Origin of the sequence: Parabacteroides acidifaciens (assembly GCF_003363715.1) — a bacterium.
In the GTDB taxonomy this organism is placed as follows: domain Bacteria; phylum Bacteroidota; class Bacteroidia; order Bacteroidales; family Tannerellaceae; genus Parabacteroides; species Parabacteroides acidifaciens.
On sequence record NZ_QREV01000032.1, the window covers coordinates 1 to 54,473 of the forward strand.

Genomic DNA, 54,473 nt, shown 5'->3' on the forward strand with positions numbered 1-54,473 from the left:
GTCACGGATTGGGAAATCAGTGATGGATACTGCCGGGATAAAACCTTTGGATTCGAAGTGAACATCTTTACGTAAGGTCTCATACAACTTCTCATCGAGATGGATGTGAATCTCGGTCTTATTACTTTCTACCTTGACTATATCGAATGACTCGAGTACTTCGCAGGGAAGAACTATTTGCGCTAATGATAATAATGTCGGATCTGTCATGAGACAAATGTAAGCATTGTAAGGAAAATGTAAAAGAACTACCCCCAAGAAATATCGGGTGAGCCCTTTTTTTATATCCATCCATCAGGAGCGTGCTTCCGTTCGGTATGATCCCGGTAATCCTTGTTCCAAAAAAAACCTCATCCACATTCACATGTAGATGAGGTTATACTATATCAGTTTATCAAAACGAACAAACTGAAATGACTAATACCTTAAACCTTAGGAATAGTTTGTTTAATTAATATGTGCCTTACATTGTAAGGCTACTTTCGCAAAGTTAAAAAACTTTTTAGTATTATGCAATACCTGAATTGCATAGTTTTTGAAAATAATTTGTTTTTATCCTCTGTTTATGGCTTGAATCAGCGGAGCGTCAATTGTGGATAGGCAACCGTCTCCATATAAAGCCGGGAATCAGCTTCCAGAAGAATACCAGAATGGCATATTTCCAATCGATAACGGCACGGCGCTTCTTCCGTCCGATCGCTTTCACAATTTTCCGGGCAACATATTCCGGTGACATCAGCATCGGATATTTGTCATTCTTCAATAAATCGGTCTTGACGAAACCGGGGCGGATATCGGTGAATACGATCGGAAGTTTCTCCATCTGTGCCAGCTGGTCGAGGGCTTCGATGTAAGTGTTCTGATAGCGTTTCGTCGCGGAATAGGAGGGAGCCGCACCCAACCCTTTTGTTCCGGCAATGGAACTGATTACGGCCAATTGTCCTCCGCCATGTTCCTTGAAATAGCCGTATGCCGCCGTAACCATTCGGGTAAAACCGACCGTATTTGTTTGCACAGTCGCTAATTCTATTTCCGGGTCCAACGCCCGGTTCTGGCTTCCGACGCCGGAGCTGAGCAGAAAAACATCCATTCCGCCCACTTTGCGGATCAGCTCCGCCAGACGTTCCGGAGCGTCCGGGCAGGTGACATCCAGTTGTATGGCTTCAATCTGGCCGGGTGTCTCCGCGCGGAGTTCTTCCAGCCGTTCCAGGCGCCGTCCGGCCACACCGATACGCCATCCTTGTTTGATATATAACCGGGCGACTTCATTTCCGATTCCGGAGGTCGCTCCTATGATAATAATTCTTTTTGTCGAGGTCATAATTTAATTGGGATTTGTTGCTTGCAAATATACGGGGATATATTCATTTGGAGATAATTAGCATCAGTAATAATTGCTTTGTACAGATGAATGTTTTATCTTCGCGACGTTGTTGACAAACCAATGTAATGTAAAAAGATGAAGAAGTGTTTTTATCTCCTGTTGACCTTATTGTGTGTTAACTATTCAGTCATGGCGGCTCCGGGCTTCCGTATAAAAGGAAAAATAGTTGATGCCAATAACAATCAGCCGATTGATTTTGCAGATGTGTTCCTTTTCCGTGAGGGAGAGGTGAATCCGGCGTACCAGACTTTGCCTGAAGCCGATGGAAGTTTCCGCATTGCGGATGTGAAAGACGGAAAGTACCACTTGTTGGTGCGACTGGTCGGTTACGACTTGTATAATCGTCCGAATATCGAATTGAAATCCTCTTCTGATATGATGGATTTGGGAGTTATCTCCATGAAACCTCTGGAAGTGGGATTGGCGGAAGTCGAAGTTGTCGCACAGAAAAAGCAGGTTATTTACAAGTTGGACAAGAAAGTCATCGAGGCTTCGTCCAATCTGCTTGCCGGAGGCGGTTCGGCTGTCGATATTTTGGAAAATACGCCCTCGATACGTGTAGATGCGGAGGGCGAAGTAAGCTTCCGCGGTAGTTCCGGTTTTACGGTTTATATAGACGGCAAGCCGAGTGTGTTCAGCGGCACCCAGGCTTTGGAGCAGATTCCGGCAGGACACATCGAGAATATAGAAATTATCACGACCCCTTCCGCCCGGCATGATACAGGCGGAGATGTGGGAATCATTAATATTGTCACGAAGAAGCATGTCCAGGATGGATTCAGCGGAATGGTGAACCTGACGGGTAGCACCGTCTTGTCTCGCGGAGTCGATTTCCTGCTGTCACAACAGAATAAGGCATCCCGTTGGTATTTCGGCGGGGTTTGGAGCGAACGCTTGCGTAAGAGTGATTTCGACCAGGAAAAGACGACCATTATTTCGGATACGGCTACGACTTCCCATTCCAACGGACCGCGTAAAAGTAATAACTTCAATTATTCGCTGAAGGCCGGCTGGATGTATTCCCTTCCTCAAACAACGTTCAATGTCGACCTGGAAGGCGGTTATGGCGGCCGTACCCGCAACGGTGACCTCGATTACAGGGAAAAGCGTTCGGCGGACGGGACGACATTCGGCGAGGGTGATTATTACAGCCGTGACGATTACGATATACATGAAACCTATTTTCTGGGAACCGTCGGGTTCGACCATAAATTCAATGACAAGGGACATCAGTTGACCGGTAGTTTCTACCTCAAATACGGAGGTAATGCCCTGGAGTATTTCCAGAGCGACCTCTTCAACAAAAACAACGAGCGGGAAAAAGGACATCGCGCCTGGGAAGACGAACACCGCTGGACCGTGCGTGGTAATCTGGATTATATTTATCCTTATAGCAAAACGGGCCGTATAGAAGGCGGTTACCAGTATTTCTCTTACCTGGAAGACGGAGATTACACGATGCATTTCTGGGACCCGGTGAAGCAAGAGTTTTACAACCGGGATGATATTTATAATACCTTTTATTTCCAGCATGGCATCAACTCGATATATGGCATTGTGGCAGACAGTTATAAATCGTTTGACTTCCAGGCCGGTGTACGCGGCGAGCATACGCACCGTGTCTTGCGCAGTTCGATTCCCGGAAAAGACCGTACATATAATAAGTTCGAGTTCTTCCCTTCCGTCCACTTAGGCTATACTTTCCCGAAAGAACATAAGCTGCTGGCGTCTTATTCGCGCCGTATAACCCGTCCGGAACTGTTCTTTATGGAACCGTATATCACCTATCGCGATTTTTATTCGGCGGAAATCGGTAACCCGGATATCCGTTCGGAATATATCAATTCTTTCGAGCTGAATTATAAAAAGAACATAGGCGAACACACGGTTTCCGCCACTGTGTTCCACCGGAGCCGTAAGGACAAGATAGAACGTCTGCGTGTCCCTTATGAGGCGGGTGTTACGTTGGATTCAATGGCAAACGTCGGGCATGATTATTCGACCGGTATCGAATTGAGCGGACAGGTTCAGCTTACCCGCTGGTGGAACGTGAACCTGAACGGAAGCCTGTATCACTATAAAGTGAAGAACCAGTATAAGACCGGTGGTGAGAACGAGACGAGTACGAACTACGATATCATGTGGAACAACTCTTTCGATGTTTTGAAATATACCCGTGTCCAGGTAGATGGAAACTTTGTCGGTCCTTCTGTGACGACACAGGGACGTACGGATGCCTTCTGGTATGTGAATCTGGCCGTCCGCCAGCAGTTGATGAAACGTAAACTGTCGGCGACACTTGCCTTTCGAGATGTTTTCAACTCCGCTCGCTATGTGAGCAAGATCATTACATCCGACTTGCAATCCATCACGCGTATCCGTCCCAGCTATCCCTTGATTACGCTTACGGTCAGCTATACATTTAATAACTTTAAGGTTAAGAGTTCTCAAAAGAAAGAGGATCACGACCTCTTTGAAGGAACAAACCACTAAAAAAAGCAAAAGTTGTCAGTTACTTGTTAACTGTCAACTTTTTTAATACATTTGTTCCGTAGATAAAAGGAATGATGGAGGAAAAGGAACTGATATTATTATTGAAACAGAGCAGTAAAGATGCATTTACTGCTCTGTATAAACAATATTGGAAACAGGTCTATAATTTTAGCCGCCTTTATCTGACCAGTGTCGATGCCGCCGAAGAGGTGGTGCAGGAAGTTTTTATCAAAGTATGGGAAACGCGCGAGTTTCTCCGTGCGGATGACCATTTCAAAGGCCTCCTGTTTATCATCACCCGGAATCTGATTTTTAACCAGCACCGTAAAAGCTTGAATGAAGATTTTTATAAAGTGACGGTTCTTGCCGCCTTGGAAGAGCCCTATGATGTGGAAGAAGAGATTGAAGCCAATAATCTGCAAGAATATATAGATCGCCTGATCGATGAATTGCCTCCACGCCGCCGTGAGATTTTTAACTTGAGCCGCAAAGAACAAAAGAGCTACAAAGAGATAGCGCTCTTGTTGGATATTTCAGAAAAAACAGTTGAAAATCAAATTAGCGAAGCCCTCAAATATTTGAAAAAAAATATCACATTACTTCTTCTTTTTATATGAGCTTTTTACAATAACCCCTTGCTTTTTCTATTTCAAGAGAAAAAGCATGCGATTTTGTTTTGTCTTTTATCCGGATAAACTGCGTTTTTCTTGACACATTGGCTGACAGGCTGCCGGGTTCATATAAATTGCATCGCATTTATCCATTCATTTTCCAATCTCCCTTACAATTCGTCAAACCTTAACTCCCGGAGAATCGAATATTTGAAAAGATACAGGAGACGATACGTGAATATGGCAAGGAAATAGGGGTTGTTTCGGGAGAATCCGGTACCTTATTTCTATTATGACCGTCCAAATCGCCATTACGACCGTCCTAATCTTCGCGAGGTGCCGAGTGCACTACCCATTAGGACGGTCACGATGGCAATTAGGACGGTCGTAATGGAAATTCTTTGCATACTTCACGATAAAAATCCAATTTATTAACTCTTTTTTTGAATTTGGCAAACTTTATCGGAAGACTGTTTTCTCTTTTTTTTAAGTGTTTCAATGCGTTTTTTACAATAAGTCCCCGGAGGTTGGGCTTGATTTAATGCCGTTTTGTAGAGATTGAGAATAGTTGTAGAAAAAATATTATATTTGAATAGGGGGAAGGAGCATTTTGTGTGTATTTATATATGTAAGGCAATTAAAAATGGAATACGAAGATAAAAAATATATACTTAGGAAACTGATGCAGGATGCGTTGACCGAAGAGGAGCGGATTGCATTACAATCGTCCCGGCGGGTGACACGACAGATGGAGTGGCAGTGGGACAGTGCCCCCGATGTTATCGAAAGGGATTGTCCGGACGAACCGTCTATCTGGCGGAATATTTGCAGAGTTTCCTGGCAGCATGCAGAAGACAGAAAGGTTGTGTTTTATAAAATATATAGTTTGGTTGCGTCCGTATTGCTGGTGTTGGGAGTGGCGGGAACGGCTTATTTCGCTTATCAAGACAGAACCACTGTTCCGATGTATGTCGTAAGTTCCGGCATCCAGAATATGGAATCCGTCTCCTTGCCGGATGGAACGAAAGTACAGATGGGACCTGGCAGCCGTTTGACCTATCCGGCCAGTTTCTCCGGTAAAACGCGTGAGGTAACGTTGAATGGGCAAGCTTTTTTCGATGTGGCCAAGAATCGTGAGAAACCTTTTATTGTTCGTACGGAAGACATGAGCGTACAGGCATTGGGTACGGCGTTCGAGTTGTTTAGTTATGAAATGGATAATAAAATAGAAACAATTCTATTAAACGGGAAAATCAAAGTCGGTATTTCTGATAAGGGAACCAAAAAGGTGAAAGAATATCTGGTTTCTCCCGATGAAAAGCTCGTATTGGATAGACAAACAGGTGAAGTCATGAAACAGGCTGTCAATGCTGATAAATATACAGCTTGGCGTAAGCAGAAAATGTTGAGTTTCGAAAATGAAAAGCTTTCCATGATTATCCCACGCCTTGAACAATGGTATGGACGAAAAGTGATGTGCCAGAAGGATTTGGCAGAAAAGTACCGGTTTACTTTTAAGGTGAGGGACGAGTCGCTGGATCGGATACTTTATATGATAAAAGCTTCTTCTCCTTTGATATATACGCAAATGGAGAGTGGTGATTATATATTGACTTTAAAATAACATATTATAAACAACTTAATTCTGATGCTTATGGGATAAAAAAGGGTTAGCCTACAAAAAAATTGGAAGATGCCGGCAAGCACCTTCCAATCAGTGAGTTTTCAAAAATGCATGTCATAAAGGAGTCCAAGCCAAAGACTTGCATTTATTATTCATCAAAAACTATACAAAGTTATGAAAAAAAACAGTGACAGGGATTATTATGTCCCGTTATTTAGAAAAACAAAGCGTATTATGAAGATCACAGCCTTATTTTTGTTGGGAGTCGCATGCTGTATTTCTGCTTCAACCTATGCGCAGGGCTACAAGGTGTCGATCAATAAACAAAACAGCAGTATCATTGAAATCCTTCGGGAAATTGAAAAAAGCAGTGAGTTTACATTTTTCTTTAATGACAATCGTGTGAATGTCAACCGGACTGCAAGCGTGAATGTTAGAAATGCATCTTTGGAAGATGTGTTGGACCAGGTGCTTAGAAACACGGGCTACAGGTATCAGATCATTGATCGCCAAGTGTTGATCAAAGCTTCGGAAACATCATCCCTTGCGAGTGCTCAACAGAACCAGAAGAGGATAACGGGAGTTGTCTTTGATGAATCCGGCTTGCCTGTTATTGGTGCCAATGTGGTTGAGAAAGGAACAACGAATGGAACGATTACGGATGCGGAAGGGAGGTTCTCCCTTAACGTTGCATCAGATGCAACGTTGATAGTTTCTTATATTGGGTATATTCAAAGTGAAGTATCTGTAAAAAATAAAACATCCGTATCTATAACAATGACGGAAGATGCGGAATTGTTGGATGAAGTAGTCGTAATCGGTTATGGTTCGGCGCGTAAAGGAGATTTGACCGGTCCGATATCCAGTGTCAAAGGGGCTTCTTTAACAGAACGTTCTACTCAAATGTTATCTACGGCTATGCAGGGGCAGATTTCGGGCGTGGAGGTAACGCGTTCTTCCGGAGGTCCTGGTAGTTCGGCAACGATACGTGTTCGTGGTGTGACGACACTTTCCAATAACGATCCTCTTGTTATAATTGACGGTGTGCCAGGTTCGTTGAATGATGTCGTAGCTTCGGATGTAGAAACCATGAGTGTTTTGAAAGATGCTGCTTCGGCTTCTATTTACGGGTCTCGTGCTGCGGCTGGTGTCATCTTGATTACGACTAAGAGGGCCAAGGAGAATAAATTCAATTTAGACTACAATTATGAATATTCCATAGACAAACCGACTGCACGGCCGACCAATGGAAATGTGATCGATTGGATGAATGTTCAGAATGAGATTAAGTGGAACGATGGTGCGTCTAATCCTTATTCGCAATATTCGCAGGAAACCATTAATTCTTGGATGGCTAACAATGCAACTGATCCTTATCATTATCCGAATACGGATTGGGTCGATTTACTGTTGAAGAATACGACTTCTCATCAACAGCATAACTTTAACGTTTCAGGCGGTACGGATAAGTTGCAGTCCAAGTTTTCGTTCAATTATCAGACGGCAGACGGGTATTATGCGAATAAGTCGTATGAACGGTATGCCGGCCGTGTTAATAATGATTATAAAATCAATTCTTGGATTCGGGCCAATATTGATATTGACTTTTCAGCTTCGGAAAGCATAAATCCGTTCTCTACTAATTTCTCCAAGAGTGAAACTTTCAACCCGATTTATTGGGCATATTTAACGACTCCTTATTATAATCCGTATTGGCAAGATGGTAGTTATGCTGATGTGAAATCGGGTGCTAATCCGTTGGCCATGTTGAACGAAGGAGGAACGACCAATACCAATTATTATAAATTCGGTGGTAAAGCACAGTTGAGTTTGACTCCGGTGAAAGGGTTGACTTTGACAGCGGTTTTCGCTCCCCGTTACACTTTCGAGAGCAAAAAGGGATTTAATAAAAAAGTGGATGTTTATTATGAAGATGGGACGGCCATCGCTGCACAAAATAGTAAGACAACCCAGTTGAACGAAGCGCGTAATAACACCCAAAGTCGGACTTATCAGTTTTATGCCAACTACGAGAACAAATGGAATGAGCATTCCTTGAATGCAATGGTCGGATATGAAGGTTATAAATATAAATGGGAAAATCTGGGTGCATCGAGAAATAATTATGAATTGGATACTTATCCCTATTTGAATCTTGGACCGGAAGATTACCAGTATAATTCAGGTAATGCAGGTCACAATGCTTATCAATCCGTTTTCGGGCGAGCTATGTATTCATACAAGAGCCGTTATATGCTACAGGCGAATGTCCGTGCAGATGCCTCTTCTCGTTTTGCATCTGCTTATCGTTGGGGTGTTTTCCCTTCAGTATCGGCGGGTTGGGTAGCTTCAAATGAATCTTGGTTTCCTAAAAATAAATGGATAGATTATTTGAAAGTACGCGCTTCTATTGGTTCATTGGGTAATGAGCGTATTAGCGATGCGGAATTTCCGTATCAGGCAGCTATCAATTTCGGAAACAGTTATATGTATGACAAGGGTTCCCAATCGGTGACCGCTGTACAGAATGCTGCACAATATAACTATGCATTTAGCGATATTACGTGGGAAACAACGACGACTTATGATATTGGTGTCGATATTACTTTGTTAAATAATCGTCTGAGTTTGACAGGTGACTATTATTATAAGAAAACATCCGATATGCTTTTGACTTTGGGATTCCCTTCTTATGCAGGATTCTCTGCTCCGAAGCAAAATGCAGGTGATATGTATACTCACGGTTGGGAGCTTGAAGCAAGTTGGCGTGACCAGATTGGTGAGATTTCTTATGGCGTATCCTTTAATCTGTCCGATTATCGTTCAAAAATGGGATATTTAGGAGACAGAAGGACTATAGATGGTAATAAGATTTATGAAGAAGATTCTTATTATTATGAGTGGTTTATGTATAAGACCGATGGTCTGTTTATCACTGATGCTGATTTGTATGATTCGGAAGGAAACAAGTATCCGACACTCACTGCTAACGATAAGGCTGGTCATATTAAATATGTCGATGTGAATGGAGATGGTGTTATCAATTCGGATGATAAAGTTCGTTTAGGAAATTCCTTGCCGGAGTTTCAGTTTGGTGGTAATCTTTTCTTAGGTTGGAAGGATTGGGACTTCTCACTTTCTTTCCAAGGCGTGGGACATCAGAATGTTCTCTTTAATTCTGCTTGGATTCAACCGTTGAAAGAACAATGGGGTGCGGTACCTTCTCTTGTATTGGGCAATTATTGGAGTCAGCATAATTCGGATGATCAAAACCGAAATGCCAAATATCCTCGTCTTACATATACCAATACTACTAATACTTATACCGGATCTGATTATTGGTTGTTCAACGGAGCTTATTTCCGTGTTAAGAATATTACATTGGGATATTCGTTGCCGCAGAAACTTGTGGATAAGTGTTTCATCAGAGGGCTTCGGATATATGCAACAATAAATGATCTTCCTGCTATCAGTCATTATCCTAAGGGATGGGATCCGGAAATAGGCGCAAGTTCCGACTTTATATCCACGTCTTTTACATTTGGCGCAAATGTTAAATTTTAAATTTATAGTGATATGAAACAGATAAAATTTTCTATATGTACTGCTTCTCTGTTCATGCTTATGTCGTGTGTCGATCTTAATTTGAATCCTCTTTCTGAAGGGTCGAGTGAGAACTGGTATTCTTCTCAAGCAGAAATAGAGATGTCCCTGAATGATTTCTATCGTACGGATTTTTTCCCGATTGACGATATGAAATGGGGAGATGATGTAACTGCCCGAAATGAAACATCGGAGGTGAATAATGGTACATTGACTTCAGAAAACGGAACGATTGCCAAACGCTGGGAAAACTATTATAAAGGCATTGCCCGTGCTTTACGCATAATCAATAATATGGACCGGGCACGTGCTATGGGCGTTTCGGAAAAGGATATAGCCCAATATGAAGGTGAAGCTTATTTCTATTTGGGACATGCTTACGGTATGTTGGCTTTTCATTGGGGGGATGCGATCTTGGATAAGGTGGGTATGAGTTTGGATGAGGCTTATACCGCTTCCCGCTCTCCGAAAGCCGATGTGTTAGCTTACAGCTACGAATGCTTGGACAAGGCTGCGGAACGTTTACCGAACAGTTATCCCGGTATCCAGCGTGCTACGAAAGGGGCTGCTTATGCATTTAAAGCGAGGATTGCTATTTATAATGAAGATTATGCTACCGCTGCTACTGCTGCCAAGAATTGTATGGATTTGAATGTGTATAAATTGCATGACAACTATCAGGATTTATTTACAGCCTCTTGGTCTGACGAATGGATTTTCTTCTTCCGTGGAGATGTGACGTTGAAGAAGTATTATTGGGCTGCATCTGATGTCTTGAATTGTATTTCTCGTCTTTCAGGCGGGTGGGGCGGTCAAAAGGCTCCGTCTTATGAATTGGTTTGTGCTTATCCTTGCATTGACGGTAAACCGATCGATGAATCTCCACTTTACAACCCGAAAGATTTTTTTGAGAATAGGGATCCGCGTATGGCGATGACGATTGTTCCGTTTGCAACAGCGTACAACAAGAGTGTGTTGGATGGAACGTATGATCCGAACGATTATAAGTGGTTGGGGTATGAATATTCTCCATCTCCTGTTAAAACAACCGTTCAGAGAATTTCCGATGGTGCACAAGTGGGAAATAACGATTCAAAAGCAAGAGCAGAACATGCTTCGTACACAGGCTTGCTATTTAAAAAATATGTTGATGAATCATTCCTGGAAAATGGTAAAGCAGGTGCACCGACTACTTATCCGATGCTGCGTTACGGTGATGTCTTGCTGATGTATGCTGAAGCGATGAATGAGATGAATCAGTGTAGCCAAGAGGTGCTGGATGCAACGATTAATAAATTGCGGGAAAGAGCTTATAATGGAACAGGTCTTGAGTATCCGCGAGTAACGGAAGGTTCACAGCAGCAGTTACGTACGGTTATCCGTACCGAACGTTTCATTGAAATGGCTTGGGAAGGCCACCGTTATAGCGATTTGATTCGTTGGAAGATTGCAGGTAAAGTATTGAATCGTCCAATTTATTTCTTGAATCGTGCGTGGTCCGGTAATACTTCTTGGGATGGAAATGAAAGTTCGGTGTCTGCTGAATACAAGCAGTTGATTCAGAACTGGAAAGAAGGTAACTATCCGATAGGTGGTATTCCTCAGATTGATGAAGACGGTATTGCTGATTTAAGCGAAATGGCGAAAAAAGGTTATATTACTGTGGCAACAGAACGTAAATTCGATGAAAGTCGTGACTATTTATGGCCGATACCTGCTGCAGACAGACTTATCAATGATAATCTGTCACAAAATCCGAAATGGTAATTGAGATTGGGGCTCCTCTGTTTATATCGTCATATAGAGTATGAGGAGCCCTTATTATAACTATATTTGGCAAAATATTGAAAAGAAATGAAACTGAACAATATAATTGGATTAATGGCAGTCTGTTCTCTAATGGGATGTACAGCACAGAGAGACGTAAAGAATGTGCCGGACTCTATTTCCGGTATCTACCCCCGTTTAGCCTATTACAATAACGAAGGCGAATGCGGTACCGGTGCTGTTGTGCCCTGGGCTGACCGATTGTGGGTGATTACTTATGGTCCTCACCTGCCCAATGGCTCGTCTGATAAATTATATGAAGTAACGCCCGACTACCAGCAAATAGTCCGTGATGAAAGTATCGGAGGAACTCCTGCCAACCGCATGATCCATAAGGAAAGCAATCAACTGTTTATCGGCCCGTATGCCATTGATCAGACAGGTAAAGTACGGGTTATTCCCTATACTGTTATGCCAGGCCGCCATACCGGCAATGCCCGTCATCTGACGGATCCGGCGAATAAGATCTATTATGGAACGATGGAGGAAGGCTTTTATGAGGTAGACGTAAACACGCTGGAAGTAAAAGAATTGTATCAGGACGGAAATAATAAGCAGCAGAAAAAGAATGATACGGATGCAGGGCCTATAAACGACTTGCTGCCGGGTGTTCATGGCAAAGGCTTATATTCCGGACAAGGCTTTATGTTTTACACGAATAATGGAGAAGGAACGCAGGAAGCTTTACGAAAATTTGATGTGGAAGCGGGTGTCCTGGCAGAATGGGATGGCAAGGACTGGAAAACCGTACGCCGGAATCAATTCGTGGAAGTGACTGGTCCGGGTGGAATTTATGGAAATGCAAATCCGGAAACAGACCCGGTTTGGGCTACGGGTTGGGACTATAAATCGATTCTCCTGGGAGTGCGCGACGCTAAAAAAGGATGGTCTTTCTACCGCTTGCCAAAAGCCAGTCATAGCTACGACGGGGCACATGGTTGGAATACGGAATGGCCGCGTATCCGGAATGTGGGGACCGATATGGCTCCTGACTATCTGATGACGATGCATGGGATGTTCTGGCATTTTCCCGGAACATTTACAGCGGATAACTCTGCCGGAATTCGTCCCCGTTCTGCCTATTTGAAGGTGATTGGTGATTTTACCCGTTGGAATGATCAGTTGGTTTTCGGTTGTGATGACTCGGCTCAAAAAGAATTTCTGAATAAACGGAAGGCAAAAGGCAATATAGAGGGCCCTGGCCAGTCGAATTCGAATCTGTGGTTTACATCTTTGGCAAAACCGGATGAGTTAGGACCTGCTACGGCTGAAGGTGCTGTTTGGGCCCGGGAAAACGTAAAGGCGAATGAAACATCTGAACCGTTTTTGTTCAGCGGTTGGGCGAATCGTTGCGGATGGGTGAAAAACGAAGGGAAACAACCTGTTACTTTTACGTTCGAAGTGGATGAATCCGGAAATAACCGGTGGAAGACTTTGAAATCGGTAACAGTCAGTCCGGGTAAAGCGGCATCTGTCCCCTTTGGCGCGATGGAAAAAGGTGAATGGATTCGTGTAAAGGCGGATAAGAATACAATGGCGACGGCTACATTCTCTTATACATCTTCAGATAATCGCGCTATGTCTCCCGCTCCGATTTATAACGGCCTGACTTCTGTGGACAAGGATAAAACAACCGGTGGCCTGCTGTACGGATTGGGCGATGATCGCCGCGTGTTAGGGCTATTGGCCAATACGACGGTTGACGGTAAAGTTTCGGAAACCGGTTATTATGAAATGGGAGATAAGTTGGAATTGATTCGGAAGGATGATGCCAAGACAGCCGATTTCATTCGCAGTAAATTTGCGATACCCCAACAAGTTCTTTCAATAGAAGAAGGTTCCGTCCTGGTAGTCGATGATTTGGGCCGCCGCTGGCGTTTGCCTTTAGGAAATGAACAGTATAAGAATCTGACGGAACAAGGAGTCCTTCGTATTTGCCGTGAAGTGGCGACGGAGCGCGACTTATTCTCTTGTATGGGGACATTCTATGAACTTCCCGCCGAAAATGCGGATGGTTATGCCAAGATCCGTCCGGTATCATCTCATAATTTCCGCATAAATGATTATGCTTCCTATCGGGGGATGCTTCTTTTGACAGGCGTGACTCCTGAAGAAGGCAAGGACAATCCGCATATAGTCATCTCGGATGATGGAAAAGCCGCTGTTTGGGTGGGTGTCATCGATGATTTGTGGTCTTTGGGTAAACCGGTAGGACAGGGTGGTCCTTGGAAAGATACAAATGTGCAGGCCGGTGTTGCATCCGATCCTTACTTGATCGCGTTCTACGATAAAAAGGAACTGTCGCTTTCACATCAGTCCGATAAAAATGTAGTTATAACGGTTGAGGTCGATCCTACCGGAAATGGCGATTGGATGGATTATGCTTCCTATACTGTTAAACCGGGAGAAAAATTTGTTCAACAACTACCTGAATCGTTCCAGGCAAGATGGGTTCGTTTTGTATCGGATACGGATACGAAAGCTACCGCTTGGTTGGAGTATAAATAATAAGATCATGAAAACTCGTGTAATTTTTACTTTATTGTTACTGATCAGCTTAGGTCATATCCGGGCTGCAGACCTTTTTGTTGAAGCCGAGAGTTTCAGCAATAAAGGAGGCTGGGTGGTTGACCAGCAGTTTATGGATCTGATGGGATCGCCTTATTTGTTGGCGCATGGAATGGGTGTGCCAGTGGATGATGCCTATACGGAAGTGACTTTTCCTGAAAAAGGCGAATATTATGTCTATGTTCGTACCTATAACTGGACTTCTCCGTGGAAAAAAGGGGAAGGTCCCGGGAAATTCAGTTTGTCGGTCGGAGGAAAGAAGATGACCTCTCCGTTAGGAGCAGAAGGTAGTGCCTGGATATGGCAGATTGCAGGAAAGGTCTCGGTAAAGAATCTGAAAACAGTAATAAAACTGCATGACCTGACCGGTTTTGACGGCCGTTGCGATGCAATCTACTTTACGACGGAAGAGGGAAAAGTGCCGCCGTCAGATATAAAGGGCTTGGAGGCTTTCCGCCGGACAGCATTAGGACTTCCGGATGAGGCACCTGTTGCCGGACAGTATGACCTGGTTGTGGTGGGCGGCGGTATTGCCGGTATCAGTGCCGCAGTCTCGGCAGCCCGGCTTGGGTGTAAAGTCGCCTTGATCAATGATCGTCCTGTATTAGGCGGTAACAACAGTTCTGAAATCCGTGTTCATTTGGGAGGACGGATAGAGGCCGGCCCTTATAAGGAATTGGGAAATCTGCAGAAAGAGTTTGGTCCTACGCGTGGAGGAAATGCGCAACCGGGCGATTATTATGAAGATGATAAAAAGTCGGAATTGGTTGCCAATGAAAAGAACATAACATTATTCTCTAATTATCGCGCCATCGGTGTACAGATGGATGGGCAGAAGATCCGTTCCGTGATAGCTAAACATATTGAAACCGGAAAGGAACAGAGCTTTGAAGCTCCTCTATTTTCAGATTGCACCGGTGATGGTACGATCGGTTATCTGGCTGGTGCCGATTATCGGATGGGACGTGAGGCCCGTGATGAGTTTGGCGAGAGCACAGCGCCGGAAAAGGCTGATAAAATGACGATGGGTGCATCTGTCCAATGGTATTCTGTAGATGATAAGAAACCGTCGCCATTCCCTACTTTCAGCTATGGTGTCGAATTTAACGATAAAAACAGTGAGAAAGTGATGATGGGCGAGTGGACTTGGGAAACCGGCATGAACTATGACCAGATCAGGGACTTCGAGCGCATCCGGGATTATGGTTTATTGGTGGTCTATTCGAACTGGAGTTATTTAAAGAACGGCATGAAGGAAAACTCTCAATACCGTAACCGGAAATTAGGATGGGTGGCTTATGTATCGGGCAAACGTGAATCCCGCCGTTTGATGGGAGACTATATTTTGAAGGAGGATGATATCCGTAAACATGTGGTGCATGAAGATGGAACTGCCGCCTCAACATGGACAATCGACCTTCATTATCCGGACCCTGCAAACACGGCTAATTTCCCGGATAAGGAGTTTAAGTCAATCGCTAAGCATATCGAGATTTATCCTTACCCGATACCATATCGCTGTCTTTATTCCCGTAATGTCGACAATTTGTTTATGGCGGGCCGCAATATAAGTGTTACGCATGTCGCCTTGGGAACCGTCCGTGTGATGCGTACCACGGGTATGATGGGTGAAGTGGTTGGAATGGCAGCTTCACTGTGCAAGAAATATCATGTCACTCCCCGGGGTGTTTACCGTTCTTATCTGAATGACCTGAAAGGACTGATGAAAGAGGGAGTGGGTAAGAAAGGCTTACCTAACAACCAGCAGTATAACGAGGGGGGAACGTTAAAAAATAAGCCTGTTGTTAAATAAGCGGGAAAAAATCCATCGCCATACATTTTTAAATCCATGGCGATGGATTTTTAATTCATGCCCATGAAAATCTTTTAAACCTGAGAATCATGAAATACAGACAGCTTTATCTCTTTCTGTTATTCTTTTCTTTATTCTCTTATTCGGTTACGCTTGCCGGACAGGAAAAGAAACAGGAACGGTTTACCATAATGGGATTAGGGGATTCCATTACGGAAGGATCAGATTACTTCACTTGCTATTTGTTTCCGCTTTGGGAGAAATTGTTTACGGCCGGGTATCAGTTTGATTTCATCGGTCCTCGTGAGAGTAAATGCCGGATCGGGACGCTTAGTCATTGTGGTTTCAGCGGCAAGAATGTGGAGTTTTTAGAGTCGAAGATCGACAGTATCTACCGGCTTTATCCGGCAGATATCGTCTTGCTTCATGCCGGGCATAACCATTTTGTGGAAGAGAAACCTGTTTCTGGAATGATTGCTTCTTACAAGTCTATTATCAACAAAATACAGGCGATCAATCCGAATGTTCGTATTTTGATTGCCCAAGTAATACCAAGCGGTAAATTGCCCAAGTATTCTTATATTCCGGAGTTGAATGAGAAGATAGCGGAAATGGTTTCCGAATTACATTCGGACCATATCTGTTTAGTTAACCAGGCTGAAGGGTTTGATTGGAAGAAATATACGATTTACGATAAAGTTCATCCGAATAAAGAGGGGGCAGAGAAGATGGCTACTGTCTGGTTTAATGCTCTAAAGAAAGTGTTGGCTCCGTCTGAAATCACTTTTTCACCTGAAATAACCCGGTATAAAACCTTAGAAAACGGTGATTCTTTAGCACTCCATATCTTTAAACCTCAAGATATAAAAGGCGGAGAGAAACGACCGGCTATCGTCTATTTCTTTGGGGGTGGCTGGAAATTAGGCACTCCAATCCAGTTTTATCGCGAATGTGCTTATTATGCGTCAGAGGGAATGGTTGCCATATCGGTCGATTACCGGATAGAATATCTGCATCATTCTACTCCGTTTGAGAGTTTCGAGGATGCCAAAGATGCGATATGCTGGTTGCGTAGCCATGCTTCGGATTATCAGCTTGATCCGGATAAGATTGCCGTAGCGGGCGGTTCAGCCGGAGGTCATTTGGCTGCCGCACTCGGAACGATCGGTAGCGATGGGGCTGTTCCGGCAGGTTACAGGCCGAACCTTTCCGTGTTATATTATCCGGTTATAGATATGGTTTCGCGAGGCTATGGTTTTCCGGAAATCGAAAGGGATTTTGAAAAAATTTCACCGATCCATCATGTATCGAAAGCAACTCCTTCCACTCTGATATTGCTTGGCACGAAAGATCCTATCGTATCGGTCAAAGCCGTCGAATCCTACCGGGATAAGCTTTTGCAAAATGGAGTAGATTGTGAACTTCACCTCTTTGAAGATGCCGGGCATCCGATCTTCTTATATAGAAAACCGCTTACAGATGATTATTATAAAATCCGGAAATTGACGGATAACTTTTTGAGAAGATATGGATTTCTATAGGTCTCATGATTCTTTTTAATATAAGATTATAATCATAAAAGAGTAATCAATATTTTTTGATCTTTTGTCGGTAATGTCCTATATTTGTAACCGATTCTTTGATTATTAACTGATTATTTTAAATTTAGACCATGAAGTACATTATTCAGTTTTTTGCGGCTATATGCCTGTTTATGTTTTCCGTACAATCTGTGAGTGCGCAGAAAGATTATTTTAAGGACTTGCCTGCGGAGTGTTCTCCTCAAAAAGTCGGAACGATTTTAAGCCAGCGTTTTATTCCTTCCAAACATATGTTGCATGGAGGCAAATGGATTCATTATGCCGAGGTTTGCACCTGGTACGGTGCGTTAAGATATGCAGAGGCGGCTGGAGATAAAAAGCTGGTGAAACAACTTCAGGATCGTTTTGATTTACTTTTTACGACAGAAAAAGCATATCAGCCTATCATGAACCATGTGGATTTGAATATGTTCGGATGTCTGCCTCTTGAATTTTATAAAGTGACGAACGATAAAAAGTATCTGGAACTCGGTATGCCGTATGCCGATACGCAATGGACTTTGCCGGCCGGTGCTACACCGGAAGAAAAAGCTTGGGCCGACAAAGGTTTATCCTGGCAAACCCGCCTCTGGATTGATGATATGTTTATGATTACGATCGTTCAGGCACAAGCCTACCATGCAACCGGTAAACGTGAATATATAGACCGTGCAGCAAAAGAAATGGTTGTTTATCTGAATGAATTACAGCGTCCGAACGGACTGTTCTATCATGCTCCCGATGTCCCTTATTTTTGGGCCAGAGGCAATGGATGGATGGCTGCCGGCATGGCAGAGTTGTTACTGTCTACTCCGAAAGACAATCCGGATCGTGCCCGGATTCTGGAAGGATACCGGTTGATGATGAAAAATCTGAAAGATTACCAGAGTGAAAGTGGTATGTGGAATCAATTGGTTGATAAGGCAGATTGTTGGCCGGAAACATCCGGTTCGGCTATGTTTACATACGCTATGATTATGGGCGTGAAAAAAGGTTGGCTGGATGCTGCGGAATATGGTCCGGTGGCCCGGAAAGCCTGGATTGCTTTAGTCCCCTATATCAATAAGGATGGCGACGTGGAAGAGGTTTGCGTAGGAACGAACAAGCAGAATGATCTCCAATATTATTATGATCGTCCCCGCGTTGCAGGTGATTTTCACGGACAGGCTCCGATGTTGTGGTGTACATATGCTTTGTTATGTGAGTAAAAAATTATCCCTCTTCCGTTTTCCCAAACTGCAACCCGAGGAAGAGCGCGCCCGGTACCAGGATAATTCCTGCTGAAACCAGCAGGGCAATCCGGAGCGAGTACATATCATTCAGCCAACCGATAAAGGGGGCGATAGCAGCGAACATCAGGCGGATAATGAAGTTACGGATGGAAAGCACTGTCGCTCTCATGTCGGAAAAGGTCATTTGGTTGATGTAGCCTTTCAGGATCGGAGTGGCGAAACCACGGAAAACGTAGAAGACGAGCAGGATGGCAAGTCCGGCGTATGTCAGGTTGAAGGCAAGCGAAACATAACCGCCTACGATCACGACAAGGATCAGGATTCCCATCTTGCGCGGCCCGAAATAGCGGTCTACCCGATCCGACCAGAGGGCAGCCAGGCCGACTGTCAGGTTCAGGACCGTCCAGATGATGCCATACCAGGATATAGGGGTTTTCAGATACATCAATACCGGCTGTACGAACCAGGCCATTGTCAGTGTTGCCGCCCCGATGATTCCGGAAAACATGATGTTGTAGCAAAGTTTTTTATTTGTGACCAACGAATATTTAATGATTCGCATAATCTCATTGACCGGATTTTGGATCTTGTTCGAACGGTTGACCTCCCTCAGTGCAAATGCCGCCGGAATACCCGTAAAGGCAATAACGGCCTGTGCGTAAAAAGGAAAACGAAGCGAATAAGCAGCTAACAGCCCGCCGAATATGCCGGCAACGGCCTCTGCAAAATTGCCGATCATCGTGATGCGTCCTTCATACCGGAGATATAAGTTCTCTTTTTTATATTGGGCGGTTGTGTCGTACAACAAAGCCGAATCGGCACCGTTCACCAATGTTTGTCCGGTTCCCAACAGTAATTCGGCAAAAAGAAATGCGGTGAAAGTGGAGGTAAAGGAATAGCATAAGTACCCGAAAAAGAAAAGGATACACCCCAATATCAAACATTTGCGCCGTCCCCATACGTCAGCCAGGTAACCGGAAGGAATCTCTAACGCCACAGCCGCTACCGAATAGACACTTTTCAGAATAAACACATCCTGCAATCCTAATCCATGTTTTTCATAGAAAAGCACGATGATAGGCATGACCAATGTAAACCATTTGGAGAGTTTAATCAGATAGAGCGCCAGTATATTCCGTTTCATGCCTGCAAAGGTACGAAATGCAAATTAAAACAAAATACAATAACCCCCATTTCAGCCGTTTTTCTATTTCGTCCGAAATTCTGATCGGTTTTGGATTGACTTTTTTCATGGTTTTGCCCTTTTTGTCTGACAACAGATGAAAGGAGGTGCCGAGGTTGTTCTGAAAAGCATGCAATTTGATTGCCGGAAACCGGAAAGGCCGGCAAAGTGATAAAGCTTAACTCCCGGAGAATCGAATATTTGAAAATAAAACGGACGGCGTCCCAAATATCTCAAGGAAATTCAGGTGCTTTTTTGCCCTAAAGACGGTCCTCTTTTCCATTACGACCGTCCAAATCGCCATTACGACCGTCCTAATCTTCGCGAGGTGCCGAGTGCACTACACATTAGCACGGTCACAATGGCAAAGAGGACGGTCATAATTGTTGAAAACGCTCAAAAAAGGCGAAAAAGTCCCTTTTTGAGGTCCAAAAAGCGGATTAACATTTATTTTGTTTCGGATGTCTTTTGATCTTGAAAAATACGTTTTATACAATAACCCCCCCTGCACAGGTGGGGATGTGTCAAATAATTAGACAGTGGTGTACAAATATTAGACAGAATGGAAATTAAGGTTTATATATAAGTGTTTGCGTGTTAGCTGTTTATCTCTTTTGGCATGTTTTTTGATTGTTTTTCAATGGATATGGAATTAATGTCAAATCGATAAAAAACAAACTGATATGAAAAACCTGAATATCGCATTGCGTTCTCTTTTCAAAAAAGGCAGGAGTAACGGGATCAAGATTTTATCATTGGGGGTAGGGTTAGCAATGGGCTTGGTGCTGATCGCCAAAGTCTGTTTCGAGCTTTCCTATGATGATTTTTATCCGGATAGCGAGTGCATCTATCAGATACGGGAGAATGTCTCGATAGGTGAAAGGGTTATGGACGATCTGGACTATGTCAGTGGAGGCATTGCGCCGGGGATGAAACTTGAGATTCCGGGAGTGGTCGCTGCCACTCGTGGTTTTTCATTGGGCAATTCAGTGTTTTTCATGCCTGATAAGAATAAGTATAAAGCCGATTTCCTGCTGGTAGATGAATGCTTTTTCGATGTCCTGCCGCAAAAAGTGCTATCGGGAGATGCGAAGCAGATTCTTTCGAGACCCTTGTATGTGCTTGTATCCAAAAGTTTGGCCGAAAGGATAGGGGAGGGAAAAGACGTAACCGGTATGTCGTTTGAGTTGGCCTCTTACCCCGGTCGAGTAATCACGATTGGCGGTGTGTTTGAAGATGTTCCTGAAAATTCGCATTTAAAATATGATGTGCTTTTGTCGTTATGTTCGTTTAAGGAAGTGATGGGTTGGAGTAATGAGAATGGCTGGTGGGGTGGAGATAGCTATCATGGGTATGTTAAAGTTCAGCCGGGAGCCGATCAGGAGGCATTGGAGGCTGAAATGGCCAAGATGTTGGAACGCCACGTTCCTTCCGCGAAGTTGAAAGAGATGGGAATGACTTATCGTTTATCCTTAAAACCCCTTAAAGAGGTCTATGCAACCTCTTCGGCTGTAAAGGGGATGGCGGTTATGTTGTCATTGATTGCTTTTGCCATTTTGTTTGCGGCTTTGATGAATTATATCCTACTGATGGTCTCTTCATTAGTTGTCCGCTCTAAAGAGGTTGCCATTCATAAATGCTACGGTGCTTCCGGTAAAAACATATCGGGGATGATCTTTTCCGAAACGTTTGTGAACCTGTTTGCCTCCGTATTACTCTCTGCCTTATTGATACTTGCCCTTCGCGAAATGGTGGAGGAATTGTTGAAGGCTTCTTTGGGTGCTTTGTTTACCTGGCAGACGATTTTGTTACTGGTGGGTGTATGCCTGTTGGTCTTTCTCTTTGCCGGCCTGTTTCCTTCTTATTTGTTTTCCCGCGTACCGGTGGCGGTTGCTTTCCGGTCCTATACCGAATCGCGCCGGCTTTGGAAAAAAGGATTGCTGTTTGTCCAGTTTGTTGCCGTCGGTTTTTTGGTTACATTGCTGGCAATTATCGGTTTGCAGTATCAGAGGATGGTGACGGATGATCCCGGATATTCATACGATCGGGTTATATATGCGTCTCTTTCCGGAGTAGAGAGTTCTGCGGTCCGGATGGTTATGGATGAATTGGAGAAACTGCCGGAAGTGGAGGCGGTAGCGGCTTCAGACGACTTGCCGGTTTGGGGAGGGGCCGGAAATATGATTTACCGGGACGGATCTGATGAGATCGCTTTGCATATTAGAGATCTGAGATATATGGATGCCGACTATATCCCGTTGATGGGTATAAAAGTAATAGAGGGAAAAGCCTTTGACCGCTCATACTCCGATTCGGCACGTATCGTAATGATCAGCCGGGCAACAGCGGAAAAATTGGTGTTGGTCCATGGGTGGAAGGATGGTGTAATCGGAAAAAAACTTCGTATAAGTGAACATAGTGACCCGAATGATCCGAATGGTTTTGAGGTTATCGGTGTCTATGATGAAGTGCGGGCCGGAGCGATCGACTCTTACCTTATGCCGCCGACGGTCTGGTTTTATTCAAGCAAGCCGGGTCATGTAGTTTCAATGAAATTGCACGGGAATGTTACGGTCGAGAATATGAAACTCATTGAGAATACCATTCAGAAGCTTCTTCCGGATAAAGATATTTCGGTAAACTCTTACGAAGCGAGTATCATCAATATGTATTCGGCTTCCCGGTTGTTCCGTAACTCCGTTATGCTGGGCGGCTTGGTTACTTTCCTGATCACTCTTGTCGGGCTGATCGGATATATTGCGGACGAAACGACCCGCCGTCGCAAAGAGATCGCGATCCGTAAAGTGAATGGTGCGACAGTAGCTAACATCATGGAGATTATATCAAAAGATATACTCTATATGGCTGTCCCGGCCGTGCTCTTAGGAGTCATGAGTTCTTATTGGATGGGGGAAAACTGGTTGCAACAGTTCTCCGAAAAGATACCGTTAAGCGTCTTTATCTTTGCGGGTTCTGCATTGGCAATTTGGCTGGTTGTCCTGGTTATGGTTGTAGCGCGTACCTGGAGTATTGCGAATGAGGACCCGGTGAAGAGTTTGAAGTCGGAATAGTATATATAAAAGGATAATAGATATGAGAAATTTGAATATAGCCATTCGCTCGCTTTTCAAGGGAGGAAGGCACAACATGATGAAGATTGTTTCGCTGAGCGTAGGCTTGTCGGTGGCTTTGGTCTTAATTGCCAAAATCTATTTTGAACAGTCGTACGATACTTTCTACCCGGATGCAGACCGGACTTATCAGATTTATGAAAATTATAGCCAAGATGGCAAGGAGTCGGATTATTATAATGTAAGCGGCGCTGTAGCTCCCGGTATGCTATATGAGGTACCCGGTGTGGAGGCTGCTACCCGCCTTACTTATATCGGAGGGGATGAATCTTTGTTTTCAACCTCTGATAAAGAACGTTATTCGGCTCGTTTTATCATGATGGCGGATAGTAATGTGTTTGATCTGTTTCCGCGTCCTATCCTGTCCGGGAATCCGAAAAAAATATTGGCTAAACCCTGGTATGCGATGATTTCCCGCTCTTTGGCGGAAAAGATGGGCGGAATTGAGAAGGTCGAGGGGCTGACGATTATTCCCGATAATAATCCGGGAACGAAAGTGACGATCGGAGGCGTGTTCGAGGATATACCGGAGAACGCCAACCTGCGTTACGATATGTTGGTTTCCATGACAGGAATGGATAAGGAGAGTTTGGAGAACTGGTTGGGTAACGATCGTTATAAAGGGTATGTACGCCTGGTGCCGGGCGTCACTGCCGAAAGTCTTACGCCGGCCATACATGATATGGCGCTTCGCCATCAGAATGCGGAGGATATGAAGAGGTGGGGAATGGAACTGACCTATACATTGAAACCGATTCTCGATTTGCATAAGAAATCAGGCGAGGTGAAAAGCATGGTCATGATGCTGGCTATCCTGGCCTTAGCCTTGTTGTTTACGGCTGTGATGAATTATATCCTGATTGCTATTTCTTCGATTGTGAACCGGACGAAAGAGATTGCCGTACATAAATCGTATGGGGCTTCGGAAGGGAATATCCACAATATGATGATGTCTGAAACACTGGTGCACATGGTTTGTTCGATCGTGTTGGCTGTCTTTTTGATTTTTCTGGGCAGGGATATGATACACGAATTGCTGGATGTTTCTGTCGAAGGATTGTTGTTCTCGAAAGGAGCGTTGATCCTGCTGGCGGTATGTGTGGTTGTTTTTCTGGTGACGGGTTTTGTGCCGGGAGCTTTGTTTGCACGTATTCCGGTGGCAGCCGCTTTCCGTAATTTCCGTGAAAGCCGCCGTGTCTGGAAACTCGGCCTGTTGTTCCTACAGTTTATTGCAGCCGGTTTTTTGGTCACGCTGCTTATCATTGTGGGGAGGCAGCACATGTTTATGGTGAACAGTAATCCCGGCTATTCTTATGACCGCCTGGCCTATTGCAGCATATCGGCGATCGACTCGACGACTCGTTACAAGGTGTTGGACGAACTGATGCGCATCCCGGAAGTGGAGGCGGTGACGACATCGACCATATTGCCTTTTTGGGATAGTCTGGCCGGTAATAATATTGCTTTGCCCGAATCTGATAAAGAACTTTTTAATATCGCAGACCAGTATTGGTCCGGCAATGGTTTTCTGAAACTGATGGAGATTCCTGTCATCGAAGGACGTTCGTTTACGGAGAATATCCCGAAATCGGATGAAGTGATGGTTAACCGCGCTTTTGTCGAAAAGATGAAAGAGTTTACGGACTGGTCTGACGGCCCGGTCGGCAAATCCATTTATATTTCGGAACATGCCAATTATGATTCTAAGTTTTATACGATTTGCGGGGTGTATGAAAATTACCGTATCGGCTCACTTATCAGCCAGGACGATCGGCCTTCCGTATTGTTCTACCGGCAGCGGCCCCTGGATTACCTGCTGGTAAAATTCCATCAGATAACCCCGGATGCCGTTGCAAAAGTAAATGACAAGTTAGAGGAACTTATCCCGGATAAGGATATGAAGCTTTCGATTTATTCGGTCTCGATGGTAGAGCAGTACAGCAGTTCCCGGAAGTTCAGGGACCAGGTCCTGATCGGCGGCATTATCACGCTGCTTATCTCCATGATCGGATTGATCGGCTATACGAACGACGAGGTGAACCGTCGCCGTAAAGAGCTGGCTATCCGGAAGGTGAACGGGGCTACATTGAAAGATATACTGACTATGTTCCTGACCGATATTTTATGGCTCGCCCTGCCTGCTATCGTGTTAGGATGTATCATTACCTATTATGTCGCGGAACGCTGGCAAGAGCAGTTTATAGAAAAGATACCGCTCAGTCTCTGGATGTTTGTTTCCGGCGGGTTGTTTGTCTGCCTGGTTGTTATCGTGTGTATTGTCTATCGAACTTGGAATGCGGCGAACGATGATCCGGTGAATAGCCTGAAGTCGGAATAGTGTCAAATATTTATACACCATTGTCAAATAATTGGACACTATTCGGGGATTAACTTATTTGTATATGTTTGTATTTTAGCATATTGCCTGTTTTGGCACGTTTTTTGAACCTGTATGTTCAGAAAATAATAAAATACAAGATATGAGAAACTGGAACATAGCAATACGTTCGCTTTTTAAGAAAGGGCGGAGTAATGGGATTAAGATTTTGTCATTAGGTGTCGGGCTGGCAATGGGGCTTGTCCTTATATCCAAAGTCTGTTTTGAAAGTTCTTACGATAAGTTCTATCCCGGCAGTGACCGTATTTACCGGTTACATGAGAATGTCATCCGGGAGAATGAATATAAGACCTATCCGCAGGTAAGCGGCGGTGTTGCTCCCGGTATGCAGGCCGAGATTCCGGAAGTCGAGAAGGCTACCCGCCTGACATATATCGGAGGCGACAAGGAGATATTCAGGACAGAAGACAAGAACCGTTATTCGGCGCGTTACGTCGTAATGGGCGATACGAACGTCTTCGATTTGCTTCCCCGTCCGATCCTGATCGGTGATCCGAAAACGACGCTGGCGCGTCCGGGCTATGTGATGATTTCACGCCGTATAGCCGATTTGCTTGGTGGTGTAGAGAAGTCGATGGGACAGAAGTTCGAGTTTGAATCCAGTCCGGGACAGACCTATACGATCGGCGGCGTGTTTGAGGATGTTCCTGAAAACTCCCACTTACGTTTTGAGATTGTCGCTTCCCTGGAAGGCATGAATAAGTGGAGCCGGGAAAACTGGCTGGGGAATGACCGCTATTTGGGATATGTGAAGCTCTATCCCGGGACGGACCCGGAAAGCCTGACGACCGCTATCCGTGAGATGCAGGGGCGGCACTGTGACCTGGAAGAGGTGAAAAAGGCCGGAGTCGACTTGACTTACACGCTGGTTCCGTTGATGGATATGCATAGCAACAGCAGTGAAGTAAAGAGTATGAATTCCCTGTTGATCCTGCTTGCTTTCGTTCTTATCCTGACGTCTGCCATGAATTATGTTCTGATTGTGATCTCTACGCTGATTAACCGGACGAAGGAGGTGGCTGTCCATAAATGTTATGGCGCCTCCGACAAAAATCTGTTCGGTATGATTATGTCGGAGACCTGCCTGCATATGCTGATATCCCTTCTGCTCGCGGCTTTCCTTGTTATTCTGTTCAGAGGAAAGGTTGAAGAATTGTTGGGAGCTTCTTTAGGGGCTTTATTTTCTTCGCAAACGATCTTGGTTTTAGTAGGCATCTGTGTGATGATCTTCTTTATTACCGCGTTGATTCCGACATATATATTCCTGCGTATTCCGGTTGCCGCCGCATTCCGTAATTTTAAAGAGTCGCGTCGCTATTGGAAGCTCTGCCTGTTGTTTATACAGTTTGTGGCGACTGCTTATCTGGTAGCGTTGTTGTCTGTCATCAATAAGCAATACGATTATATGGTGAACGTCAGCCCCGGATATGCTTACGACAAATTGGTCTATTGCGATACGCAGGGTGCGGAAGAATCGGTTCGCAACACGGCGATTGAAGAGCTGCGTAAGATGCCTGAAGTAGATAAAGTTTCAGCATGCTACGATTTGCCGATTTCGGTTATGTCCGGAAATAATGTCTTGCTCCCCGGTGATGATCGCGAGTTGTTCAACATCGCCGATATGTATTGGGTAAAGGATGATTACTTCTCTTTGATGGAGATTCCGATCGTCGATGGCGAAGTGTTCCGCTCGGATGGCTCGGCTAAAGACAAAGTGATGGTCAGCCGCTCTTTTGTAAAGAAAATGGAGACGGTGGCAGGTTGGACGGGTAGCGCTGTCGGAAAAAACATCGTCGTAACGGAGCACAGCCAGAACGGAGAACCGCTTACAATTTGCGGTGTGTTTGAAGATGTATGCATCGGTAGTACCGGCAATCCGGATTTACGCCCGACAGTGTTATTCTATGACAAGTATGCACCGAAAATCCTGATTAAATTCCATGAAATGTCACCCGAAAACATAAAGAAAGCGCAGGGCGTGCTGGAAAGCATCATGCCGGACCGCAGTGTCAATGTGACTGCCTATTATATGGATATGATAGACCTGTACAAAGATTCTCGTACGTTCCGCGATTCGGTTTTGATCGGAGGTATCGTGACCTTGATCATCGCATTGATCGGCTTATTGGGATATACCAGCGATGAAACGAACCGCCGCGGACGCGAGATCGCAATCCGTAAGGTGAACGGGGCTTCGGCATGGAGCATTTTGAAAATGATATCCAAAGATATTTCTTATATCGCGATACCGGCTATCGTAATCGGTATAACGATCGCCTATTTTTCCGGAACCGGCTGGCTGAAACAATTTTCCGGAAAGGCATCTCTCGGATTCTTCATGTTCCTGGCGGGGGCGATGTTTGTCTATCTGTTGATCGTCGTCAGTGTCCTTTGCCGTGCATGGCTTGTCGCAAATTCGAATCCGGTGGACAGTCTTAAATCGGAATAATTAGAGAAAAGAGATGTTACGTTTGCCCGGTACGGGTGTCTTGTTTATAGAAATATATTATATCATGAAACAATTATTTTATACAGTCAGCTATTTGAAAAACGCCTGGGGTAATAACCTGATTAAGATTTTCACCTTGACGTTAGGCTTAACGATCGGTTTGGTTCTGTTTGCCCGTATCGCATTCGATTTGAGTTATGATAAATTCTTGCCGGAGGCGGAGAATATTTATCAGGTACAAACGGTTTATACGACAGGTGTAGGGTCGGCCGAGGCTAAATCGAACGATTACTCCTTTACTTTCCAGCCTGTAGCCCCGACAATGCCGCTCGAGATACCGGGAGCTATTGCAGGGACTTCTCTTCTCGAGAGCGGCGAGCGGGTCATTTTTAATGGGGAGGACCGTTACTCCGTCAAGACAATCTATGCTGATACGATGTTTTTCAAAACGCTTCCTTATAAGATTCTTTCCGGTAGCGAGATGGGATTGAAGACGGGCGGGAATGTATTCCTTTCGGAATCGCTTGCCAAACGAATCTTTAAAGGAGAGGACCCGATAGGGAAGACGTTATTCAATGATAAAGCCCATAAGGAAACTCTGACTGTGGTCGGGACATTTGAAAATGTGCCGGAAAACTCGCACCTCGATTTTAACCTGATTTATTCGATTGCCCGGAACAGCCGGAATAGTTGGGACGGGGGAGACGGTTATAGAGGATATGTCCGCATGCAGGCAGGTGTCGATATAAATGCGATCAATGAAGAAGCCATACCTGAGATGTTGGCACGCCATATGGACCGCGAGTCAATGAAAAAAGGCGGCTATGCTTTTGATTGCTATCTGAAGCCTATCACGACTTTGCATACGGACAATAAGGAAACGAAGCTGACTTTGCTCGTCCTTTCGCTTTTAGCAACGCTGATACTGGTGGCTGTCTCGCTGAACTATGTGATGATGTCTATCTCGTCATTGGCTACCCGCGCCCGTACGATGGCGATCTATAAAAGTAACGGAGCCAGCACCGGGAATATCTTTATGATGAATCTGTCCGAAACGGTAATCCTGATCCTGCTCTCGTTGGTTTGTACGGCTCTGCTGGTTTTGGTTTCGGGAGATTTGATTACGGAACTGACAGGAGTGACGCTGGGTTCGCTTTTTTCCGGACGGCAATTGCTGGTATCGTTAGGATTGGTCTTCCTGGTAGTCTTGCTTTCAGGTGTTGTGCCGGCGCGTATCTTTTCGGCTATTCCTGTGACACAGGCGTTCCGTTTTTATAACTACAGCAAGCGCGGATGGAAACAGGGATTGTTAGGCGTGCAGATTGCTTGTGCGGCCTTTATGCTGATTTTCCTGGCGATCATCCTGCTGCAATATAATAAGGTCTTGAATAAGGACCTCGGCTATCATCCGGATAATATTGTCTATTGTGATCTTGACAGCATCCCGTCCGAGCGTCAGCAGATGGTAAGAACGGAGCTGATGCGTTCTCCGGAAATAGAGAATATTACGTTTGCCAGTTATCTGATCTGCAATTTTTTCAGCGGTACACCCTTGATCGATCCGGAAACACAGGAGGCGTTGGCTACACTGCGCTTCCAATTTGCAGATTCCAGCTATGTGAGCACATTAGGGTTGAACCTCGTGCAGGGTTCTAATATTCCCTCTTTTATGGCCGAACCGACTCCGGCTCTGGTTAACCGGAAATTCCTCGAACTTCTACGCTGGGATGACAATGCGATCGGGAAAGTCTATAAATGCAAGGGATTGTTCGATATTGTGATTGCCGGCGTGCTCGATGATTTCATAGTCGGTTCCATATTCGTTCCGCAGACACCGGTGATCATTGTCGGTATCGGAAGTGACTGGAACTCTTTATCCATAAACGTACGTCTTCGTGAGATGTCGCCCGAGTCTTTCTCGATGCTTGAAAACCGTCTTCGGGAATTGCTTCCGGAGCAGGATATAGTCTTGACCACTTATCGCGACAAAATCCATGAATCCTATCGCGACACCGAGCGGTTCCGTAATTCCGTAGCGGTGGCGGCCGTATTCATGTTGCTGATTACGCTGATGGGGCTTGTCGGATATGTCTCCGATGAGATACGCCGGCGGAGCAAGGAGATTGCTATCCGCAAGGTCAACGGGGCGACGGCGGTCGATGTGCTGAAATTGTTGTTGCATAATATCATTGTGATCGGTACGCCGGCGGTTATTGTCGGCCTGATCGGAACGTATCTGGCAGGTGATAAGTGGCTGGAGAATTTCCCGGAAAAGATTTCGTTGAATGTCTTTATCTTTATATTGGGAGGCCTTGCCTTGCTGATTGTGATCGGGTTCTGCGTCGTCCTTCGCTCCTGGTATGTGGCGAACGAAAACCCGGTGAAGAGCATTAAGTCAGAATAATTTGCCAATTTGCCAATGTGGCGCTTCGCTAAATGTGCCAATGGAATAAAAAGACCTCATCTCAGTGAATCGTCTTTTATTTCATTGGCACATTGGCATATTAATAAATTGGCACATTATCCATGTTATGTTTGTCTAAGTCGCGTGTCTTATTAATAGAATGGAACAAGAACAGTTTAAAATAGAAGTCGTACCACTCAGGGGGAAGTTGTCGGGATGTGCCCGTCGCTTGCTGGACGATCCCGAAGATGTGGAAGATATCGTGCAGGAGGTTTTTCTCAAGCTGTGGTATATCCGTGAGGAACTGGAGCGTTACGATAGCGTGGAAGCGCTTGCCGTGCAGATCACCAAGCACCTTTGTCTGAACCGCCTCCGTTCCTTCCAGTACAGGCAGGAGAAGTTGTCCGATTCGGCAATTATAACCGCAGACGATAATCCATACGTTTCGTTGGAACAGAAAGACAGTGTGAGCCATGTCATGAGCATTATGGAACAACTGCCCGGATTGCAACAGACGATACTCCGGATGAAACATGTCGATGGTTTCGAGGTGAAGGAGATTGCCGAGTTGACAGGCAGTACACCGGAAGCTGTCCGCGTGAACCTCTCGCGAGCACGTAAAAGAGTCAAGGAACTATTCTTAAAAATGTAACAGGATGAAATCAGACGAATATACATATATAGAAAATCTGTTGGAGCGTTTCTTCGAAGGGGAAACGTCCAATGTCGAAGAGCAGGAGCTATATGCCTTCTTCGCACGTCCGGATTTGCCGGAACATTTGAAGCCCTACAAACCTGTGTTCGGTTATTTTGAAACCGGAATCGCCCGTGAAGTGGAGGAGGAGAACTCCTCGAAACAGGTTCGTAAAGTCCCTTTTTACAAAAAGTGGTTATGGATAGGTACCGCTGTGGCCGCTTCTTTGTTGTTGTTCTTGTTTTTGAACAAAGAGGATCGTAAGCAGGAAGATGATTTTAATCCGTACGCCGGAAGCTACATCATCCGCAACGGCGTAAAGACGGAAATACCGGAAAATGTGGCCAAGGATTTGGACAAGATGATCCGGCAAGCCGAGAAATCACATTATGAGAAGGAACGGATGGCATTGCAACCCGTACAACAGCACCGGCAAACCCTGCATGATATAAAAATGAAAGAACAAGAGGCGAAACAAATCGAATCCGACATAGAGATGTTGGAAGAGAGATATAAAGATAAATGATGATTTAATAACCATATAATAATAGAAAGTATGAAAACAAGGAATCTTATTTTAACGGCTGTCCTGCTGATAGCAGGGAGCTGGGCCGGCGATTTATTGGCACAGACGAATTTGAATGCGCTGATGAAGAAGTGCGAGTCGAAGGATAAAGTGAACGTGGAAGTGATCTACGACAAAGATCGGAAGACAAAGAAACCTGTGAAAGAAGTGATCACGATCACTTTTTCGACGAAGGATAACCCGAAGTTGCTGGATGAATTTATAAACGCTTTCCAGAAGGATAAAGAAGCGGCTTACAAAGTGATCGAATCGAAACAGAACGGAAGGGTGTTGCCCTCTTTTTACCGTTTCTCTTCCGGAACGAGCGACATATCCTATTCGTTGGATGATCTTAATCTCAAACCCGGATATAAGGATAATGAGTATCTGCTCAGGAACGGGAATATCCGGGTCACAAAGATCGAACGTTTCGAGTTCAAGGAAGAAAGCGAATGGGGATAAACCTCGAGCCATTTTTGTTCAAAGTGTCTAATATCTTTACACTACTGTCAAAAAATTAGACACTTTCGAAAAATATCAAATTCTTTATAGCGCTGTAAATAAATAATTTATGTACTTTGGCACGCTGTTTGCCTATAATTAGGCAAGAAGATGTAATAACAATAAAAACAGATACAGTCATGATTAAAATTGAAGGATTAAGTAAGTTTTTCCGCACTGAGGAAGTAGAAACAATCGCATTGAACGGCGTGTCGATGGAAGTGAAAGATGGTGAGTTTGTCGCAATCATGGGACCTTCCGGTTGCGGTAAGTCAACGTTGCTGAATATCTTAGGGTTATTGGATAACCCGACATCGGGTGATTATTACCTGGCAGATAAAGAAGTCGGACACCTGAAGGAAAAAGAACGTACCCAGGTGCGTAAAGGGAATATCGGTTTCGTGTTCCAGAGTTTTAACCTGATCGATGAGCTGAATGTATTTGAAAACGTAGAGTTGCCGCTGACCTATCTGAAGGTCAAAGCCAGTGAGCGCAAGCAAATGGTAAACGATATCCTGAAACGAATGAACATCAGCCATCGTGCCAGCCACTTCCCGCAGCAGCTCTCCGGAGGTCAGCAACAACGTGTAGCTATCGCCCGTGCCGTCGTTTCCAATCCGAAGATCATCCTCGCCGATGAGCCGACCGGTAATCTGGATTCCAAGAACGGTGCGGAAGTGATGCAACTCCTGACCGAATTGAACAAGGAAGGCACTACCATTGTTATGGTAACGCACTCCAAACACGACGCGAGCTTTGCACACCGTGTGGTTAACCTCTTTGACGGTAGCATCGTTTCGTCGGTAAGTGAATTCATTTAATGTTTTGCAAGAATAACACATAGACACATTCAAATTGTTTTGTTGCAGATATATCCGGCTTGTGAAAGTCGGATATATTTTTAAAAAGGAGGAGTACGCATGAATAATATACTGAATTTTAAGTCTTTTATGAAGTTCCTGAGTCGGAATATGGGATATACGGCAATCGATGTCTTCGGGCTTTCGGTGTCGCTGATGTTTGTGATCCTGATTACGGTATATACGTATCAAGAATTGGCGACGGACCGTTTCCAGGAGAATGGTGACCGGATTTGCGTGATTGGGAATGAGAAAGGCTTGGGAACGGCTATCCCTATCCCTTACCGCTTGAAGGAACAGTTTCCGGAGATCGAGAAGGTTTGCCCGGTTGTTGTTCCGGGTAACTTCAGCAATATATTAGCCCTGTATGGCGATAATATGTTGCAAGTGGATATGATGTGTACCGACTCCACCTTCTTTGATTTCTTCTCTTTCAAACTCTTGAAAGGAAATCGTGAACTGGCATTGGAAGATCCCTATAGCGTGGTTCTCTCCGAGACTTTTGCCCGGAAGATGTTCGGTGGTGAAGAACCGATAGGTAAAAGTTTCCGGATCAGCGACTCGACAACGGTAATCGTGAGCGGAGTAATGGAAGACATACGCAGATCGGTGCTCCCTTCTTGCGACATACTGGCGCGTCTGGAACGTGCGAAAGAATTTAACGGAGGTTTATCGCTGACGAATGAAGGCAATGCCGGTTCTACAGCCGGTTTCTTAATGCTTCATAAGGGGGCGGATTTGGCTTCGAGGACTTCCGATATCTATGATTTCCTGAAAGAATCTTTCTGGCCTTATACGATCGATGTGTGGAAAGAGGTGAGGGTTATTCCTTTCAACGATATCTATTTTTCTTCATACGAATGGTCGGTGCTCCAGACCGGCGACCGTAATTTCGTGTTAGTGTTGATGTCTGTCGGCATCCTGATCTTGATCTTTGCCGTATTCAATTATATCAACCTGACTGTGGCGCAGGCCGGGCAGCGTGCTCGTGAGATGGCTACCCGCCGCCTGTTGGGGTCATCGCGCACGGAACTGTTCATACGGTTGATGATCGAGTCGACGATGCTGACGTTGTTTTCGTTTATCATCGGGTTGCTGTTAGCTGTGGCAGCGGTGCCTTATGTGAATGAATTGCTGGATACGAAGATCTATCTGGCCGATGCTTGTACGCCTGCCTGGATCGGTATGGCGGCAGGGCTTATCCTGCTGATCGGAGTGCTGTCGGGGTTCTTGCCTGCTATGCTGATTTCGGCTTCGAAGCCGATCGACGTGGTACGCGGTACGTTCCGCAGGCAGACGAAGATGGTGTTCAGTAAAGTCTTCATCACTTTCCAGAATACGATTACGATCGCTACGCTGTCCGCAGCCTTGGTGATGGGATTGCAGATTTATCATATGATCGTCGCGCCGTTAGGCTATAATACTTCCAATATATTGGTCGTGGCGAATACTTTACGTTCAGATAGCGAAAAGGCCGCAGCGATCGACCGCATCCGGGAATTGCCTCATGTTAAGGCTGTCGGTTTCTCTAATGGGACTCCTTTCAGTGGAACGAACAACCTGACCGGGGTGTTTGAAGGGAAATCGCTTAGTTTTCAGCAAATGACACTCGATAGTGCGGCTTTTAAGATATTGGGGCTCCAGATTAAACATGATAATCAGGTCGCTTCGTCCAAGCCTTGGAGTTGGTATCTGACGGAACGCGCTTTCCGGGATATGGAGTTGCCGGAAAATGCGGAATATTTTGGGCTGAAGGATGACGAACCGGCTCAGATATTAGGTGTGTTGAAAGATTTCCACCTGCGGAATATCAATATGGAAAGTGCGCCAGTCATGCTGCGCTTTCGTGATTTCAGCAAGCCGGACAGCCATCCCTGGAATGTTCTGATCGAGGTGGACGGAGAGCCCATGACGACTTATTCTGCCGTGCGCGAGATTTTTGAAGATGTGACGAAGGTTGATTTCGAGGGGAATTATCTCGAACAGAAGATCGAGGGTTCGTTCGATTCGCAGATACGTTTAGTCAAGATTGTATTGCTCTTCGCCTGCGTTGCAATTCTGATTTCGATGTTGGGATTGTTGGCGATGTCGACCTATTTCATCCAGCAGCGTTCGCAGGAGGTTGCTGTCCGCAAGGTCTTCGGGTCTGATAACCGGGCGATCCTGAGCCGTCTGGTAGGAACGTTCCTGATGTATGTGGTGATTGCGTTTGTGATTGCTGCGCCGATAAGCTGGTATATCATGGATAAATGGATTGCGGACTATTCTTACCGTATCACGCTTAGTCCGCTTATCTTCCTTGTGGCCGGTTTGTTTTGCCTGCTGATATCTTTCTTCGCGGTCTTCTACCAAAGCTGGCAGGCGGCGAATGCGAATCCGGTAGAGAGTGTGAAGGTTAGTTGAGTATTATGATCCATAATTCTAAGACATGAATAATATAGTAAATATCAAGTCTTTTCTGAAGTTTCTAAGTAAGAATAAAGCATATACGGCGATCGACGTCTTCGGACTCTCGGTATCGTTGATGTTTGTGATCCTGATTGCCGTGTATGTGGAACGGGAGCTGAATATAGACAAACAACAAGTTAATTATGACCGCATCTATGCGATCGGAAACGAGAACTTCCTGGGTACGGGTGTTCCTGTTCCTTACTGGCTGGAGGAGCGCTACCCCGAAATTGAACAGGTATGCCCCGTCATCACCGATCAGGGAAAAGGGATGCAGGTCTTTTACGGTGAAAAGAAATATAAGGCGGATGTGGTCTATGCCGACTCCACCTTTTTCAGTATGTTTTCCTTTAAGGTCCTGGATGGCAATCGCGAGGAAGTTATGAAAAGCGCCTACGACGCGGTCGTCTCTGAGAGTTTTGCCAACAAAGCTTTCCCTGGCGAGAATCCCGTCGGTAAAAGCCTCCGGATCAGCGATTCGACCAGCGTCACTGTGACTGGTGTCATGGAGGATATCAACCGCTCCGTCATTCCCTATGCCGATGTCTTGTTACGTATCGAGCGTATAGCCGAATTCAACAGCGGATTGACGAAGACCAGTGCCAATAATGCCGGCTCGGCTGTCGGTTTCATCCAACTTAAACCCGGTGCCGACCTGAAGGCGCAGACCGATGACATCCTGGAGTTCCTGAAGGAACGTTTCTGGCTCTATGAGAGAGGATTTGCAAAAGACCTCTATATTGTTTCGATTCCCGAGATCTATTTCGGCAAGTGGAAATACTCGAATATGAACAGTGGCGACCGCAGTTTCTCGCTCGTCCTCATGTCCGTCGGTATCCTGATCCTGATCTTTGCCATTATCAACTATATCAACCTGACGGTTGCGCAGGCCAGCCAGCGTGCCCGTGAGATGGCTACGCGCCGCCTGCTGGGATCGCTACGGAGCGATCTTTTTACCCGACTGATGATGGAGGCGACACTTCTGACGGTCGTCTCGTTTGTGATTGGTCTGCTGTTGGCGATTGCGGCTTTGCCGTTTGCGAACGATCTGTTGCAGGTGCGCCTGACGCTCGACGTGCTATGGACGCCGCTTTGGGGTGGGGCGATTGTGGGCTTCATCCTGCTGACCGGTTTCCTGTCCGGGTTGCTACCTGCCATCCTAATCTCGTCGGCTAAGCCGATCGATGTGGTTCGAGGAACGTTCCGCCGGCAGACGAAGATGGTATTCAGTAAGTTTTTCATTACATTCCAGAATGTTATCACTATCGTTATGATTGCAGCATCGTTGACAATGTATTTTCAGATCAATCATCTGATCCATGCACCGCTGGGGTATAACACGGAGAACATTATCCAGACGAATAACGTCTTCCGCTCGAGAAGCGAGATGGAGAAGGCGGAAGACATGCTCAGCCAGATCCCCTACGTCAAGGCCGTCGGCTACACGAACGGGACGCCTTCCGGCGGGACGAACAACATGAGCGGCGATTACGAGGGTAAATCACTTAGTTTCCAGCAGATGCAAGTCGACAGCGCCGCTTTCCGGATCTTCGGCTTGGAGATTAAGACAGACAACCATGTGGCAAATTCCGACGGGGGCTGGTTCCTGAACGAACTGGCGTTTAAACAGATGGACCTGCCGGAAGATGCCGCCACGTTCAAGATGTATGATCGGGAGACACCGATCCTGGGTGTAATCAAGGACTTCCATTTGTGGGACATCTCGCGGGAGAACTCTCCGTTGATGTTGCGCTTCAACCGGCATCATTCCGATTGGTGGCCGTGGAGCTACGTGATCGAAGTGCAGGGCGATCCGGTGAAGGCTTTTGCTGAGGTCCGCAAGGTCTTCGAGGAGGTTTCGGGTGTCAGCTTCGAGGGTGAGTTTATCGACCAGGATATACAGAGCCATTTTGAGACGCAGATTCGTCTGACTAAGATCGTGGTGATCTTTGCCTGTATCGCGATCCTGATTTCGTTGTTGGGGTTGCTGGCGATGTCGACCTATTTTATTCAGCAGCGTGCACAAGAGGTGGCAATACGCAAGGTGTTCGGTTCGGACAACCGGTCGATTTTAAACCGCCTGGTGGGTACGTTCCTGATGTATGTCGGGATTGCGTTTGTGATTGCCACACCGGTCAGTTGGTACTTTATGAATCATTGGTTGGCAGACTATTCCTACCGCATCTCTCTGAACCCGCTTATATTCATTGCGGCAGGTCTGTTTTGTCTGCTGATTTCTTTCTTCTCGGTCTTTTTCCAGAGCTGGCGTGCGGCAAATGCGAATCCGATCGAGAGTGTGAAGGATAATTGATAATTAATAATAGAGAAATAAAAGAAGGGGGAGGAAATGAATAATCTGTTGAATTTTAAATCGTTTTTAAAGTTCTTGTCGAAGAATAAAGCCTATACGGCGATAGATGTCTTCGGATTGTCGGTTTCTTTGATGTTTGTAATCCTGATTGCGGTGTACACGGTACAGGAATTGTCGATCGACAACTTTCAGGAGAACAGGGAGCGGATCTATGTGGTTGCTCATGAGAGCGGGGATGCGGTTGCCATCCCGATTGCTTACCGCTTGCAGGAGCGTTATCCGGAGATCGAGAGAGTTTGCCCTGTTGTCTTTAATAATATATCGGATTTGCAGGTTTTCTATGGAGACCGGAAACTGAAGGCAGAGGCTTGTTGTGCCGACTCCTCCTTTTTCAGCTTCTTTTCTTTCCGGCTGTTGGCCGGGAATAGCAAGCAGGTGTTGAATGACCAGTACGATGCTGTCCTCTCCGAGACTTTTGCCCGGAAAATGTTCGGATCGGAAGATCCGGTAGGGAAGAGCTTGCGGATCAGTGATTCGACTTCCGTGATTGTCACAGGTGTGATGGCCGATATACGCCGCTCGATCGTTCCCTATAAAGATATGGTGATCCGTTTGGAGCGTGCTCAGGAATTTAACGGCAGCCTGTCGATGACGAACGACGGAAACGCCGGATCGACAACCGGTTTCCTGATGATGCATGAAGGGGCGGACCTGCGTTTGCGGACAGATGACATTCTGGAGTATTTCAAGGAGTATTTCTGGCCCTATAAACTCGGCGTTTGGAAAGAGGTGCGGATTATCCCGATGAAAGATATTTATTTCTCCGAGAAGCCCGGGTATTCGTCTCTCGAACATGGTGATAAGCTGTTTATCCTCGTCCTGATGTCTGTCGGCATCCTGATCCTGATTTTCGCTGTCTTTAACTATATCAACCTGACGGTAGCGCAGGCGGGGCAGCGGGCGAAGGAGATGGCTACGCGTCGGTTGTTGGGATCATCGCGTATGGAATTGTTCCTTCGGCTGATGATGGAGTCGACACTGATGACGCTCTTTTCATTCCTTTTCGGACTGTTGCTGGCAATGGCGGCAGTACCTTTTGCCAACAGTTTGTTAGATACGCGCATCGTCTTGTCGGATGCCTTCACACCGGCCTATATCGGGGCGGCTGTGGTGCTGATCCTGCTGATCGGTGTCCTTTCGGGGTTGCTTCCGGCATTGTTGATTTCGGCATCGAAGCCGATCGACGTCGTACGCGGTACGTTCCGCAGGCGGACGAAGATGGTGTTTAGCAAGTGTTTCATCACGATCCAGAATATTATTACGATTGCAATCTTAGCGGCCGCACTTGTTATGGGACTCCAGATCAATCATATGATCGAGGCGCCGCTTGGCTATAACACGGCGAATATTCTGGCTGCGGATAACACGTGCCGTTCGGACAACGAGCGGGCGGCTGTATTGGACGGATTGCGCCAGTTGCCTTGTGTCAAGTCGGTCGGTATGTCGGAGGGAACGCCTTTCAACGGGGGAAATAACCTGACGGGTAAATACGAGGGCAAGTCGCTTAGCTTCCAGCAGTTGGTGGTCGACAGTGCGGCGTTCAATATGTTCGGATTGCAGATCAAGCAGGACAACCATGTTGCTTCGTCCGATAACTGGAGTTGGTATCTGACCGAAAGGGCTTTCAGGGATATGGAACTTCCGGAGGATGCCAAGGTATTCCATCTGAATGAGAATGCTGTTCCGATCTTAGGGGTGTTGAAGGATTTCCATCTGCACTCGGTCATTGACGAGAGTTCGCCTCTGATGCTCCGTTTCCGCGACTTCAACAAGCCTAATTCCTGGCCCTGGAATATATTGGTAGAGGTCCAGGGAAATCCTTATACGGCTTATCGGGAGGTGAGCGAGGTGTTCGAGCAGGTTACCAAGATCGATTTTGAAGGAAAATATATCGACCAGCAGATACAGGAGCGGTTCGAATCGCAGATTCGTATGGTCAAGATCGTAGTAATCTTCGCCTGTGTCGCAATCTTGATTTCATTACTGGGGTTGTTGGCGATGTCGACCTATTTTATCCAGCAGCGTTCGCAGGAGATCGCTATTCGTAAGGTGTTCGGTTCGGACGACCGGTCGATCCTGATTCGCCTGGTCGGTACGTTTCTGATGTATGTCGTGATTGCTTTTGTGATTGCTACGCCGGTGAGCTGGTATTTTATGAAGCAGTGGCTGTCGGACTACTCGTACCGCATCTCACTCAGTCCGCTGATCTTTATTGCAGCGGGGTTGTTCTGCCTGGTTATCTCTTTCTTCTCGGTTTTCTTCCAGAGCTGGCGTGCGGCAAATGCGAACCCGGTGGAGAGTGTGAAGGATAATTGATATAGAAGGAAGCAAACGTCTGTAGGGGATAATTCCCGATATGCGACGTTTGCTTCCCAATTGTCGTTTTATTATTTCTTTAATGCCTCCAACAATTTGTCGACTGCTTCGGCAGGTGTCGGTTCACTCTTTAATAATTGGATGAATTTGCTGCCGATAATGGCACCGGATGAGTTTGCTGCGGCTGCATCGAAGGTAGCTTTGTTCGAAATACCGAAACCGACGAGGCGTGGGTTTTGCAAGCCCATTCCGTTGATACGGCGGAAATAGGCCTGCTTCTGTTCGTTGAAGCTCTGTTGTGCTCCGGTGGTGGCAGCACTCGACACCATGTAGATGAAACTATCGGTATGTTCGTCGATCAGACGGATGCGTTCTTCGGAAGTTTCCGGGGTGATCAGCATGATCATTTTCAGTTCATAACGTTCTGCGATGGCTTTGTAGTCCGCCATATAATCTGCGAAAGGCAGATCGGGGATAATCATCCCGTCTACGCCGGTTTCCACACATTTCTGGCAGAATGCTTCGAAACCGAATTGCATGATCGGATTCAGATAACCCATCAGGATGATCGGAATATGTACATCCCTGCGGATATCTTTTAGCTGGTCGAACAAAAGGCGCAGCGACATCCCGTTATGGAGCGCTTGCGTAGCAGCCTCCTGGATGACAGGTCCGTCCGCCATCGGGTCGGAGAAGGGGATGCCTACTTCAACCATATCGATACCTTTTGCCTGTAACTCTTTTAATATCTTCGTCGTGTCGTCCAGTGCAGGATAACCGGCCGTGAAGTAGACGGAAAGGATTCCGTCCTTTTTTGTGTTGAATAAGTTTGTGATACGGTTCATATCTTTATGCTTGTTTAATATCATGGATAAATCGTTTTAATTTTTCTACGTCCTTCAGCCCCGGTTCGATCTCGAATCCGCTGTTCAGGTCGATTCCGGCCAGGCGAGGATGATGAAAACAGCGGATTGCCTCGGCACTTTCCGGACGGAGCCCGCCGCTCAGCAGAAAAGGCGTTTCTCCTGTATAGGCTTCGAGGACAGACCAGTCGAACTGTTTGCCGGAACCGCCATAGTTGTCGCATTTGGTATCGAAGAGGAAGTAATCGACACGCCCTTCGTAGGCAGAAGTCCGTTCCAAGTCGTCCGCCGTAGCAACGGAGAACGCTTTGATCAGCAAATAACCGCGCTTTTGGAGGGCATGGCAATCCTCCGGTGTCTCGTTCCCATGCAATTGCAGATAATCGAGCCGGAAAAGTGCCGCTGTTTCCATCATCTCCTCCAAAGAAGCATTGACAAAAACACCAACCCTTTTTAATTGACAATTGACAATTGACAATTGACAATTAGAATACCGCTTGTCGCAATTGTCCATTGTCCATTGTCCATTGTCCATTATTTTTCGCGGGCTTCCCGCGAAAAATATCAGTCCTATCCAGTCGACGCCAAGCCCTTCGACCTCCCGGATGTTTTCCGGATTGCGCATGCCGCATACTTTGATGATCATGACAGCCCTCCTATGAATTGGGCGAGGGTTTCGCCCGGTTGTTCCGTCTTCATAAACGTTTCGCCGATCAGGAAGCCCCGGAATTCGGCTTTGCGAAGACTTGCAACGGTGTCTGTCGCTGAAATGCCGCTTTCCGATACCAGCAAAGGTGAGAGGTTTTTCTCCCGCGTAACCGTCTGCATCGCTTCTGCCAGACGGAAAGAGTTTTCGACATCGGTATGGAAAGTCCCGAGGTTGCGGTTGTTGACGCCTAACATATCGACAGAGGGGTTAAGGTGTTCTAATTCCGTTTCGCTGTGTATCTCGAGCAGTACCTCCATATTGAGAGTATGGGCCAGTTCCGCAAACGCAAGGCATTGCTCCGGGCTGAGACAGGCGGCGATCAGCAGGACAGCGTCGGCACCCATCACACGCGCCTGGTACAGTTGGTATTCATCGATGATGAAGTCTTTCCTTAGCAGAGGCAGGTTGACGAGGTTGCGAGCCTTGCAAAGGTCACCAAGCGAACCTCCGAAGAAGTTCGAATCGGTCAGGACGGAGCAGGCCGAGGCACCTCCCTTTTCGTAGGCGGGCAGCACACCGGCAACAGCAGCATCGGGGTGTAGCCAGCCTTTGGAGGGGCTTTTGCGCTTAAACTCGGCAATAATACCGGACGGCGAAGCGGCAAGGGCTGCCCGCATGGAGCGGGTAGGACGTTCAAGGCGTTCACCGCCCAACCCCAACAGGGTTTGCAGCTTGACGGCCTGTTTCTGCCGCTCCACTTCGATACGCTTATTGGCTACGATATCTTGTAATATATCTTTCATAATTATTTATTCAATTCGATAAACCTGTTGAACACATCCAACGCCTTGCCGCTTTCCAGCGATTCCCTTGTTTCGGAAATGCATTCTGCGATTCTCTTCTCCGGGCAGATCACCTGGATGGCGAAGGCCGAGTTGGCGATCACGCAGTTGGTCTGTGCCGGAGTTGCCCGGTTGTTCAGGACATCATCGAAGATACGGGCAGCATCGGCGACTGTTTCCCCGCCGTCCAGTTCGGCTTCTGTGGCACGTTGGAAACCTAACATCTCAGGCGTGTAGAGCTTCTCCTTTTCCGGCATAGCGACCTTGAACTCCGATGTCAGCGATATTTCATCGTATCCGTCGAGGCTGTGCACCACCGCGAAACGTGTTCCGCTTTCCTGATAGGTGTAGCTGTAGAGCCTCAGTAACGGCAAGTTGTACACCCCAAGTAACTGGTAGGCCGGCATCACCGGATTGACCAGCGGACCGAGCATATTGAAGAAGCTGCGTACGCCGAGGCTTTTCCGTACAGGAGCGACCGCCTTCAAGGCCGGATTGAACAGCGGCGCATGGAGGTAAGCGATGTGGCAGGCCTCCATCGAGCGGCGCAACCGGTCGACGTCGTTGGTGAACTTCACGCCATGCTGTTCCATCACATTGCTGGCTCCGCTGACCGAAGTCGCCCCGTAGTTTCCGTGCTTCACGACATTGTATCCGGCACCGGCCACGACAAAGCAGGAGGTCGTGCTGATGTTGAACGTATTCTTCCCGTCGCCCCCCGTCCCGACAATGTCGATCGGCTTGAACTCCGATAAGTCGACCGGGACGCGCATCTCGAGCAGGGCTTCGCGGAAACCCGTCAGTTCCTCCACCGAGATGTTACGCATCAAATAGACCGTTATCAGGCTGGCAATCTGGGAGTCGTTATATTTGCCTTCCGCCATATTCTGAAGGATCGTCCGCGCCTCGTCCCGTCCCAGATACTGGTGCTCGAACAACCTGTATAATATATCTTTCATCTTTTATAGTCTAACTTTTAATTTTCAATTTTCAATTCTCAATTCCCAAGACCCAGTTCCGGATAATCGTCTTCCCCTTCGGCGTCAGCACCGATTCCGGGTGGAACTGGATGCCGCGGACATCGTATTCGCGGTGGCGGAGCGCCATGATCTGCCCTTCCTCCATATCTTCCGCCGTAATCTCAAGGCAGTCGGGGAAGTTCTCTTTGGAGACAGCCCACGAATGGTAGCGTCCGGCACGGAAACCGGGTTCCAGTCCGGCAAACAGCGGGTCTTTCGCCTTAATACGAATGTCGGAACAAACCCCGTGGTGCACATCCGTCAGGTTGATAAGTGTCGCTCCGAAGGCTTGGCCGATGGCTTGCTCTCCGAGACATACTCCCAATATACTCTTGGTCGGTGCGTAGCGGCGGATAAGCGGCAGAAGGATGCCCGCCTCCTCCGGGATGCCGGGACCGGGCGACAGGAGGATCTTGTCGAAACGGTCTACTTCGTCCAGTGTTATTTTATCGTTGCGATGTACTTCTACATCTGCTCCCAATTCCTTTAATATATGTAACAGGTTGTAGGTAAAGGAATCATAATTATCAAATAGTAATACTTTCATCTTTCAATTAATTAATTTTGTTGCCAGATCGATCGCCTTCTTCAAGGCGCCCAGTTTGTTGTTCACTTCTTGCAGTTCCCTCTCGTCGTTGCTCTTGGCGACAATGCCGGCTCCGGCCTGGTAGTAGAGGACGTTGCCGCGGCTGACGAATGTACGGATCGTGATCGCCTGGTTCAAATCTCCGTCGAAGCCGATAAAGCCGATGCAGCCGCCGTAGGCTCCGCGGTTGTGTTTTTCTATCTCCGTGATGAGCTGCATGGCGCGTACCTTCGGCGCTCCGCTCAGTGTGCCGGCGGGGAAGGTGTCGATATAGGTTTTTACCGGGTTACTGTCTGCGTCGATCTCCCCGCTGACGCGTGATACTAAGTGAATCACATGGCTGTAGTACTGTACTTCTTTGTAGAAGTCCACCTGTACGTTATGTGCGTTGCGCGACAGGTCGTTGCGTGCCAGGTCGACCAGCATGACGTGCTCGGCATTCTCTTTCGGGTCGGCAAGGAGGGCCTCGGTGCGCTGTTTGTCTAATGCGACGTCGCCGGTGCGGAAAGCAGTTCCCGCGATCGGGTCGATGCTGGCGTGCCCGTCTGCCACTTTGCAGTGTGTTTCGGGCGAGGAACCGAAGATACGGAAGCCACCGAAGTCGAAGTAAAAGAGGTAAGGGGAAGGATTCACGCTGCGGAGCGCCCGGTAAACCTTGAAGTCGTCGCCCTTGAACGGCTGTTCGAAACGGCGGCTCAGGACAATCTGGAAGACGTCTCCCCGGAGGCAGTGGCGGATTCCCTCGCGAACCATAGCCTTGTATTCCTCTCCCGTGATGGGCGATGTTTCAGGACCGACAGCCTGGAAGTTATAGGAAGCGTAGTTGCGGTTTTCGATCAGTGTCTCGATCTCCTGCAGGTTGGAGTTTTCGCCCGGTTGCAGCAGCTCGACAAGCGTCAGTTCGTTTTTGAAGTGGTTGAACACGAGGATATACTTATATAGTATGTATAGCATATCGGGCGCGTCGTTCTCTTCGTGGTGTGCCTCCAGCACCGGGATATTCTCGAAGTAGCGGACCGCGTCGAAAGCCGTGTATCCGAACAACCCGCATACTTTCCTGTCCTGTCCTTCGATCGAGAAGCGGGCGAGGAAGGCGTTCATGGCGTCTGCCACATTGAACTGTTCCGTCAACGGTGTAACCTCGCTTTTTCCGTCGGGGAAGGTTGCCGTGCATTCTCCGTTATTGATACCGATACTTGCCAGCGGGCAGAGGGCGATGTATGAAAGGCTGTTTTCATTTCCGTGGAAGTCGGAGCTTTCCAGCAGGGCCGATTCCGGATAGATGTCCCGCACCTTCAGATAGATGCTGACGGGCGTGTGAAGGTCGCCGAGAACCTTTTTGCTTATTGTCTTGAATGTATAATTCATATATCCAGTTACTTTTTGTTCTTATAGTTGATGTATGTTTCCATATCCTTGTCCCCCCGGCCCGAAACGGTCAGTACGACGACATCTTCCGGTTTGAAGTTGACTTTTGAGAGTGCTCCCAGCGCATGTGCGCTTTCCAACGCCGGGATGATGCCTTCGATGCTTGTCAGTTCGAAAGCGGCCTCTAAGGCTTCGTCGTCGTTGACGGCAAGGATCGTTGCGCGGTGTGTCTCCGACAGGTTTGCGTGGATCGGTCCGATACCCGGATAGTCCAGTCCGGCAGAAATGGAATAAGGTTCTTCGATCTGTCCGTCTTCGCTCTGCATCACCAGCGTACGGGCTCCGTGTATGATTCCCTTTTTACCCAGTTGGATCGTGGCGGCACTCTGTCCGGTCGTGATTCCCAGGCCGCCGGCTTCGGCAAGGACAATCTTTACCCGTTCGTCGTCGATAAAATGGTAGATTGTTCCGGCTGCATTGCTTCCCCCGCCGACACAGGCGATCAGATAATCGGGATAGTCGCGTCCTTCCTGTTCCAGCAATTGCTTTTTGATCTCTTCGCTGATCACAGATTGCAGACGTGCCACCATATCCGGATAAGGATGCGGCCCGACGGTGGAACCGATGATGTAATACGTGTCGGAAGGGTGGCAGCACCAGTCGCGGATCGCTTCGTTGGTTGCATCTTTCAGCGTCATATTACCCGAAGTGACAGGCACAACCGTTGCCCCGAGCATCTCCATCTTCTGCACGTTGGCATGCTGGCGTTCCACATCCGTTTTACCCATGTAAACGATGCATTCCATGTCCATCAGCGCGCAAACGGTAGCCGTCGCAACGCCGTGCTGCCCGGCTCCGGTCTCGGCGATGATACGTGTTTTTCCCATCCGGCGTGCCAGCAGGATCTGCCCGATCGTGTTATTGATCTTATGGGCGCCGGTATGGTTCAGATCTTCCCGTTTCAGGTAAATCTTGCAGCCGTACTTCTCACTTAGCCGTTTGGCCAGATAAAGAGGAGAGGGGCGGCCTACATAATTGCGGAGCAATTGGTTGAACTCTTGCTTGAAGCTGTCGCTTTCCAGCACTTCCAGATACTTTTTTTGCAGGTCTTCCACACATTGGTGAAGTATTTCGGGGATATATGCCCCGCCGAACTCACCATAATAACCATTTTCATCAACTTGATACGTCTTCATTGTTCTTCTATACTTATTATTTTTCTATTCTTGATTTCTTTATTGCCTTAAACTAAAAAAGGCCTGCCGCAAGTGCGACAGACCTTTTATTATATCTCGGAAGTATATACATGAGGACTGGTTCCTTACGACCTTGTGAGTTGTACGGAGTGCCACCACCAATATGTATTTACTAAAATAGTTCTCATTTCTTTTTTTGTTATTACGGCAGCAAATATAGATATTCTCTGACAAACTGCAAATGATTTGGAAGATTTTTTATTAAAATAGTGATATATGTACGATTCTTGCACTCCATACAAAGCATATTTACCCCGGAATATGCTTTGTATGGAGTGCAAAGATGACTCAATATGGTGATTGCACTATGAAAGTGCATAAATTATGACTTTTCTGCACTTTTGTAGTGCAATTGTCGTATCTTTGTGGAAACGGAATGTTATGGATAGATTATATGAGACTTTTAATAAGCTTTTGAAGGGCGTACAAACGGATTTTATCCGTTACAAGTATGATGAGATCAAATGGCAGAACCGTATGTTGGGGCTGGTAGGACCACGCGGCGTGGGAAAGACAACTTTGTTTTTGCAGTATATTAAAAGAAATTTGTCATTGAAAGATACCTTGTACGTGTCGGCCGATAATATATATTTCACGGATCACTCGTTGATAGACCTTGCTGATCAATTCAGTAAACAAGGAGGGAAACATCTTTTTATCGATGAAATTCATAAATATGAGAACTGGTCGAGGGAGTTGAAACAGCTGTACGACTCTTATCCGGATATGCAGATACTTTTCACAGGTTCATCTATCTTGGATATTTACCGGGGAATAGCTGACCTGAGCCGTCGTGCACCTATCTATGAGATGCAAGGACTTTCGTTCCGTGAATATCTATATTTGTTTCATGGCATATCGGTGCCTGTATATTCGCTTGAAGAAATATTGGATTTGAAAGCAGAGATTCCCGGAGTGAACCATCCTTTACCTTTGTTTGCCGAGTATTTGCAGAAAGGTTATTATCCTTTTAGCCGGGATGTAGATTTTTATATGGAATTGGAACAGGTGATTAACCAGACAATGGAAGTAGACATTCCGCAGTATGCCAATATGAATACATCTACAGGACGAAAACTGAAGCAATTATTGGTGGTGGTGGCACGGAGTGTTCCTTTTAAGCCTGTCATGCAGAAACTGGCTGATTTGGTAGGGATTAGCCGTAATTATGTAGCTGATTATCTACTCTATATCGAACGAGCAGGTATGATTGCCCAATTGCGGGATGATACGGGAGGAATCCGGAGCCTTGGCAAAGTAGAAAAAATTTATTTGGACAACCCGAACCTTATTTATGCATTGGGAAGGAGTGAATCGAATATCGGAAATATCCGCGAAACCTTCTTTTATAATCAAATGCGGGTGAGACAAGATGTTATCTCTTCCCCGCTGGCTGATTTTTTGATCGGAGATAAGACCTTTGAAGTGGGAGGAAAAGGAAAGGGGCAAAAACAAATAGCTGATGCGAAGGAAGGATTTATCGTGAAAGATAATATTGAAGCAGGATATGGTAATACGATTCCTCTTTGGAGTTTTGGACTGAATTATTAGTCTGGATTGAAAAACTATTAACATTCTTTTAGCCAAACCCAATAGTGAGTATCCTCGCTTTCCCTGTCTTTATCTTTGAAATCAATCATAAAAAGGGAAAGCATGGCAGCTGAACACGATCATATAGATAAGACACTGGATAAACTTGTCGCCTCGACACGTTCGCCACGGGGACGTTATTCCGCTTCGGAGAGTTGGAAGGTGTTGGAAAAACGTATTTCTCCTCCGGCAAGGAAGTTCAGGTTTTATCGGTTGGCGGGGGCTGTTGCGGCTTCGGTGCTTCTTTGCTTGGGCGGTTGGTTCGGGTACGATCATCTGCGGCCGGTGTCTATGCAGACCGCTTCGGCTGGTGCGGGAATATCGGTCGTAACGCTGCCGGACCGGACGAAAGTAACATTGAACCGCTATTCATCTTTGACCTATCCCGACCGCTTTAAAGGGGAAAAGAGGGAAGTCCGATTGCAAGGCGAAGCCTATTTTGAGGTGGAAAAAGATGCCCGGCATCCGTTTATAGTAAAGGCGGAACCTGTCGATGTACAGGTGTTGGGGACGCATTTCAATGTGGAAGCCTATCCCGGGGATGCAGATGTGAAAACGACTTTGCTGGAAGGTTCCGTTGCCGTCAGTGTGCCGGAAACAGGCAGCCGGATTGTGTTGTCGCCGGGAGAAAGTGCGGTCTATAACCGCGAAAGTCGGACATTGCAGGAGATAGAACCGAAAGAAAATGATATCACGGTCGACTGGCGCGACGGCCATTTCCGGTTTGATTACCTTCCTTTGCAGGAGATTGTGCGGGAGCTTTCGAATGCCTTTCAAGTAAAAATCAGGATTACAGATGAAGCAATAAAGAATTTCCGTATCAGGGCTCATTTTACGGAAGGCGAAAGTCTGGACCAGATGCTCGATCTGCTTCAGTCCGCCGGTAATTTCAGTTATACAAAAACAAACGATACGATCTTGATCCGTTCTAAACTTAACTAAGTTATGCATTATTACCTATATTGTCTCCGCCGGTTTACCCGGTTTATTCTTCTATTATGGATAGTCTTCCGGATCGCGCCGCTTGCCGCACAGGACAAGGCGGCGCGTCTGGACTTCCATATCCGGCAAGCGACGCTGGAAACCTTTGTCAGCCAATTGGAAAAAGCCACCGGTTTTTCTTTTATCTATGGCGAAAAGATACAACTGAAACAGCCTGTCACGCTCGATCTCCGGCAGCAAACTGTCGGGGAAATCCTGCAGAAAGCATTCGAGCACGAGCCGGTCACCTTTAAAATATCCGGTACTCATATTCTGCTCCACGAACGTCCGGAATCCCGGAAATATACGATCAGCGGATATGTAACCGATGCCGTGTCGTCCGAGACATTAATCGGGGCTAATATCCTGGAATCCCGCCGGCGTGTGGGGACGACCACCAACCCGTTCGGATATTACAGTATCACCTTGCCGGAAGGGGAAACGGAACTTTTCTTTTCTTATTTAGGATATGAGACGAGGCATGAACACTTCTTTCTCGGAAGTGATACATTAATGAATGTACGGCTGGCAACAAACAACCAGTTGGCGGAAGTGGTCGTCTTGTCAGACAAGAAGGAGACGGGTATTCATGCTACGGCCATGAGTGCGCTGGAAATCCCGATGACGCAGATCCGGAATACGCCTGCAATCTTAGGAGAAGCCGATATTCTGAAAACCATCCAGCTGATGCCTGGCGTACAGGCAGGGACGGAAGGTTTCAGCGGACTGTATGTACGTGGAGGCGGGCCGGACCAGAACCTGATCCTGCTGGATGGCATTCCGATCTATAATGCCGACCATATGCTGGGTGTTTTCTCTATCTTTACGCCCGAAGCCATGAAAAAGGTAACGCTTTTCAAAGGCTCTTTCCCGGCGCGTTACGGCGGACGCCTGTCTTCTATCGTGGATATCCGGACGAACGACGGCGATATGCAGAATTATCACGGAACGGTCAGTGTCGGACTACTGACCAGCAAACTGCATCTGGAAGGACCGATCATAAAAGACAAAACCTCGTTCTGCCTGACCGGACGGCGCACTTATCTCGACCTGGTGGCAAGGCCTTTCCTGCCGGATGATAAGAAGTACAATTACTATTTCTATGATATCAATGCCAAGGTGAACCATAAATTCTCCGACCGCAGCCGCCTGTTCCTTAGTTTCTATAAAGGGAAAGATCATTACGACTACAAGCAAGACAAGGAATACGACGGCTACGACGGCGCCCCGCGCATGTATTTCTACAATAGCCGGATCGATTTCAACTGGGGAAATACGATTGCAGCCGGACGCTGGAATTATGTGTTTAATAATAAACTGTTCAGCAATACCACTGTAGCCTATAACCATTACCAGATGGTGATGGCCGACAGCTACCGGAAAGAGATTACCGGCGCGGACGAAGACGGCAACGTGACGTCAGACTATAATGAGTCGTATGTCTATAACTCCGATTACCGTTCAGGCATACACGATTGGAGTTTCCAGACGGATTTCGATTACACGCCGGCTCCCAACCACCATATCAAGTTCGGAGGCTCTTACCTCTTTCATACGTTCCGTCCCGAAATCACGACTTCCCGTGTACGGGAGAATGAAAACGGACAGGCGGCACAGGATACGGTCTACAACGACTCGTCGAACAGTTTCCTGCACGGCCATGAATGTGCGCTTTATGCCGAAGACAATATCGACATCGCCGACCGTCTGAGCCTGAACGCCGGCGTTCATCTTTCGCTGTTCTATACAGAGGGAAAAGGATATCTTTCGGCACAGCCCCGCTTCTCGGGCCGTTATCGTTTTGAACATGGTTTTGCGGCAAAGGCCTCCTTTACGCAGATGGAACAGTATGTGCATCTGCTGTCGTCGTCTCCCATTGCCCTGCCGACCGATCTGTGGGTGCCTGTCACCAAAAATATCCGTCCGATGCGTTCTTACCAGTATGCCGCCGGCGGATATTATACCGGTCTGAAAGGTTGGGAGTTCTCGCTCGAAGGTTATTATAAGGATATGCACAACGTATTGGAATACCAGGATGGCGCCTCCTTTTTCGGGACATCCGGCGGATGGCAGGAAAAGGTCGAGATGGGACGCGGCCGCTCTTTCGGACTGGAAATACTGGCACAGAAAACCATCGGCAAAACGACTGGGTGGCTGGGATACACGATCGCTAAAAGCGACCGCCTGTTCAAGGACGGGACGGTCAACAACGGCGAACGCTTTCCGTATAAATACGACCGCCGCCACAATATCAATTTCTGTCTGAACCATGCGTTCAGCAAGAAGACTGATGTCGGCATCACTTGGATCTTCAATACCGGCGGGACGGCTACGGTAGCCGAAAAGCAGACCGGGACGGAGTGGGGGAATTTGATCGATTACATTTCCCATCGCAACAATTACCGTCTTCCCATCAGCCACAGGCTGAACCTGAGCATCAATTTTCATAAGAAACTACGCCGGGGTACGCAAACCTGGAACATCTCGATCTATAATGCCTATAATGCCATGACCCCGAATCTTGTCTATAAGGAAGAAGAATATATCGGACAACAGCATATCGGGCCGGACGGAAATCCCGAGACAATCTGGAAGCGGAAAACGAGGTTGATTAAGCAAACTTTGTTACCTTGCGTTCCTTCGGTTACCTATACATTCAGATTTTGAGTAAAGAATATATTATGGGAAAATATCTATCTATATTATTCATTGTACTGTCGGTTTTATTCTCCGCCTGTGAGAACGAGCTACCCTATCAGGAACGGCCGCAAGAACCGCAACTGTTGATGAACGCCTTTCTGGAAGTCGGAAAAGAAGAAAATGAAGTTAAATTGTTTATGATAAAACCCAATATAGATGCGACTACATCTGTCACGAATGGTTCTGTCATTGTATATGTCAACGGTGAAAAGACGGAAACGGTCGAAGTAACCTCCTATTCGAATTGGGGTATTTGTACGCTGAAAAGTCAGTTCCGCCCGGGTGACCGTGTGCGTCTCGAAGCGACAGCCGAAGACGGGGAATATCAGGCTAATGCCGAAGTGGAGTTCCCTCTGCCGATCGAAGAAATGATCCGGGTAGATACTTTGCATACGCAACTTAAAGGTTTGTACGGCATGCAGGATTGTATGCGATACCGGATTGCCATTCACGACCGCCCGGGGGAGAAGAATTATTATCGCCTGATTATCCAGGAGAATACCTATCGGACTTCTTTGGAAGATGGAGTGACGTATGGCCCGTCTGTTTCCGAACCGGGCATTATCAACCAGGAAGATATCGTACTCACCGACGGCCATCTTACGACAGCGGACGACGATGAGTTCGGCATTCTCGACATGACGATACGGAATGTCCGGAATATATTTACCGATAGCCGCTTTACGAATGGTCCCTACACATTAAATGTTTATACCTCTTATCCTTATTTTCACGATTGGGGCAGTGAAGACTATAAAAAGCATATCCGGTTTGATGTCGTTGTCCGTCTCCAAAGCATAACCGAAGCGCAGTATCGCTATATGCGTGCCATGAACTGCCTGGACTCGGATGACTATAACGAGACTTTCATGGAGCCGGTCATCGTCCCCCAAAACGTTTCGGACGGCCTGGGTTTCGTCGGAGCCTCTTCCGAACAACAGGTGACATTACGGATGCTCGACCGTCCGCCTTTATGGTAAAATAGCATTTGTAATAACATATTTCTTTCTATTTTCTGGCTGTTTCATCTTGGCATATATAACAAACAGGCCTCGTAGGGGCGGTTCGCGAACCGCCCTTTGTGTCACAAATATATCCTGTCGCTATCCGGGCAGTTCGCGAACTGCCCCTACGAAGCCTGCTCTTTTGATTCAAATATTCTTAGTTTTGGACCTTCTGCGAATTGAGAAATATACATTAACCCCCTGTTTCGACTGTTTTTCTATTTCGTCCGAAATCCTGATCGATTTTGGATTGACTCTTTTCACGGTTTTGCTCTCTCCGGCTGACATTAGCTGAAACGAGGTGCACAGATTATTCTAAAAAGCGTACAATTTGATTATCGAAAATAGGAAATACCGTCAAAGTGATAAACCTTAACTCCCGGAGAATCGATTATTTGCGAACAAAGGCGGACAGCGTTCCAAATATCCCAAGGAAATTTTAGGGGCTTGTTGCTGTGAGGTGCGCAGAAAATTGCCTTGAAGTAACGCTTCATCGCTCTGAAGGTTGACTTCGTGCTATATGAAGTCCGACTTCAGAGTAACAAAGTTCCGGATCAGAGCGATAAAGTCCCTCTTCATGGCGATAAGGTGCCGGATCATAGAAAAAAGCTCCTTTTTGACGGCTGAAAAGTGGGTTGACATTTATTTTATTCGGGGTGTCTTTTGAGACTAAAAAACACGTTTTATACAATAAGCCCTCTGCCGTAGGCTCTCTTTTGCCGTTTCGTTTCAACGAACGGTTTTAGAGCTTAGAGGCGAAGCCTCTTCCTCTGTGGACTTAAGTCCCTTTAATAGGATTACTTGTAGGTATTTGAAAGGGGGTTCAAACCCACAGAGGAATCCGGCAAAGCCGGGAATTTGTCAACCCGTTGATTGAAATCAATGGCAAAAGAGAGCCTGCGGCAGGGGGGGCTTATTGTATAAAACGGATTTTTTAGTTCCAAAAGACATCCGAAACCAAACAAATGTTAATCCACTTTTTTGACCTCAAAAAGGTACCTTTTCGCCTTTTTTGAGCATTTCCAGCCATTACGACCGTCCTCTTTGCCACCACGACCGTGCTAATGTGTAGTGCACTCGGCACCTCGCGAAGATTAGGACGGTCGTAATGGCGATTAGGACGGTCGTAATGGCGATTAGGACGGTCGTAATTGGAAAGAGGACCGTCTTATGAGCAAAAAAGCACCTGAATTTCCTTGGGATATTTGGAACGCCGTCCGTTTTATTTTGCTACAGGCGATTCTCCGAGAGTTAAGGTTTATCACTTTGTCGGCGTTTTCGCTTTTCGATAATCAAATTGTACGCTTTCCGGAACAGGCTGCGCACCTCGTTTTTCCTATTGTCAGAAAGAGGAGCTTAAACCGCAAAAAGAGTCAATCCAAAATCGATCAAGATTTCGGATGAAATAGAAAAAACGCCCCAAAAGGGGGTTATTGTAATATTCATTAGATTTGCAGGAGGTCCAAAACTAAGAAAAAGTGAACTATCCCGTTCCCGCGCTCCGACGCGGGATCGCAAAACAGCCTGCCGCATCCTAAATCATCATTTACAAGTTTTGAT

Annotated in this window: 35 protein-coding genes; 25 read left to right on the forward strand and 10 right to left on the reverse strand. The window is 46.5% G+C overall.

Annotation, left to right across the window (positions count from 1 at the left end):
- Together DWU89_RS20890 and DWU89_RS13110 are read right to left on the reverse strand one after the other, a co-directional pair.
- Positions 1-210, reverse strand: a 210-nt coding sequence (locus DWU89_RS20890) for an ISAon1 family transposase N-terminal region protein (RefSeq protein ID WP_449406741.1), incomplete at its 3' end; no start/stop codon positions are given.
- Between the two features lie 376 nt (positions 211-586).
- Positions 587-1,321 (reverse strand): SDR family NAD(P)-dependent oxidoreductase, encoded by a 735-nt coding sequence (locus tag DWU89_RS13110; RefSeq protein WP_115500081.1) that lies wholly within the window; start codon positions 1,319-1,321, stop codon positions 587-589.
- Between the two features lie 138 nt (positions 1,322-1,459).
- Between DWU89_RS13110 and DWU89_RS13115 the strand changes: the two genes are divergently transcribed.
- From DWU89_RS13115 to DWU89_RS13155, 9 genes are all read left to right on the forward strand, one after another.
- Entirely contained in the window at positions 1,460-3,877 is a 2,418-nt protein-coding gene (locus DWU89_RS13115) for an outer membrane beta-barrel family protein (protein ID WP_115500082.1), read from the forward strand.
- A 74-nt stretch (positions 3,878-3,951) separates the two neighbouring features.
- Positions 3,952-4,494 (forward strand): RNA polymerase sigma-70 factor, encoded by a 543-nt coding sequence (locus DWU89_RS13120; RefSeq protein WP_115500083.1) that lies wholly within the window; start codon positions 3,952-3,954, stop codon positions 4,492-4,494.
- A gap of 637 nt (positions 4,495-5,131) precedes the next feature.
- On the forward strand, positions 5,132-6,112 hold the full coding sequence (locus DWU89_RS13125; protein WP_115500113.1) for a FecR family protein: 981 nt from the start codon (positions 5,132-5,134) through the stop codon (positions 6,110-6,112).
- A gap of 174 nt (positions 6,113-6,286) precedes the next feature.
- Positions 6,287-9,676 carry a TonB-dependent receptor gene (locus DWU89_RS13130; RefSeq protein ID WP_115500084.1) on the forward strand — a complete coding sequence of 1,130 codons (3,390 nt, stop codon included), beginning with the start codon at positions 6,287-6,289 and terminating at the stop codon, positions 9,674-9,676.
- Positions 9,677-9,688: 12 nt separating this feature from the next.
- Positions 9,689-11,482: a RagB/SusD family nutrient uptake outer membrane protein gene (locus DWU89_RS13135; RefSeq protein WP_115500085.1), complete on the forward strand. Its 1,794-nt coding sequence runs from the start codon at positions 9,689-9,691 to the stop codon at positions 11,480-11,482.
- 87 nt (positions 11,483-11,569) lie between these two features.
- The gene (locus DWU89_RS13140) at positions 11,570-14,050 is read left to right on the forward strand and encodes a hypothetical protein (RefSeq protein ID WP_115500086.1); all 2,481 of its coding nucleotides are present in this window, start codon (positions 11,570-11,572) and stop codon (positions 14,048-14,050) included.
- 7 nt (positions 14,051-14,057) lie between these two features.
- Positions 14,058-15,923, forward strand: coding sequence for an FAD-dependent oxidoreductase (locus tag DWU89_RS13145; protein ID WP_115500087.1), 1,866 nt, complete (start codon positions 14,058-14,060; stop codon positions 15,921-15,923).
- A gap of 89 nt (positions 15,924-16,012) precedes the next feature.
- A complete protein-coding gene (locus DWU89_RS13150; RefSeq protein WP_115500088.1) occupies positions 16,013-17,464 on the forward strand; it encodes an alpha/beta hydrolase fold domain-containing protein in 1,452 nt (483 codons plus the stop codon).
- 131 nt (positions 17,465-17,595) lie between these two features.
- Entirely contained in the window at positions 17,596-18,711 is a 1,116-nt protein-coding gene (locus tag DWU89_RS13155; protein WP_115500089.1) for a glycoside hydrolase family 88/105 protein, read from the forward strand.
- Between the two features lie 4 nt (positions 18,712-18,715).
- On the opposite strand, the gene DWU89_RS13160 is transcribed toward DWU89_RS13155, so the two are convergent.
- Positions 18,716-19,879 (reverse strand): MFS transporter, encoded by a 1,164-nt coding sequence (locus DWU89_RS13160; RefSeq protein WP_115500090.1) that lies wholly within the window; start codon positions 19,877-19,879, stop codon positions 18,716-18,718.
- A 722-nt stretch (positions 19,880-20,601) separates the two neighbouring features.
- Between DWU89_RS13160 and DWU89_RS13165 the strand changes: the two genes are divergently transcribed.
- From DWU89_RS13165 to DWU89_RS13215, 11 genes are all read left to right on the forward strand, one after another.
- On the forward strand, positions 20,602-22,989 hold the full coding sequence (locus DWU89_RS13165) for an ABC transporter permease (RefSeq protein WP_115500091.1): 2,388 nt from the start codon (positions 20,602-20,604) through the stop codon (positions 22,987-22,989).
- 22 nt (positions 22,990-23,011) lie between these two features.
- Positions 23,012-25,387 carry an FtsX-like permease family protein gene (locus DWU89_RS13170; RefSeq protein ID WP_115500092.1) on the forward strand — a complete coding sequence of 792 codons (2,376 nt, stop codon included), beginning with the start codon at positions 23,012-23,014 and terminating at the stop codon, positions 25,385-25,387.
- Positions 25,388-25,529: 142 nt separating this feature from the next.
- Positions 25,530-27,896, forward strand: coding sequence for an ABC transporter permease (locus DWU89_RS13175; protein WP_115500093.1), 2,367 nt, complete (start codon positions 25,530-25,532; stop codon positions 27,894-27,896).
- 64 nt (positions 27,897-27,960) lie between these two features.
- Complete coding sequence (locus tag DWU89_RS13180) at positions 27,961-30,300, forward strand: ABC transporter permease (protein WP_158543381.1); 2,340 nt, start codon at positions 27,961-27,963, stop codon at positions 30,298-30,300.
- A 160-nt stretch (positions 30,301-30,460) separates the two neighbouring features.
- Positions 30,461-30,952 carry an RNA polymerase sigma factor gene (locus DWU89_RS13185; protein ID WP_115500095.1) on the forward strand — a complete coding sequence of 164 codons (492 nt, stop codon included), beginning with the start codon at positions 30,461-30,463 and terminating at the stop codon, positions 30,950-30,952.
- Between the two features lie 4 nt (positions 30,953-30,956).
- Positions 30,957-31,520: a hypothetical protein gene (locus tag DWU89_RS13190; RefSeq protein ID WP_115500096.1), complete on the forward strand. Its 564-nt coding sequence runs from the start codon at positions 30,957-30,959 to the stop codon at positions 31,518-31,520.
- A 30-nt stretch (positions 31,521-31,550) separates the two neighbouring features.
- A complete protein-coding gene (locus DWU89_RS13195) occupies positions 31,551-32,021 on the forward strand; it encodes a DUF5024 domain-containing protein (protein ID WP_115500097.1) in 471 nt (156 codons plus the stop codon).
- Between the two features lie 179 nt (positions 32,022-32,200).
- The gene (locus tag DWU89_RS13200; protein WP_115500098.1) at positions 32,201-32,881 is read left to right on the forward strand and encodes an ABC transporter ATP-binding protein; all 681 of its coding nucleotides are present in this window, start codon (positions 32,201-32,203) and stop codon (positions 32,879-32,881) included.
- 99 nt (positions 32,882-32,980) lie between these two features.
- Complete coding sequence (locus tag DWU89_RS13205) at positions 32,981-35,323, forward strand: ABC transporter permease (RefSeq protein ID WP_115500099.1); 2,343 nt, start codon at positions 32,981-32,983, stop codon at positions 35,321-35,323.
- A gap of 25 nt (positions 35,324-35,348) precedes the next feature.
- On the forward strand, positions 35,349-37,679 hold the full coding sequence (locus tag DWU89_RS13210) for an ABC transporter permease (protein WP_115500100.1): 2,331 nt from the start codon (positions 35,349-35,351) through the stop codon (positions 37,677-37,679).
- 36 nt (positions 37,680-37,715) lie between these two features.
- Positions 37,716-40,055 carry an ABC transporter permease gene (locus tag DWU89_RS13215; RefSeq protein WP_115500101.1) on the forward strand — a complete coding sequence of 780 codons (2,340 nt, stop codon included), beginning with the start codon at positions 37,716-37,718 and terminating at the stop codon, positions 40,053-40,055.
- Positions 40,056-40,126: 71 nt separating this feature from the next.
- Here the strand turns inward: DWU89_RS13215 and trpA are convergent, their stop codons facing one another.
- Genes trpA through trpB form a run of 7 tightly spaced genes read right to left on the reverse strand, consistent with a single transcriptional unit; the run spans position 40,127 to position 46,578 of the window.
- Entirely contained in the window at positions 40,127-40,900 is a 774-nt protein-coding gene (gene trpA, locus DWU89_RS13220) for a tryptophan synthase subunit alpha (RefSeq protein WP_115500114.1), read from the reverse strand.
- Positions 40,901-40,904: 4 nt separating this feature from the next.
- The gene (locus DWU89_RS13225; protein ID WP_115500102.1) at positions 40,905-41,564 is read right to left on the reverse strand and encodes a phosphoribosylanthranilate isomerase; all 660 of its coding nucleotides are present in this window, start codon (positions 41,562-41,564) and stop codon (positions 40,905-40,907) included.
- The gene (gene trpC, locus DWU89_RS13230; RefSeq protein ID WP_115500103.1) at positions 41,561-42,370 is read right to left on the reverse strand and encodes an indole-3-glycerol phosphate synthase TrpC; all 810 of its coding nucleotides are present in this window, start codon (positions 42,368-42,370) and stop codon (positions 41,561-41,563) included. Before trpC ends, DWU89_RS13225 begins: the two co-directional genes overlap by 4 nt.
- Positions 42,371-42,372: 2 nt before the next feature.
- On the reverse strand, positions 42,373-43,368 hold the full coding sequence (gene trpD / locus DWU89_RS13235; RefSeq protein WP_115500104.1) for an anthranilate phosphoribosyltransferase: 996 nt from the start codon (positions 43,366-43,368) through the stop codon (positions 42,373-42,375).
- A gap of 31 nt (positions 43,369-43,399) precedes the next feature.
- Positions 43,400-43,975 (reverse strand): anthranilate synthase component II, encoded by a 576-nt coding sequence (locus tag DWU89_RS13240; RefSeq protein ID WP_115500105.1) that lies wholly within the window; start codon positions 43,973-43,975, stop codon positions 43,400-43,402.
- Positions 43,976-43,978: 3 nt separating this feature from the next.
- A complete protein-coding gene (locus tag DWU89_RS13245) occupies positions 43,979-45,382 on the reverse strand; it encodes an anthranilate synthase component I family protein (RefSeq protein WP_115500106.1) in 1,404 nt (467 codons plus the stop codon).
- Between the two features lie 8 nt (positions 45,383-45,390).
- Positions 45,391-46,578, reverse strand: coding sequence for a tryptophan synthase subunit beta (gene trpB / locus DWU89_RS13250; RefSeq protein ID WP_115500107.1), 1,188 nt, complete (start codon positions 46,576-46,578; stop codon positions 45,391-45,393).
- A gap of 441 nt (positions 46,579-47,019) precedes the next feature.
- Between trpB and DWU89_RS13260 the strand changes: the two genes are divergently transcribed.
- The 5 genes from DWU89_RS13260 to DWU89_RS13280 all read left to right on the forward strand — a co-directional run bounded on the left by DWU89_RS13260 (position 47,020) and on the right by DWU89_RS13280 (position 54,317).
- Positions 47,020-48,189 carry an ATP-binding protein gene (locus DWU89_RS13260; RefSeq protein ID WP_115500108.1) on the forward strand — a complete coding sequence of 390 codons (1,170 nt, stop codon included), beginning with the start codon at positions 47,020-47,022 and terminating at the stop codon, positions 48,187-48,189.
- 102 nt (positions 48,190-48,291) lie between these two features.
- Positions 48,292-49,170, forward strand: a complete 879-nt coding sequence (locus tag DWU89_RS13265) for a FecR family protein (protein WP_115500109.1) — start codon at positions 48,292-48,294, stop codon at positions 49,168-49,170.
- 3 nt (positions 49,171-49,173) lie between these two features.
- Positions 49,174-51,876 (forward strand): TonB-dependent receptor, encoded by a 2,703-nt coding sequence (locus DWU89_RS13270; protein WP_115500110.1) that lies wholly within the window; start codon positions 49,174-49,176, stop codon positions 51,874-51,876.
- A gap of 14 nt (positions 51,877-51,890) precedes the next feature.
- Positions 51,891-52,889 (forward strand): DUF4249 domain-containing protein, encoded by a 999-nt coding sequence (locus DWU89_RS13275; protein ID WP_115500111.1) that lies wholly within the window; start codon positions 51,891-51,893, stop codon positions 52,887-52,889.
- A gap of 1,194 nt (positions 52,890-54,083) precedes the next feature.
- Positions 54,084-54,317 carry a hypothetical protein gene (locus tag DWU89_RS13280; RefSeq protein ID WP_115500112.1) on the forward strand — a complete coding sequence of 78 codons (234 nt, stop codon included), beginning with the start codon at positions 54,084-54,086 and terminating at the stop codon, positions 54,315-54,317.
- The last annotated feature ends 156 nt before the right edge of the window (positions 54,318-54,473 follow it).

Bases quoted from the DNA above. Each gene is read 5' to 3' on its own strand.
- DWU89_RS13245 (WP_115500106.1), bottom strand. From the start codon at position 45,382: ATGAATTATACATTCAAGACAATAAGCAAAAAGGTTCTCGGCGACCTT.
- DWU89_RS13200 (WP_115500098.1), top strand. From the start codon at position 32,201: ATGATTAAAATTGAAGGATTAAGTAAGTTTTTCCGCACTGAGGAAGTA.
- DWU89_RS13140 (WP_115500086.1), top strand. From the start codon at position 11,570: ATGAAACTGAACAATATAATTGGATTAATGGCAGTCTGTTCTCTAATG.
- DWU89_RS13270 (WP_115500110.1), top strand. From the start codon at position 49,174: ATGCATTATTACCTATATTGTCTCCGCCGGTTTACCCGGTTTATTCTT.
- DWU89_RS13195 (WP_115500097.1), top strand. From the start codon at position 31,551: ATGAAAACAAGGAATCTTATTTTAACGGCTGTCCTGCTGATAGCAGGG.
- DWU89_RS13210 (WP_115500100.1), top strand. From the start codon at position 35,349: ATGAATAATATAGTAAATATCAAGTCTTTTCTGAAGTTTCTAAGTAAG.
- DWU89_RS13275 (WP_115500111.1), top strand. From the start codon at position 51,891: ATGGGAAAATATCTATCTATATTATTCATTGTACTGTCGGTTTTATTC.
- trpC (WP_115500103.1), bottom strand. From the start codon at position 42,370: ATGAAAGATATATTACAAGATATCGTAGCCAATAAGCGTATCGAAGTG.
- DWU89_RS13265 (WP_115500109.1), top strand. From the start codon at position 48,292: ATGGCAGCTGAACACGATCATATAGATAAGACACTGGATAAACTTGTC.
- DWU89_RS13160 (WP_115500090.1), bottom strand. From the start codon at position 19,879: ATGAAACGGAATATACTGGCGCTCTATCTGATTAAACTCTCCAAATGG.
- DWU89_RS13110 (WP_115500081.1), bottom strand. From the start codon at position 1,321: ATGACCTCGACAAAAAGAATTATTATCATAGGAGCGACCTCCGGAATC.
- DWU89_RS13190 (WP_115500096.1), top strand. From the start codon at position 30,957: ATGAAATCAGACGAATATACATATATAGAAAATCTGTTGGAGCGTTTC.
- DWU89_RS13280 (WP_115500112.1), top strand. From the start codon at position 54,084: ATGAGCAAAAAAGCACCTGAATTTCCTTGGGATATTTGGAACGCCGTC.
- DWU89_RS13135 (WP_115500085.1), top strand. From the start codon at position 9,689: ATGAAACAGATAAAATTTTCTATATGTACTGCTTCTCTGTTCATGCTT.
- DWU89_RS13175 (WP_115500093.1), top strand. From the start codon at position 25,530: ATGAGAAACTGGAACATAGCAATACGTTCGCTTTTTAAGAAAGGGCGG.
- DWU89_RS13145 (WP_115500087.1), top strand. From the start codon at position 14,058: ATGAAAACTCGTGTAATTTTTACTTTATTGTTACTGATCAGCTTAGGT.
- DWU89_RS13215 (WP_115500101.1), top strand. From the start codon at position 37,716: ATGAATAATCTGTTGAATTTTAAATCGTTTTTAAAGTTCTTGTCGAAG.
- DWU89_RS13260 (WP_115500108.1), top strand. From the start codon at position 47,020: ATGGATAGATTATATGAGACTTTTAATAAGCTTTTGAAGGGCGTACAA.
- DWU89_RS13115 (WP_115500082.1), top strand. From the start codon at position 1,460: ATGAAGAAGTGTTTTTATCTCCTGTTGACCTTATTGTGTGTTAACTAT.
- DWU89_RS13120 (WP_115500083.1), top strand. From the start codon at position 3,952: ATGGAGGAAAAGGAACTGATATTATTATTGAAACAGAGCAGTAAAGAT.
- DWU89_RS13225 (WP_115500102.1), bottom strand. From the start codon at position 41,564: ATGATCATCAAAGTATGCGGCATGCGCAATCCGGAAAACATCCGGGAG.
- DWU89_RS13205 (WP_115500099.1), top strand. From the start codon at position 32,981: ATGAATAATATACTGAATTTTAAGTCTTTTATGAAGTTCCTGAGTCGG.
- DWU89_RS13165 (WP_115500091.1), top strand. From the start codon at position 20,602: ATGAAAAACCTGAATATCGCATTGCGTTCTCTTTTCAAAAAAGGCAGG.
- DWU89_RS13130 (WP_115500084.1), top strand. From the start codon at position 6,287: ATGAAAAAAAACAGTGACAGGGATTATTATGTCCCGTTATTTAGAAAA.
- DWU89_RS13155 (WP_115500089.1), top strand. From the start codon at position 17,596: ATGAAGTACATTATTCAGTTTTTTGCGGCTATATGCCTGTTTATGTTT.
- DWU89_RS13240 (WP_115500105.1), bottom strand. From the start codon at position 43,975: ATGAAAGTATTACTATTTGATAATTATGATTCCTTTACCTACAACCTG.
- DWU89_RS13170 (WP_115500092.1), top strand. From the start codon at position 23,012: ATGAGAAATTTGAATATAGCCATTCGCTCGCTTTTCAAGGGAGGAAGG.
- trpD (WP_115500104.1), bottom strand. From the start codon at position 43,368: ATGAAAGATATATTATACAGGTTGTTCGAGCACCAGTATCTGGGACGG.
- trpB (WP_115500107.1), bottom strand. From the start codon at position 46,578: ATGAAGACGTATCAAGTTGATGAAAATGGTTATTATGGTGAGTTCGGC.
- DWU89_RS13185 (WP_115500095.1), top strand. From the start codon at position 30,461: ATGGAACAAGAACAGTTTAAAATAGAAGTCGTACCACTCAGGGGGAAG.
- DWU89_RS13180 (WP_158543381.1), top strand. From the start codon at position 27,961: ATGAAACAATTATTTTATACAGTCAGCTATTTGAAAAACGCCTGGGGT.
- trpA (WP_115500114.1), bottom strand. From the start codon at position 40,900: ATGAACCGTATCACAAACTTATTCAACACAAAAAAGGACGGAATCCTT.
- DWU89_RS13150 (WP_115500088.1), top strand. From the start codon at position 16,013: ATGAAATACAGACAGCTTTATCTCTTTCTGTTATTCTTTTCTTTATTC.
- DWU89_RS13125 (WP_115500113.1), top strand. From the start codon at position 5,132: ATGGAATACGAAGATAAAAAATATATACTTAGGAAACTGATGCAGGAT.